Source organism: Pseudomonas sp. GW822-FHT03F04 (assembly GCF_058801405.1).
This window is the reverse complement of the sequence record NZ_JBXANF010000018.1, coordinates 1-54,855: the sequence shown is the minus strand read 5'-3', so window position 1 is coordinate 54,855 and position 54,855 is coordinate 1. Positions and strand designations below refer to the sequence as shown.

General features: G+C 60.7%; 54 protein-coding genes and 1 riboswitch (1 of these 55 only partly in view). Of the genes, 38 read left to right on the top strand and 16 right to left on the bottom strand.

Annotation, left to right across the window (positions count from 1 at the left end; genetic code table 11):
• The 8 genes from AC1RMX_RS29460 to AC1RMX_RS29425 all read left to right on the top strand — a co-directional run.
• Window positions 1–984, top strand: the final stretch of a protein-coding gene (locus tag AC1RMX_RS29460; protein WP_096822973.1) for a 2-oxoglutarate dehydrogenase E1 component. The gene continues 1,848 nt to the left of window position 1, outside the view; only the last 984 of its 2,832 coding nucleotides appear in the window; the start codon falls outside the window, past its left edge; its stop codon occupies window positions 982–984.
• Between the two features lie 42 nt (window positions 985–1,026).
• Window positions 1,027–2,241: a 2-oxoglutarate dehydrogenase complex dihydrolipoyllysine-residue succinyltransferase gene (gene odhB, locus AC1RMX_RS29455; protein WP_493073866.1), complete on the top strand. Its 1,215-nt coding sequence runs from the start codon at window positions 1,027–1,029 to the stop codon at window positions 2,239–2,241.
• Between the two features lie 97 nt (window positions 2,242–2,338).
• Window positions 2,339–3,775 carry a dihydrolipoyl dehydrogenase gene (gene lpdA, locus AC1RMX_RS29450; RefSeq protein WP_085732276.1) on the top strand — a complete coding sequence of 479 codons (1,437 nt, stop codon included), beginning with the start codon at window positions 2,339–2,341 and terminating at the stop codon, window positions 3,773–3,775.
• 199 nt (window positions 3,776–3,974) lie between these two features.
• A complete protein-coding gene (sucC, locus tag AC1RMX_RS29445) occupies window positions 3,975–5,141 on the top strand; it encodes an ADP-forming succinate--CoA ligase subunit beta (protein WP_493073865.1) in 1,167 nt (388 codons plus the stop codon).
• Window positions 5,141–6,022: a succinate--CoA ligase subunit alpha gene (gene sucD, locus AC1RMX_RS29440; protein ID WP_017127973.1), complete on the top strand. Its 882-nt coding sequence runs from the start codon at window positions 5,141–5,143 to the stop codon at window positions 6,020–6,022. The genes sucC and sucD overlap by 1 nt, the downstream gene beginning before the upstream one ends.
• Before the next feature lie 329 nt (window positions 6,023–6,351).
• Window positions 6,352–7,665, top strand: a complete 1,314-nt coding sequence (brnQ, locus tag AC1RMX_RS29435) for a branched-chain amino acid transport system II carrier protein (RefSeq protein ID WP_102620367.1) — start codon at window positions 6,352–6,354, stop codon at window positions 7,663–7,665.
• A gap of 151 nt (window positions 7,666–7,816) precedes the next feature.
• The gene (locus AC1RMX_RS29430; protein WP_096822976.1) at window positions 7,817–8,554 is read left to right on the top strand and encodes a DUF599 domain-containing protein; all 738 of its coding nucleotides are present in this window, start codon (window positions 7,817–7,819) and stop codon (window positions 8,552–8,554) included.
• Window positions 8,554–8,955, top strand: coding sequence for an MAPEG family protein (locus AC1RMX_RS29425; protein ID WP_096822977.1), 402 nt, complete (start codon window positions 8,554–8,556; stop codon window positions 8,953–8,955). Before AC1RMX_RS29430 ends, AC1RMX_RS29425 begins: the two co-directional genes overlap by 1 nt.
• A 77-nt stretch (window positions 8,956–9,032) precedes the next feature.
• Here the strand turns inward: AC1RMX_RS29425 and AC1RMX_RS29420 are convergent, their stop codons facing one another.
• A complete protein-coding gene (locus tag AC1RMX_RS29420) occupies window positions 9,033–9,269 on the bottom strand; it encodes a hypothetical protein (RefSeq protein WP_085682944.1) in 237 nt (78 codons plus the stop codon).
• 158 nt (window positions 9,270–9,427) lie between these two features.
• Here AC1RMX_RS29420 and AC1RMX_RS29415 point away from each other — a divergent pair, with 158 nt between their 5' ends.
• From AC1RMX_RS29415 to AC1RMX_RS29400, 4 genes are all read left to right on the top strand, one after another.
• On the top strand, window positions 9,428–9,904 hold the full coding sequence (locus AC1RMX_RS29415) for a PaaI family thioesterase (RefSeq protein ID WP_096822978.1): 477 nt from the start codon (window positions 9,428–9,430) through the stop codon (window positions 9,902–9,904).
• On the top strand, window positions 9,901–10,353 hold the full coding sequence (locus tag AC1RMX_RS29410) for a PaaI family thioesterase (RefSeq protein ID WP_102620368.1): 453 nt from the start codon (window positions 9,901–9,903) through the stop codon (window positions 10,351–10,353). The genes AC1RMX_RS29415 and AC1RMX_RS29410 overlap by 4 nt, the downstream gene beginning before the upstream one ends.
• A gap of 81 nt (window positions 10,354–10,434) precedes the next feature.
• The gene (gene htpG, locus AC1RMX_RS29405) at window positions 10,435–12,339 is read left to right on the top strand and encodes a molecular chaperone HtpG (protein ID WP_493073863.1); all 1,905 of its coding nucleotides are present in this window, start codon (window positions 10,435–10,437) and stop codon (window positions 12,337–12,339) included.
• A gap of 68 nt (window positions 12,340–12,407) precedes the next feature.
• Window positions 12,408–13,136 (top strand): dienelactone hydrolase family protein, encoded by a 729-nt coding sequence (locus tag AC1RMX_RS29400; RefSeq protein WP_192560116.1) that lies wholly within the window; start codon window positions 12,408–12,410, stop codon window positions 13,134–13,136.
• Window positions 13,137–13,178: 42 nt separating this feature from the next.
• Here the strand turns inward: AC1RMX_RS29400 and AC1RMX_RS29395 are convergent, their stop codons facing one another.
• Window positions 13,179–14,069, bottom strand: a complete 891-nt coding sequence (locus AC1RMX_RS29395; protein ID WP_096822981.1) for a pirin family protein — start codon at window positions 14,067–14,069, stop codon at window positions 13,179–13,181.
• A gap of 61 nt (window positions 14,070–14,130) precedes the next feature.
• Window positions 14,131–14,547 carry an OsmC family protein gene (locus AC1RMX_RS29390; RefSeq protein WP_096822982.1) on the bottom strand — a complete coding sequence of 139 codons (417 nt, stop codon included), beginning with the start codon at window positions 14,545–14,547 and terminating at the stop codon, window positions 14,131–14,133.
• A gap of 376 nt (window positions 14,548–14,923) precedes the next feature.
• On the opposite strand from AC1RMX_RS29390, the gene AC1RMX_RS29385 reads away from it, so the two are divergent.
• Entirely contained in the window at window positions 14,924–16,549 is a 1,626-nt protein-coding gene (locus tag AC1RMX_RS29385) for a methyl-accepting chemotaxis protein (RefSeq protein ID WP_493073862.1), read from the top strand.
• Window positions 16,550–16,602: 53 nt separating this feature from the next.
• Here AC1RMX_RS29385 and AC1RMX_RS29380 read toward each other — a convergent pair whose 3' ends face one another.
• Genes AC1RMX_RS29380 through purM form a run of 3 tightly spaced genes read right to left on the bottom strand, consistent with a single transcriptional unit; the run spans window position 16,603 to window position 19,033 of the window.
• Entirely contained in the window at window positions 16,603–17,316 is a 714-nt protein-coding gene (locus AC1RMX_RS29380) for a DUF3108 domain-containing protein (RefSeq protein WP_096822984.1), read from the bottom strand.
• 8 nt (window positions 17,317–17,324) lie between these two features.
• Window positions 17,325–17,975, bottom strand: coding sequence for a phosphoribosylglycinamide formyltransferase (gene purN / locus AC1RMX_RS29375; protein WP_096822985.1), 651 nt, complete (start codon window positions 17,973–17,975; stop codon window positions 17,325–17,327).
• Entirely contained in the window at window positions 17,975–19,033 is a 1,059-nt protein-coding gene (gene purM, locus AC1RMX_RS29370) for a phosphoribosylformylglycinamidine cyclo-ligase (RefSeq protein WP_027614051.1), read from the bottom strand. Before purM ends, purN begins: the two co-directional genes overlap by 1 nt.
• Before the next feature lie 375 nt (window positions 19,034–19,408).
• On the opposite strand from purM, the gene AC1RMX_RS29365 reads away from it, so the two are divergent.
• The 5 genes from AC1RMX_RS29365 to AC1RMX_RS29345 all read left to right on the top strand — a co-directional run bounded on the left by AC1RMX_RS29365 (window position 19,409) and on the right by AC1RMX_RS29345 (window position 24,085).
• Window positions 19,409–20,464 carry a DUF2066 domain-containing protein gene (locus tag AC1RMX_RS29365; protein ID WP_493073860.1) on the top strand — a complete coding sequence of 352 codons (1,056 nt, stop codon included), beginning with the start codon at window positions 19,409–19,411 and terminating at the stop codon, window positions 20,462–20,464.
• A gap of 36 nt (window positions 20,465–20,500) precedes the next feature.
• Window positions 20,501–21,574: an AI-2E family transporter gene (locus tag AC1RMX_RS29360; protein ID WP_096822987.1), complete on the top strand. Its 1,074-nt coding sequence runs from the start codon at window positions 20,501–20,503 to the stop codon at window positions 21,572–21,574.
• Window positions 21,575–21,793: 219 nt separating this feature from the next.
• On the top strand, window positions 21,794–22,498 hold the full coding sequence (gene hda / locus AC1RMX_RS29355) for a DnaA regulatory inactivator Hda (protein WP_025111852.1): 705 nt from the start codon (window positions 21,794–21,796) through the stop codon (window positions 22,496–22,498).
• A 214-nt stretch (window positions 22,499–22,712) separates the two neighbouring features.
• The gene (locus AC1RMX_RS29350) at window positions 22,713–23,330 is read left to right on the top strand and encodes a C40 family peptidase (RefSeq protein ID WP_096822988.1); all 618 of its coding nucleotides are present in this window, start codon (window positions 22,713–22,715) and stop codon (window positions 23,328–23,330) included.
• A gap of 218 nt (window positions 23,331–23,548) precedes the next feature.
• Complete coding sequence (locus tag AC1RMX_RS29345; protein ID WP_096822989.1) at window positions 23,549–24,085, top strand: C40 family peptidase; 537 nt, start codon at window positions 23,549–23,551, stop codon at window positions 24,083–24,085.
• A 69-nt stretch (window positions 24,086–24,154) separates the two neighbouring features.
• Here the strand turns inward: AC1RMX_RS29345 and AC1RMX_RS29340 are convergent, their stop codons facing one another.
• Together AC1RMX_RS29340 and AC1RMX_RS29335 are read right to left on the bottom strand one after the other, a co-directional pair.
• Window positions 24,155–25,468, bottom strand: a complete 1,314-nt coding sequence (locus AC1RMX_RS29340; protein ID WP_493073859.1) for a PQQ-dependent sugar dehydrogenase — start codon at window positions 25,466–25,468, stop codon at window positions 24,155–24,157.
• A gap of 66 nt (window positions 25,469–25,534) precedes the next feature.
• On the bottom strand, window positions 25,535–26,119 hold the full coding sequence (locus AC1RMX_RS29335; protein ID WP_085710581.1) for a hypothetical protein: 585 nt from the start codon (window positions 26,117–26,119) through the stop codon (window positions 25,535–25,537).
• Between the two features lie 166 nt (window positions 26,120–26,285).
• Window positions 26,286–26,511: riboswitch (cobalamin riboswitch) on the top strand.
• Between the two features lie 81 nt (window positions 26,512–26,592).
• Here AC1RMX_RS29335 and cobO point away from each other — a divergent pair.
• From cobO to AC1RMX_RS29265, 14 genes are read left to right on the top strand one after another with little or no spacing between them, the layout of a single operon-like run.
• Complete coding sequence (gene cobO / locus AC1RMX_RS29330; protein ID WP_007950401.1) at window positions 26,593–27,204, top strand: cob(I)yrinic acid a,c-diamide adenosyltransferase; 612 nt, start codon at window positions 26,593–26,595, stop codon at window positions 27,202–27,204.
• A complete protein-coding gene (locus AC1RMX_RS29325) occupies window positions 27,201–28,496 on the top strand; it encodes a cobyrinic acid a,c-diamide synthase CobB (RefSeq protein ID WP_493073858.1) in 1,296 nt (431 codons plus the stop codon). Before cobO ends, AC1RMX_RS29325 begins: the two co-directional genes overlap by 4 nt.
• Window positions 28,493–29,143, top strand: a complete 651-nt coding sequence (gene bluB, locus AC1RMX_RS29320) for a 5,6-dimethylbenzimidazole synthase (protein ID WP_096822993.1) — start codon at window positions 28,493–28,495, stop codon at window positions 29,141–29,143. The genes AC1RMX_RS29325 and bluB overlap by 4 nt, the downstream gene beginning before the upstream one ends.
• Window positions 29,140–30,048 carry an adenosylcobinamide-phosphate synthase CbiB gene (gene cbiB, locus AC1RMX_RS29315; RefSeq protein ID WP_102620381.1) on the top strand — a complete coding sequence of 303 codons (909 nt, stop codon included), beginning with the start codon at window positions 29,140–29,142 and terminating at the stop codon, window positions 30,046–30,048. The genes bluB and cbiB overlap by 4 nt, the downstream gene beginning before the upstream one ends.
• The gene (gene cobD, locus AC1RMX_RS29310; protein ID WP_096822995.1) at window positions 30,041–31,051 is read left to right on the top strand and encodes a threonine-phosphate decarboxylase CobD; all 1,011 of its coding nucleotides are present in this window, start codon (window positions 30,041–30,043) and stop codon (window positions 31,049–31,051) included. Before cbiB ends, cobD begins: the two co-directional genes overlap by 8 nt.
• A complete protein-coding gene (locus tag AC1RMX_RS29305) occupies window positions 31,048–32,514 on the top strand; it encodes a cobyric acid synthase (protein ID WP_096822996.1) in 1,467 nt (488 codons plus the stop codon). Before cobD ends, AC1RMX_RS29305 begins: the two co-directional genes overlap by 4 nt.
• On the top strand, window positions 32,502–33,023 hold the full coding sequence (cobU, locus tag AC1RMX_RS29300; protein WP_493073857.1) for a bifunctional adenosylcobinamide kinase/adenosylcobinamide-phosphate guanylyltransferase: 522 nt from the start codon (window positions 32,502–32,504) through the stop codon (window positions 33,021–33,023). The genes AC1RMX_RS29305 and cobU overlap by 13 nt, the downstream gene beginning before the upstream one ends.
• On the top strand, window positions 33,020–34,075 hold the full coding sequence (gene cobT / locus AC1RMX_RS29295; RefSeq protein ID WP_493073855.1) for a nicotinate-nucleotide--dimethylbenzimidazole phosphoribosyltransferase: 1,056 nt from the start codon (window positions 33,020–33,022) through the stop codon (window positions 34,073–34,075). Before cobU ends, cobT begins: the two co-directional genes overlap by 4 nt.
• The gene (gene cobC, locus AC1RMX_RS29290) at window positions 34,072–34,647 is read left to right on the top strand and encodes an alpha-ribazole phosphatase family protein (RefSeq protein ID WP_096822999.1); all 576 of its coding nucleotides are present in this window, start codon (window positions 34,072–34,074) and stop codon (window positions 34,645–34,647) included. The genes cobT and cobC overlap by 4 nt, the downstream gene beginning before the upstream one ends.
• A gap of 1 nt (window position 34,648) precedes the next feature.
• Window positions 34,649–35,380 (top strand): adenosylcobinamide-GDP ribazoletransferase, encoded by a 732-nt coding sequence (locus AC1RMX_RS29285; RefSeq protein WP_493073853.1) that lies wholly within the window; start codon window positions 34,649–34,651, stop codon window positions 35,378–35,380.
• Between the two features lie 56 nt (window positions 35,381–35,436).
• Window positions 35,437–35,841, top strand: coding sequence for a MarR family winged helix-turn-helix transcriptional regulator (locus tag AC1RMX_RS29280; protein ID WP_007950413.1), 405 nt, complete (start codon window positions 35,437–35,439; stop codon window positions 35,839–35,841).
• 54 nt (window positions 35,842–35,895) lie between these two features.
• Window positions 35,896–37,104 carry an MFS transporter gene (locus tag AC1RMX_RS29275; RefSeq protein WP_096823001.1) on the top strand — a complete coding sequence of 403 codons (1,209 nt, stop codon included), beginning with the start codon at window positions 35,896–35,898 and terminating at the stop codon, window positions 37,102–37,104.
• Window positions 37,101–37,226, top strand: a complete 126-nt coding sequence (locus tag AC1RMX_RS29270; RefSeq protein WP_255261977.1) for a hypothetical protein — start codon at window positions 37,101–37,103, stop codon at window positions 37,224–37,226. Before AC1RMX_RS29275 ends, AC1RMX_RS29270 begins: the two co-directional genes overlap by 4 nt.
• 53 nt (window positions 37,227–37,279) lie before the next feature.
• Window positions 37,280–37,840 carry a glutathione peroxidase gene (locus tag AC1RMX_RS29265; RefSeq protein ID WP_096823002.1) on the top strand — a complete coding sequence of 187 codons (561 nt, stop codon included), beginning with the start codon at window positions 37,280–37,282 and terminating at the stop codon, window positions 37,838–37,840.
• Window positions 37,841–37,921: 81 nt separating this feature from the next.
• Here AC1RMX_RS29265 and AC1RMX_RS29260 read toward each other — a convergent pair whose 3' ends face one another.
• The 3 genes from AC1RMX_RS29260 to AC1RMX_RS29250 all read right to left on the bottom strand — a co-directional run bounded on the left by AC1RMX_RS29260 (window position 37,922) and on the right by AC1RMX_RS29250 (window position 40,322).
• Entirely contained in the window at window positions 37,922–39,193 is a 1,272-nt protein-coding gene (locus tag AC1RMX_RS29260; RefSeq protein WP_096823003.1) for an OmpP1/FadL family transporter, read from the bottom strand.
• A 146-nt stretch (window positions 39,194–39,339) separates the two neighbouring features.
• Window positions 39,340–39,822 carry a hypothetical protein gene (locus AC1RMX_RS29255; RefSeq protein WP_085732306.1) on the bottom strand — a complete coding sequence of 161 codons (483 nt, stop codon included), beginning with the start codon at window positions 39,820–39,822 and terminating at the stop codon, window positions 39,340–39,342.
• Between the two features lie 275 nt (window positions 39,823–40,097).
• Window positions 40,098–40,322: a hypothetical protein gene (locus AC1RMX_RS29250; RefSeq protein WP_007950419.1), complete on the bottom strand. Its 225-nt coding sequence runs from the start codon at window positions 40,320–40,322 to the stop codon at window positions 40,098–40,100.
• Between the two features lie 953 nt (window positions 40,323–41,275).
• On the opposite strand from AC1RMX_RS29250, the gene AC1RMX_RS29245 reads away from it, so the two are divergent.
• A complete protein-coding gene (locus AC1RMX_RS29245) occupies window positions 41,276–41,599 on the top strand; it encodes an SEL1-like repeat protein (RefSeq protein WP_096823004.1) in 324 nt (107 codons plus the stop codon).
• A 175-nt stretch (window positions 41,600–41,774) separates the two neighbouring features.
• Complete coding sequence (locus tag AC1RMX_RS29240) at window positions 41,775–43,139, top strand: DNA recombination protein RmuC (RefSeq protein WP_176504913.1); 1,365 nt, start codon at window positions 41,775–41,777, stop codon at window positions 43,137–43,139.
• A gap of 23 nt (window positions 43,140–43,162) precedes the next feature.
• Here AC1RMX_RS29240 and AC1RMX_RS29235 read toward each other — a convergent pair whose 3' ends face one another.
• Together AC1RMX_RS29235 and AC1RMX_RS29230 are read right to left on the bottom strand one after the other, a co-directional pair.
• Window positions 43,163–46,633, bottom strand: a complete 3,471-nt coding sequence (locus AC1RMX_RS29235; RefSeq protein WP_096823006.1) for a hybrid sensor histidine kinase/response regulator — start codon at window positions 46,631–46,633, stop codon at window positions 43,163–43,165.
• Window positions 46,634–46,769: 136 nt separating this feature from the next.
• Complete coding sequence (locus AC1RMX_RS29230; protein ID WP_096823007.1) at window positions 46,770–47,312, bottom strand: TetR/AcrR family transcriptional regulator; 543 nt, start codon at window positions 47,310–47,312, stop codon at window positions 46,770–46,772.
• Between the two features lie 91 nt (window positions 47,313–47,403).
• Between AC1RMX_RS29230 and AC1RMX_RS29225 the strand changes: the two genes are divergently transcribed.
• The 4 genes from AC1RMX_RS29225 (at window position 47,404) to AC1RMX_RS29210 (ending at window position 52,185) form a co-directional block, all read left to right on the top strand.
• Window positions 47,404–48,591, top strand: coding sequence for an MFS transporter (locus tag AC1RMX_RS29225; RefSeq protein ID WP_493073852.1), 1,188 nt, complete (start codon window positions 47,404–47,406; stop codon window positions 48,589–48,591).
• A gap of 52 nt (window positions 48,592–48,643) precedes the next feature.
• Complete coding sequence (locus AC1RMX_RS29220; RefSeq protein ID WP_249484214.1) at window positions 48,644–48,955, top strand: cupin domain-containing protein; 312 nt, start codon at window positions 48,644–48,646, stop codon at window positions 48,953–48,955.
• Window positions 48,956–49,060: 105 nt separating this feature from the next.
• Window positions 49,061–50,212 (top strand): TDT family transporter, encoded by a 1,152-nt coding sequence (locus AC1RMX_RS29215; RefSeq protein ID WP_096823009.1) that lies wholly within the window; start codon window positions 49,061–49,063, stop codon window positions 50,210–50,212.
• Between the two features lie 98 nt (window positions 50,213–50,310).
• Window positions 50,311–52,185 carry an MFS transporter gene (locus tag AC1RMX_RS29210; protein ID WP_192560132.1) on the top strand — a complete coding sequence of 625 codons (1,875 nt, stop codon included), beginning with the start codon at window positions 50,311–50,313 and terminating at the stop codon, window positions 52,183–52,185.
• A 49-nt stretch (window positions 52,186–52,234) separates the two neighbouring features.
• Here the strand turns inward: AC1RMX_RS29210 and sugE are convergent, their stop codons facing one another.
• The 3 genes from sugE to rdgC all read right to left on the bottom strand — a co-directional run bounded on the left by sugE (window position 52,235) and on the right by rdgC (window position 54,628).
• Complete coding sequence (gene sugE / locus AC1RMX_RS29205) at window positions 52,235–52,549, bottom strand: quaternary ammonium compound efflux SMR transporter SugE (RefSeq protein WP_085732315.1); 315 nt, start codon at window positions 52,547–52,549, stop codon at window positions 52,235–52,237.
• Window positions 52,550–52,667: 118 nt separating this feature from the next.
• On the bottom strand, window positions 52,668–53,633 hold the full coding sequence (locus AC1RMX_RS29200) for a bile acid:sodium symporter family protein (RefSeq protein WP_096823011.1): 966 nt from the start codon (window positions 53,631–53,633) through the stop codon (window positions 52,668–52,670).
• A 74-nt stretch (window positions 53,634–53,707) separates the two neighbouring features.
• A complete protein-coding gene (gene rdgC / locus AC1RMX_RS29195; RefSeq protein WP_007950430.1) occupies window positions 53,708–54,628 on the bottom strand; it encodes a recombination-associated protein RdgC in 921 nt (306 codons plus the stop codon).
• Window positions 54,629–54,855 lie beyond the last annotated feature (227 nt).

The following is a 54,855-nucleotide window of genomic DNA, read 5'->3' as shown; positions in this document are numbered from 1 at the left end:
CACCCGATTCGCATGACCGGTCAGGACATCGGCCGCGGTACGTTCTCGCACCGTCACGCTGTTCTGCACAACCAGAAAGATGCCGGCACCTACATTCCGTTGCAGAACCTGTACGACGGTCAGCCGCGCTTCGACCTGTACGATTCGTTCCTGTCGGAAGAAGCCGTACTGGCATTCGAATACGGTTACTCGACCACCACGCCAAACGCGCTGGTGATCTGGGAAGCCCAGTTCGGCGACTTCGCCAACGGTGCGCAGGTTGTTATCGACCAGTTCATCACCAGTGGCGAGCACAAGTGGGGCCGTCTCTGCGGTCTGACCATGCTGCTGCCGCACGGTTACGAAGGTCAGGGCCCTGAGCACTCCTCGGCACGTCTTGAGCGTTACCTGCAGCTGTGCGCCGAGCACAACATTCAGGTGTGCATGCCGACCACGCCGGCCCAGATCTACCACTTGCTGCGTCGTCAGGTGATTCGCCCGCTGCGCAAGCCACTGGTAGTGCTGACTCCGAAGTCGCTGCTGCGTCACAAACTGGCAATCTCGACGCTGGAAGATCTGGCCGAAGGTTCGTTCCAGACCGTTATCCCGGAAGTCGATGCACTGGACCCGAAAAAGGTCGAGCGCGTTGTTCTGTGCAGCGGCAAGGTCTACTACGACCTGCTGGAAAAACGCCGTGCCGAAGGCCGCGAAGATATCGCCATCGTGCGTATCGAGCAGCTGTACCCATTCCCTGAGGACGACTTGAAAGAAGTCCTGGCTCCTTACACCAACGCCAAAGCGGCTGTCTGGTGCCAGGAAGAGCCGATGAACCAGGGCGCCTGGTACTGCAGCCAGCACCACCTGCGTCGCAGCATCAGTAACCTCAACAAATCTCTCGTACTTGAGTACGCGGGCCGTGAGGCTTCTGCTGCACCAGCATGTGGTTACGCATCGATGCACGCCGAGCAGCAGGAAAAACTGCTGCAAGACGCGTTTACCGTTTAACGCCTTCGCGCACCTGAAACCGAATTTAAGGAACCACAGACAATGGCTATCGAGATCAAAGCCCCCACTTTCCCGGAATCGGTTGCCGATGGCACCGTTGCCACCTGGCACAAGCAACCGGGCGACGCCGTCAAGCGTGACGAACTGATCGTCGACATCGAAACCGACAAGGTTGTCCTGGAAGTGCTGGCTACCGCCGACGGCGTGCTGGGCGCAATCGTCAAGGGCGAGGGCGACACCGTCCTGTCCGACGAAGTCCTAGGCTCCATCGTTGAAGGCGGCGCTGCTGCCGCTCCGGCTGCCGCTGCTGCACCGGCCGCTGCTGCCGCTGCTCCAGCTGCCGGCGCTGACGAAGACGCTATCGCTGCTCCTGCCGCTCGCAAGCTGGCCGAAGAGAACGGCATCAACCTGGCTTCCGTAAAAGGCACTGGCAAAGACGGCCGTGTGACCAAGGAAGACGTGGTTGCCGCTGTTGAAGCCAAGAAAGCCGCTCCGGCTGCTGCGCCTAAGGCTGCTGCTCCAGCCGCTGCCGCTCCTGTGTTCGCTGCTGGCGACCGCGTCGAGAAGCGCGTTCCGATGACCCGCGTTCGCGCTACCGTGGCCAAGCGTCTGGTAGAAGCTCAGTCGAACATGGCGATGCTGACCACTTTCAACGAAGTCGACATGACCGAAGTCATGGCGCTGCGTTCGAAGTACAAGGACCTGTTCGAGAAGTCCCACAACGGCGTACGCCTGGGCTTCATGTCGTTCTTCGTGAAGGCTGCCACCGAAGCGCTGAAACGCTTCCCGGCTGTCAACGCTTCGATCGACGGCGGCGACATCGTTTACCACGGCTACGCCGACGTTGGTGTTGCTGTTTCCAGCGACCGCGGTCTGGTGGTTCCGGTTCTGCGTAACGCCGAACTGATGAGCCTGGCTGAAATCGAAGGCGGCATCGCCACTTTCGGCAAGAAAGCCCGTGACGGCAAACTGTCGATGGACGAGATGACCGGCGGTACCTTCACCATCACCAACGGTGGTACCTTCGGTTCGATGATGTCGACTCCGATCGTCAACCCGCCGCAGGCAGCGATTCTGGGCATGCACAACATCATCCAGCGTCCGATGGCCATCAACGGTCAGGTCGTTATTCGTCCGATGATGTACCTGGCACTGTCCTACGATCACCGTCTGATCGATGGCAAAGAAGCTGTGACTTTCCTGGTGACCATCAAGAACCTGCTGGAAGATCCGGCTCGTCTGTTGCTGGATATCTGATAGAAGCAGTCACGCGCTGCAAGCTTCAAGCTGCAAGAGAACGCAGCCTGGCTTGCAGCGCGCGGCTTGAAGCTTTTCGCTAAAGAGGATTTTTTGAATGTCGCAGAAATTTGACGTAGTAGTGATCGGTGCGGGCCCTGGCGGCTACGTGGCTGCCATCAAGGCCGCGCAACTCGGTCTGAGCACTGCCTGCATCGAGAAGTACACCGATGCTGAAGGCAAGCAAGCCCTGGGCGGCACCTGCCTGAACGTAGGCTGCATTCCTTCCAAGGCGCTGCTGGACAGCTCCTGGAAATACAAGGAAGCGAAAGAAAGCTTCAACGTCCACGGTATCTCGACCGGCGAAGTCAAAATGGACGTCGCTGCGATGGTTGGCCGCAAGGCTGGCATCGTCAAGAACCTGACCGGCGGTGTTGCCACCCTGTTCAAGGCCAACGGCGTTACTTCGATCCAGGGCCACGGCAAACTGCTGGCCGGCAAGAAAGTCGAAGTCACCAAGCCAGACGGCTCGGTTGAAGTCATCGAAGCCGAAAACGTCATCCTGGCTCCAGGTTCGCGTCCGATCGACATTCCACCGGCTCCGGTCGATCAGAAAGTCATCGTTGATTCGACTGGCGCTCTGGAATTCCAATCCGTTCCCAAGCGTCTGGGCGTGATCGGCGCTGGCGTGATCGGTCTGGAATTGGGTTCGGTCTGGTCGCGTCTGGGTGCAGAAGTGACTGTCCTGGAAGCCCTGGACACCTTCCTGATGGCAGCGGACACCGCTGTTTCCAAGGAAGCGCTGAAAACCCTGACCAAACAAGGTCTGGACATCAAACTGGGCGCTCGCGTGACCGGCTCGAAAGTGAACGGCGACGAAGTCGTTGTGAACTACACCGATGCCAACGGCGAACAGACCATCACTTTCGACAAGCTGATCGTAGCCGTTGGTCGCCGTCCGGTGACCACTGATCTGCTGGCTGCCGACAGCGGCGTGACCCTGGACGAGCGCGGTTTCGTGCACGTTGACGATCACTGCGCTACCACCGTACCGGGCGTCTTCGCCATCGGTGACGTGGTTCGCGGCATGATGCTGGCTCACAAAGCCTCGGAAGAGGGCATCATGGTTGTCGAGCGCATCAAGGGCCACAAGGCTCAGATGAACTATGACCTGATCCCTTCGGTTATTTATACTCACCCGGAAATCGCATGGGTGGGTAAAACCGAGCAGGCCTTGAAAGCTGAAGGCGTTGAAGTTAACGTCGGCACCTTCCCGTTCGCAGCATCCGGCCGTGCCATGGCCGCCAACGATACCGGTGGTTTCGTCAAGGTCATCGCCGATGCCAAGACTGACCGCGTATTGGGCGTGCACGTGATTGGCCCGAGCGCTGCAGAACTGGTTCAGCAGGGCGCGATCGGTATGGAATTCGGCACCAGCGCTGAAGACCTGGGCATGATGGTTTTCTCCCATCCGACCCTGTCTGAAGCCTTGCACGAAGCTGCTCTGGCTGTGAATGGCGGCGCCATCCACATTGCCAACCGCAAGAAGCGTTAAGACACAATAAGAAACCACGGCGGTACGGCCCGTCGTGAGCCTTGCGTGCAAGACTCACCGCGGAATGTCCGCTGGACGCAGCCTTGCGTAGCTGCACCGGGTATCCGGAAAGGCTACGCAAGCAGCAGTCACAGGTGGCGCGGCACTCATCAAGAGCGCAGCGCCGAATGCGCAGTACCTAACGAAGACGGTAAAAAGCATGAATCTTCACGAGTATCAGGGTAAGCAGCTGTTCGCTGAATACGGCCTGCCAGTTTCCACTGGTTTCGCAGTAGACACCCCGGAAGCAGCAGCAGAAGCTTGCGACAAAATCGGCGGCAGCGAGTGGGTTGTCAAAGCCCAGGTCCACGCCGGTGGTCGCGGTAAAGCGGGCGGCGTAAAGCTGGTTCGCAGCAAAGAAGACGCCAAAGCCTTCGCACAGCAGTGGCTGGGCAAGCGTCTGGTGACTTACCAGACTGACGCCAATGGCCAGCCAGTCACCAAGATCCTGGTTGAATCGTGCACTGATATCGCTAAAGAGCTGTACCTGGGCGCTGTCGTTGACCGTTCGAGCCGTCGCATCGTGTTCATGGCTTCCACCGAAGGTGGCGTGGACATCGAGAAAATCGCTCACGACACTCCAGAAAAAATTCTGAAAGCCACTATCGATCCACTGGTTGGCGCTCAGCCATTCCAGGGTCGCGAGCTGGCATTCCAGCTGGGTCTGGAAGGCAAGCAGGTTGCTCAGTTCGCCAAGATCTTCGTAGGTCTGGCCAAGCTGTTCAAGGATCACGACCTGGCTCTGCTGGAAGTGAACCCGCTGGTGATCAAGGCTGACGGCGATCTGCACTGCCTGGACGCCAAGATCAACATCGACGCCAACGCAATGTACCGTCAGCCTAAGCTGAAGACTTTCCACGATCCGTCGCAGGACGATCCGCGCGAAGCGCACGCTGCCAAGTTCGAACTGAACTACGTAGCGCTGGAAGGCAACATCGGCTGCATGGTAAACGGTGCCGGCCTGGCCATGGGTACCATGGACATCGTCAACCTGCACGGCGGCAAGCCAGCCAACTTCCTCGACGTAGGTGGTGGTGCTACCAAAGAACGCGTTACCGAAGCATTCAAAATCATTCTGTCCGACACCAACGTCGCTGCAGTACTGGTTAACATCTTCGGCGGCATCGTTCGTTGCGACATGATTGCCGAAGGCATCATCGGTGCAGTGAAAGAAGTCGGCGTGAAAATCCCGGTTGTTGTTCGTCTTGAAGGCAACAACGCTGAACTGGGCGCTAAAGTACTGGCAGAAAGCGGTTTGAACATCATCGCTGCTACCAGCCTGACCGACGCTGCTCAACAAGTCGTTAAAGCTGCGGAGGGCAAGTAATGAGCGTCCTGATCAATAAAGACACCAAAGTTATCTGCCAGGGTATTACCGGTTCGCAAGGTAGCTTCCACACCCAGCAAGCCATCGAATACGGCACCAAGATGGTTGGCGGCGTAACTCCAGGCAAAGGCGGCACCGAGCACCTGGGTCTGCCAGTGTTCAACACCGTGAAAGACGCCGTAGCTGCCACTGGCGCCACCGCCAGCGTGATCTACGTTCCGGCTCCTTTCTGCAAGGACTCGATCCTGGAAGCAGCTTTCGGCGGCATCAAGCTGATCGTCTGCATCACCGAAGGCATTCCTACCCTGGACATGCTGGACGCTAAAGTTAAGTGCGACGAGCTGGGTGTCATCCTGATCGGCCCTAACTGCCCAGGCGTGATCACCCCAGGCGAATGCAAGATCGGCATCATGCCAGGTCACATTCACTTGCCAGGCAAGGTCGGTATCGTTTCCCGTTCCGGCACCCTGACCTACGAAGCTGTTAAGCAGACTACTGACGCCGGTTTCGGTCAGTCGACTTGCGTCGGCATCGGTGGTGACCCGATCCCGGGTTCGAACTTCATCGACATCCTGAAGCTGTTCCAGGAAGACCCGAAGACCGAGGCGATCGTGATGATCGGCGAGATCGGCGGTTCGGCTGAAGAAGAAGCGGCTGCCTACATCAAGGCTCACGTGACCAAGCCGGTTGTTTCCTACATCGCTGGTGTGACTGCTCCTCCGGGCAAGCGCATGGGCCATGCTGGCGCAATCATCTCCGGCGGCAAAGGCACTGCAGACGAGAAATTCGCTGCTCTGCAAGACGCAGGCGTGAAAACCGTGCGTTCGCTGGCGGACATCGGCAAGGCCCTGGCCGAGCTGACTGGTTGGGCTGTCAAGTAAGCCTCGCGCTTAGCTGACGCTTTACCAAACAAAGGCCACCTTCGGGTGGCCTTTGTCGTTTCTGATGTTTGTTTGACGATAGCGATTTATAGGCTCTCGCCCAATAACATGCAAAAACGCGACACAGACACGTCGCGTATCGGATAGTTCGCCCTCAAACAGTGCGTTTGTCAGACAAATTCGTTAGGCTAGCAGCCATTTTTGCGTCTGCCGCCCACAAGGCATGCAACGCGCTAAACGGGTCAGTCCCATACGGATTGACAGCATTTCCCTAACCCCACAGGGAAATCCCCCTCTAAATTCCGATTCAGTAGTGTGGTATTTCCTTAATGAAAGTTTTGAAAGGTCAGGACATCCTGGCACTTGGTTTTATGACATTCGCCCTGTTCGTCGGGGCCGGCAACATCATCTTCCCGCCTATCGTCGGTTTGCAGTCCGGACCCAACGTCTGGATGGCGGCGCTGGGCTTCCTGATCACGGCGGTCGGTCTGCCGGTGATCACCGTCGTGGCGCTGGCCAAGGTCGGCGGAGCGATGGATTCCCTGAGCAGTCCGATCGGCAAGATTGCCGGTGGCGTGCTGGCAGCAGCGTGCTACCTAGCGGTCGGTCCGTTGTTCGCAACGCCGCGTACCGCGACCGTGTCGTTCGAAGTAGGCCTGGCGCCGCTGACTGGCGAAAGCCCGCTGGCGCTGTTCCTCTACAGCTCGGTGTACTTCCTGCTGGTGTTCTTCATCTCGCTCTACCCGGGCCGTTTGCTGGACACCGTAGGGCGCTTCCTCGCGCCGCTGAAGATCATCGCCCTGGCGGTACTCGGCATCGCTGCGTTTGCGCTGCCGGCGGGTGATATCGGCGTGGCCACTCCGGAATACGTCGCGGCACCGTTCTCCCAGGGCTTCATCAATGGTTACCTGACCATGGATACCCTCGGCGCTCTGGTGTTCGGCATCGTCATCGTCAACGCGATCCGCTCCCGTGGCGTCGAGTCGCCTGCGCTGATCACCCGTTACGCAATCATCGCCGGGTTGATTGCCGGCGTCGGTCTGGCGCTGGTGTATGTCAGCCTGTTCCGTCTGGGTTCCGGCAGCCATGAAGTGGCCGCTGGCGCTACCAATGGCGCGGCGGTGCTGCACGCTTACGTGCAACACACCTTCGGTTCGCTGGGTAGCGGTTTCCTTGCGGTGCTGATCTCGCTGGCCTGCCTGGTGACGGCGGTCGGTCTGACCTGCGCCTGTGCCGAGTACTTCAGCCGCGTGTTGCCACTGTCCTACAAGACGCTGGTGATCATCCTGGCTGCGTTCTCGCTGCTGGTGTCCAACCTGGGCCTGACCAAGCTGATCGCGTTCTCGATCCCGGTACTGACCGCGATCTACCCGCCGTGCATCGTGCTGGTGGCCCTGAGCTTCTGCGCTGCGTTCTGGCATGAACAGAGTCGCATCATGGGCCCGGTGATGTTGGTGTCGTTCGTGTTCGGCACCATCGACGCCTTGAAAGGCGCCGGTCTGGCTGACTGGCTGCCGTCGCAACTGGCCCACCTGCCGCTGAGCGAGCAGGGCCTGGCGTGGCTGGTGCCGTGTGTGATGACCCTGGTAGTTGCCGTGGTTTGCGACCGCCTGCTGGGCAAGCGCGCCGAAGCCCTGGCTTAAGATTGCCCGGCCGCCACAAGCGGCTTCCGAGCGATTAAACAGAAATGCCCCGTATCAATCGATACGGGGCATTTTTTATGGGCGTGAGGCAGTGTCTTTTTCCCTGAGCTAACGTCGAAGGGTTGCCGAAATCTTCATCACAGGGAATTGCATGTCATTCATCCAAGCCAATCAGATCCACTTGCTTGCCGCGCTCTGGTTCGTCATCTGCTGGGGCGGTTACACCCGTTATGCCACCTGGAAGGGCCGCGACACTGCGTGCCTGGCCAGCGTGTTGCACCTGTACCGCGAAGACTGGATGCGCCGCATGCTGCTGCGTGACAACCGCATCGCCGACACCAGCGTGATCGGCAACCTTGAGCGCAACGCCTCGTTCTTCGCGTCCAGCACCCTGATCATCCTGGCGGGCATTCTCACCGTGCTCGGCGCCTCGGAACGTGCGGTGTCGTTGCTGGCGGATATTCCGATGGTGCAGCAGGCTTCCCAGGGCATGTCGGAGATCAAGTTGCTGTGCCTGGCGCTGGTGTTCGTCTACGCCTTCTTCACGTTCAGCTGGTGCATGCGCCAGTACAACTTCGCGGCCATCCTGATCGGCTCGGCGCCGATGATCGGCGAGCGGCACGTGTCCGAGCAGGAGCGCAAGGCGTTCGCTTCGCGGGCGGCGCGGGTGATTTCGATGGCGGCCAACCAGTTCAACTTCGGTCTGCGCTCCTATTACTTCGGCATCAGCATGCTGGCGTGGTTCGTCAGCCCGTGGCTGTTCATGCTGATGAGCGCAGGCGTAGTGCTGGTGTTGTATCGCCGCGAGTTTCATTCCGACGTGCTCGATGTAATGGTCTATACCCCTACAGAGGCGCCATTGCCCGACACGATCAAAGAGGCTGCTTGATGAGTATTCCGTTCTGGTGTGTGTTTATCAGTGCGTTGTTGATCTACGTGGCACGCATGCCGGTGGGCAAGGCCATGAAAGAGCAGGGCGGTTACAACAACCACTTGCCGCGTCAGCAGCAGGCGCAACTCACCGGTTACGGGGCTCGCGCACTGGCAGCGCATCAGAACAGCATCGAAGCGTTCATCTTGTTTGCTGTGGGTGTGTTGATGGCGCATACCACGCAGACGGCGGGATGGCTGATCGATACGTTAGCGATCATCTTCGTGATCGCACGGATTCTCTACTTGTGGTTTTACCTGGCCGATATCCCGAAGCTGCGCAGCCTGGTCTGGCTGATCGGCTTAGTGTGTTCATTGTTGCTGATGATTAGTCCGACTTTTAGAACTGTCTTGCTCTAATTCGGTATTAGCAAAAAATGACAGGCAAAAGAAAACCCGCACTTGGCGGGTTTTCTTTTTTGCCATCGAGAAGCGGCTTATTGCTTCTTGGCAGCTTCGTCTGCAGCGGCAGCGTTCGATTCGGCCTGATCTTTGGCGGCTTCGGCGTTTTCTTTCGCCGCGTCGTTCACTTTATCCTGAGCTTCATTCATTTTCTGCTGAGCTTGTTCAGCATGTTGGTTGGCATCTTGAGCTTTGTCCTCGGATTTTTTATCGCAGGCTGCGAGACCGAGGGAAGCGGTCAACATCAAGGCAATAGCTAAAGTCTTACGCATGGGGTGTTTCTCCTTATGGAAAATAACTACTGGCCTTAAGAACGCAGCCCCGAGGGTTAAGTTCCTCATTTCTCACAGATATATAAGTTTGTTTTGCAATGGAACTTTTGCTGTTCTTTCCACTACCGGGAACAGTGACTAACAAGAGTAATTATCAAATGGCCGAAAACCCTGTTTTTGAGCGCGCGACCCGCTTTCTTTCGGCCCTGCGCCACTGCCAGGTGCTGGGCTTGAAAGTGCACAGCGCCAGCAGCGAAGGCCTGACCGTGGTCTTGCCGTACAGCCCGCAGATCGTTGGCAATCCGCTGACCGGCGTGGTCCACGGCGGGGCGATCACGTCGCTGATGGACACCGCGTGTGGCATGGCCACCCTGTGCGTGCTGCCGGAATTCGAAGTCTGCCCGACCCTGGATTTGCGCATTGACTACATGCATGCCGCCGAACCGCATAAAGATGTCTATGGCTTTGCCCAGTGCTACCGAGTGACCACCGATGTGATCTTCGCCCGGGGCTTCGCCTATCAGGATGATCCCGAACATCCCATCGCCCACGTCGTCGGCACGTTCATGCGCATGGGCAAGGGCCTCAAAGGCACAAAAGGCTTTGGTGGCGCGATCAAGGGAGACAGCCAATGAACGATGATTTCAAGCAGCAACTGCAGGAGGCTCACGCGAAGGCTGACTACGCGCCACTGCTGAAGCTGATTCCCTATGCCGGGCTGATCGGTGTCGAGTGTTCGCGAGTCGGTGATGACCTGCTGTTCAAGTTGCCGGCCAACAAGGACAACATTGGTAACCCTTTATTGCCGGCGATCCACGGCGGGGTGATTGCCGGATTCATGGAGTTGTCCGCCGCCCTGCATCTGTTGATTTTTACCGGTGCGCCCGGCGTGCCGAAGATCATCGACTTTTCCCTCGATTACCTGCGGGCCGGGCAGTTTCGCGATACCTGGGCCAGGTGCCAGGTCTGTCGTCAAGGCCGGCGGGTGGCCAACGTCGCGGTCACGGCCTGGCAAAGCACCGAGAGCGAGCCGATTGCCACTGCCCGCGCCCACTTCAAAATCGACGAGCCCTTGAAATCCTGAACACCGCCCCCAACTCAGTGAACAACCCGCCGCAGACCATTTGGGTCGCGGCCAATGCCATCTGATTGGAGTTTGATGACCATGAGTGTGGAAACTCAAAAGGAAACCCTGGGCTTCCAGACCGAGGTGAAGCAACTGCTGCACCTCATGATCCATTCGCTGTATTCCAACAAGGAAATCTTCCTTCGCGAATTGATCTCGAACGCCTCCGACGCCGTCGACAAGTTGCGCTTCGAAGCCCTGGCCAAGCCTGAGTTGCTCGAAGGTGGCGCTGAACTGAAAATCCGTGTGAGCTTCGACAAGGACGCCAAGACCGTCACCCTCGAAGACAACGGTATCGGCATGAACCGTGACGATGTGATCACCCACCTGGGGACCATCGCCAAATCCGGCACCGCCGATTTCATGAAGAATCTCTCGGGCGATCAGAAAAAGGATTCGCACCTGATCGGCCAGTTCGGTGTGGGCTTCTACTCGGCCTTCATCGTTGCTGACAAAGTTGACGTGTACAGCCGTCGCGCCGGCACCGCTGCCAGCGAAGGTGTGCACTGGTCGTCGAAAGGCGAGGGCGAATTCGAAGTCGCCACCATCGACAAACCAGAACGCGGCACCCGCATCGTCCTGCACCTGAAATCCGGTGAAGACGAGTTCGCCGATGGCTGGCGTCTGCGCAACATCATCAAGAAGTACTCCGACCACATCGCGCTGCCGATCGAGCTGCCGAGAGAAGTGGCCGCTGCCGAAGGCGAAGAGAAGCCTGAAGTTGAATGGGAAACCGTCAACCGCGCCAGCGCCCTGTGGACCCGTCCTCGCACCGAAGTGAAGGATGAGGAATACCAGGAGTTCTACAAGCACATCGCCCACGACTTCGAAAACCCGCTGGCCTGGAGCCACAACAAGGTCGAAGGCAAGCTTGAGTACAGCTCGCTGCTGTACGTGCCGGCCCGCGCTCCGTTCGATCTGTACCAGCGTGAAGCGCCGAAAGGCCTGAAGCTGTACGTACAGCGCGTGTTCGTGATGGATCAGGCCGAGTCGTTCCTGCCGCTGTACCTGCGCTTTATCAAGGGTGTGGTTGACTCCAACGACCTGTCGCTGAACGTGTCGCGGGAAATCCTGCAGAAAGACCCGATCATTGACTCGATGAAGTCGGCGCTGACCAAGCGCGTGCTGGACATGCTGGAAAAACTGGCGAAGAACGAGCCTGAGCAATACAAAGGCTTCTGGAAAAACTTCGGTCAGGTCATGAAAGAAGGCCCGGCAGAAGATTTCGCCAACAAGGAAAAAATTGCCGGTCTGCTGCGTTTCGCATCGACCAACGGCACCGACGGCGAGCAGATCGTCGGTCTGGCCGACTACCTGGCTCGTGCCAAGGAAGGTCAGGACAAGATCTACTACCTCACCGGCGAAACCTATGCGCAGGTCAAGAACAGTCCGCACCTGGAAGTCTTCCGCAAGAAAGGCATCGAAGTGCTGCTGCTGACCGACCGCATCGACGAGTGGCTGATGAGCTACCTGAGCGAGTTCGACGGCAAGAGCTTTGTCGACGTCGCCCGTGGTGACCTGGACCTGGGCAACCTGGACTCGGAAGAGGACAAGAAGGCCGCAGAAGAAGTCGCCAAGTCGAAGGAAGGTCTGGTTGAGCGTCTGAAAACCGCGCTGGGCGAGTCCGTTGCCGAAGTCCGCGTTTCCCATCGCCTGACCGATTCGCCGGCCATTCTGGCTATCGGTGAGCAGGATCTGGGTCTGCAAATGCGTCAGATCCTCGAGGCCAGCGGGCAGAAGGTGCCGGATTCGAAGCCGATCTTCGAATTCAACCCGAGCCACCCGCTGATCGCGAAACTCGACAACGAGACCAGCGAAGAGCGTTTTGGCGACCTGTCGCACATCCTCTTCGACCAGGCCGCCTTGGCGGCTGGCGACAGCTTGAAAGACCCGGCCGCTTACGTGAGCCGTCTGAACAAGCTGCTGGTTGAGCTGTCCGCTTGATCAAACTGTAGAAAAACCCGCTTCGGCGGGTTTTTTCATTCTGGTGTTCAATCAATCAGGAGTCAGAAATGAGCCAAGTCACTGTACGTTCCGTGGTCTATCAGATTGACGGCCAGCCTTATGAAGGTCGTCTGGCGTTCGACGCCGAGCACAAAGGTGCGCGTCCGGGGCTGTTGATGGCGCCGAACTGGATGGGTGTCAGCGCTGGTGCTGAAGATATCGCCAAATCGGTGGCGGCCAAGGGCTACGTGGTGCTGATCGCCGACGTGTACGGGCAAGCGGTGCGTCCGCAGAACGGCGACCAGGCTGGCGCGGCGATGATGCCGCTGAAAAATGACCGTGCGCTGCTGCGCAAGCGTATGCAGGCTGCGTTCGAACAATTGCAGAAGCAGGGTGAAGCGGCGGTTGATACCTCGAAACTGGCGGTGTTCGGTTTCTGCTTCGGCGGTTGCTGTGCGCTGGACCTGGCCCGCACCGGTGCGGCGCTCAAGGCTGCGGTATCGTTCCACGGCACGCTGGATTCGCCGAACCCGGCGGATGCGAAAAACATCAAGGGCTCGGTGCTGGTGCTGCACGGCGCTTCCGATCCGCTGGTGCCGAAAGAGCAACTGCCGGCATTTGAAGACGAGATGAATGCGGCTGGCGTGGACTGGCAATTGCTGAGCTACGGCGGTGCGGTGCACTCGTTCACCGATCCGCACGCCAATGTGCCGGGCATGATGATGTACGACGCGAAAACCGCTGCGCGGGCGTTCAAGTCGATGCATGACTTGCTGGAAGAAGTGTTCAAGGGCTGATTCGGTTGAAAGCACTCCCACGCCTGGCGTGGGAGTGTTCGTTTACAGCGGTGTCGGCTCGTTGCGCGATTTCGGCAGCTCGATCCGCTCGACTTCCCCCGGTACCGTCGGCCAATCCCCGGCCGCCCACTTGCGCCGGGCCTCATCGATCACCGCCGGATCGCTCGCGACAAAATTCCAGTTGATCCGCCGTGGCCCATCCAGTGGCGCGCCGCCGAACAGTACGGCATGACTGTCGCTCTCGGCGAACAGGCTCATCTCTTCCCCGGCCGGCAACACCACCAGCGCATGGGGCTCGACCGCTTCGCCATTCAATTGCACATCACCGCTCAACACATACAGCGCCCGCTCTTCATGTTCGGTCGGGATCAGCAAGGTGGTCGCGGTTTGCATCTTCAATTCGGCATACAGCGTCGGAGAAAGTACCGGCACCGGCGATTCCAGACAAAAGCCTGACCCGGCAATCATGCGGATCTGCACGCCGAGGTTATCGCTGACCGGCAATGTCGACGCCGGGTGATGGCTGTAATACCCGGGACCCTGTTCGTGATCCTTGGGCGAGGCGAGCCAGATTTGCAGCCCGTGCATCCTGAAGCTTTGTTCCCACAGCGGTTCGGGCGTGCGCTCGACATGGGTAATCGCGCTGCCCGCCGTCATCCAGCTGACATCGCCAGCGCTGACGACTTGATCGGAGCCGAGGCTGTCCTTGTGCTGGATCTGCCCCTCGAACAGATAGGTCAGGGTCGACAGGCCGATGTGCGGATGCTGTCGGATGTTCATCCCTTTGCCTGCGGGATAAACCGTTTCAAGCATGTGGTCGAAAAACACGAAGGGCCCGACGCTGCGGCATTTGGCTGACGGCAGCGGGCGCAGGATCGGCTGGCCTTCGACGTCTTCGGCGCGCGGGCGGATGATCAGGGGTTGGGTGTCCATGGTCCATTCCAGGCTGAGCGGGTGATGCATGGAGCATAACCCGCCGGTGTCGTGGTGGTGATTACTGGCTGTCGAAGCCTTGTGGGGCGTGGGTTTCGATGGTGACTTCGCTGGTGGTCATCAGTTTATGAATCGGGCAGCGATCCGCCACTCGCAACAGCTCTTCGCGTTGTGCGTCGGTGAGCACGCCTTTAAGTGTCAGGGTGACGTGCAGGGCGTATTTGCCTTTCTGCTCCTGGCTGTTGTCGCGTTTGACCTCGACACCGACGCCGGTGAGCGGGATGTCTTTTTTCTTCGCGTACAGCTTCAGCGTCAGGGCCTTGCAGGCGCCGAGGGCGGCGTCGAAGTAATCGTGTGGCTCCGGCGCCGAGCCTTCGCCGCCGGCAGTCGTCGGGACATCGGCAAACAGTTCGTGCTCATCGATCTGTACGGTGTGACGGAAACCTTCGGCGGAGATGGTATTGACGGTGACGGTCATGTGAACCTCGCAAGCAGTAGGAAAAGTCATTCGATCAAATAAGACCTTGCAGGTATAGAGCATTCCCGCAGGGGCGCGTTCCACTTTCTTGCGGGTGCGCGGCAGGGCGACAGGTTATGCCGCTGAGTCGAAGATTACTTGTGTCGGTGTTTCACTTGCGGGGTTGTTTCAAGATTTTCCAATAACTTCCCATTGATCTTGCAGCGAACGGCGTTCAAGTCCGGCCAATCGACGCTGAATCGTTAATGCCAAGGGTTCGAAGTATTAAGGCCTTTTGATATCACGTTTTGGTCTTACGCAAATTTTCGCCGGGCCGATACCTTCTAAAGCAGCCAGCTGCAGGGTTGATGCAGCGCTTTTGGAAGGAACCAGAGCAATGAGTATCCGTAGTCTCAATATTGCCCCCCGTGCGGGGCTGGGCTTCGGCCTGTTGGCGCTGATGGTGTTCGGCCTTGGCGCATTCGCCTTGCTGCAAATGTCGAACATGCGCGCTCAGTCCGATGAGGTCGACAACAACTGGCTGCCGAGCGTGATGGCGGTGGGTGAAATGAGTCAGGACATGCTACGCCTGCGCGCCCTGACCATGCGCCTGTTGCTCAATCGCGATCCTCAGGCGCTCGATCAGAATGTCGCCAAGCTCAACGAGTTGCGCGGTGTGTTGAGCGAAGCCCAGCAGCGTTACGACGTATTGATCGTGTTGCCCGAGGAGCGGGCGCTGTTCGACCGCTTCAAGGTGGCCGAGCACAAGTATCTGGAGCTTCAGGCCCAGGTGATGGCGCTGTCGGCCCAGAATCGGGTGGAAGAGGCGGCGAGCATTCTCAATGCGCAGATGAGTCCGTTGGCCGATGACATCGCGGTCACCCTGAAAGAACTGGTGGAGCTGAACAAGCACAATGCCAACCTCGCCACAGAGGCGGCGCGGCTGGTGTTCATCAATTCGCGGGTCTGGGTCGGGGTAATGATCGGCATCACTGCACTGATCACCATTGGCCTCGCGCTGTTGCTGACTCGCAGCATCGTGGTGCCGCTCTCGCAATCGCTGGGGGTTGCTGAAGTGGTGGCCGGCGGCGATCTGACCGGTGACATCAGCATCATCGGCAAGGATGAGCCGGCGCGGCTGCTGCATGCGCTCAAGAGCATGCAGCACAGCCTGCGCGACACCATTCGGCAGATCTCGGAGTCTTCCAGTCAATTGGCCTCGGCGTCGGAAGAGCTGAGCTGCGTCACCGAAGATGCCACGCGAGGGCTGCATCAGCAGAGCCTGGAGATCGAGCAGGCTGCAACGGCAGTGAATCAGATGACCGCTGCGGTGGAAGAGGTTGCCAGCAATGCTGTGGCGACCTCCGAGGCGTCGCGTGAGTCGGACCGCATCGCCCAGCATGGCCGTGAGCAAGTGCAGCAGACCGTGTCGTCCATCGAGTTGCTGGCGGACGATGTCACTGCCAACGCCATGCAGGTGGAGGATCTGGCGCAGAAGGTCTACAGCATCAGCAAAGTGCTGGAGGTGATCCGCTCGATTGCCGAGCAGACCAATCTCCTGGCATTGAACGCGGCGATCGAAGCGGCCCGCGCCGGTGACGCCGGGCGTGGTTTCGCGGTGGTGGCCGACGAAGTCCGGGCGTTGGCCCATCGCACCCAGCAATCGACCCAGGAAATCGAGCAGATGATCGGCGGTATCCAGCAGGGCACCGATTCGGCGGTCAGTTCGATGCAGCAGAGCAATGTCCGCGCGCGCTCGACCCTCGATCTGGCGAAAGCTGCCGGGGTGGCGCTGGAGGAAATCGCTTCGGCGTTCACCTTGATCAACGAGCGCAATCTGGTGATTGCCAGTGCGTCGGAAGAGCAGGCTGACGTGGCGCGGGAAGTGGATCGCAACCTGATGAATATCCGCGATCTGGCGATGCAGACCTCGGCCGGGGCCAATCAGACCAGCGCCGCGAGCCAGGAGTTGTCACGGCTGGCGGTGGATCTGAACAATATGGTGGCCAAATTCTCGGTTTGATCACTGAATGACAGGCGAAAAAAAGCCCCGCAATTGCGGGGCTTTTCGTTGAATCAGCTGCCTTTGACAGGCTTGCCGTTGACCGTGCCGTCGAGGAGCATGATGTTGTACTCCTTGCCGTCGGTTTCGACCTGTTGCAGGCGGACCAGCAGGTAATCCCAGTCCTTGGCGAACCACATCACGGTGGTGCGCTTGCTTTGTGTCGGGTCGCGCACGCGCTCGACCTTGATCGCGTCGATCTTGCCGGCCTTGGTCTCGACTTTCTCGGAGCCCAATACGCGGAAGTCATAGGTATCGACTTCACCGCCGTCGACCACTTGATAGCTCATGGTCTTCTTGCCGGAGGCGACGTCATGCTGCAGTGCCAGCTGGTAAGTGGACTTGTCGACCATGCCACGGTTCAGCGGGACTTTTACCGCGTCGCCGCGATCGGTGCCGGTGACCATCTTGGTGGTCCAGTCGAAGTCCAGGTCAGCCTTTTTCGCTTTGCCCAGGCCGCCACGTTCGAAGTGGTAGGACTGCGGGAGCAGGGTGTCCTTGTCCAGGGTCAGGGTGCTTTCTTCGGACAGGCTGGCGATCATCATCGAAGCCTTGAAGGTGAGCTTCCAGACGCCGTTGGCTTCCTTGGTCAGGCTGCGTTCGGCAGTGCCGCTCATGGGCAACTGTTTCCAGTCGGCGGTGTAGCTGGCGGAGAACGGTTGAAGGTCTGCCGCCTGGGCGAATGGCAGGGCGAGCAGAGCGCAAGCGAAGAGCAGGGCGCGACGCATAAAATCTCCTAGTTTCGAATCAAGTGACCGCTGGCCCCAAGTAACTGGCCATCCAGTAAAGCACCTTGCTCGCCGAGGGTCAGCCGTCCTTCGGCAAACCAGCGTACGGCCATCGGGTAGATCAGGTGTTCCTGAACGTGAACCCGTTGCGCCAGACTCTGCGGCGAATCGTGCAACTCTACCGGTATTACTGCCTGTACGACCAGTGGTCCGCCATCGAGTTCCTCGGTGACGAAGTGCACGGAGCAGCCGTGTTCGGCGTCGCCGGCCTCCAGCGCGCGCTGATGAGTGTGTAACCCTTTGTATTTGGGTAGCAGCGACGGGTGGATGTTGAGCAGGCGACCCTGGTAATGACGGACGAAGTCAGCGCTGAGAATGCGCATGAATCCGGCCAGTACCACGAGTTTGGGCTTGAAGGCGTCGATCAGTTCGATCAGGGCGGCATCGAAGGCCTCGCGGCCTTCGAACCCCTTGTGATCCAGCGAGCGGGTGGTGATACCCGCGTCACTGGCGCGTTGCAGGCCGTAAGCGTCGGCGCGGTTGGAAATCACCGCAGCGATGCGGACCGGGCTGTCGCCGGTCCGCGTGCTGTCGATCAGAGCCTGCAAGTTACTGCCGGTGCCGGACAGCAGCACCACGACATCACAGGTTGCGGACATTAATGAGCCTTAAGGTTCTGCAGATCAACCTGGGCAGCGCCTTCGGCGGCAGCAGCGATCTGGCCGATGACCCAAGGCTGCTCGCCAGCGTCACGCAGGGTGTTCAAGGCAACTTCAACGTGCTCCTGAGCCACACAGATCACCATGCCCACGCCGCAGTTCAGCACGCGGTGCATCTCGGTTTCGTCAACGTTGCCTTTCTCTTGCAGCCAGTCGAAGACAGCCGGGCGAGTCCAGCTGGCCACGTCAACCACCGCTTGAGCGCCTTTTGGCAGAACGCGCGGGATGTTGTCCAGCAGGCCGCCACCGGTGATGTGGGCCATGGCTTTGACGGCGCCGGTGTCTTTGATCAGCTTGAGCAGCGGCTTCACGTAGATGCGGGTCGGGGCCATCAGCAGTTCGGTCAGCGGCTTGCCGTCGAGCTGAACGGTTTCGATGTCGGCGCCGGACACTTCGATGATCTTGCGGATCAGCGAGTAGCCGTTGGAGTGCGGGCCGGACGATGGCAGAGCGATCAGGGCATCACCGGTGGCGACTTTCGAGCCGTCGATGATTTCCGCTTTTTCCACGACGCCGACGCAGAAGCCGGCCAGGTCGTAGTCTTCGCCTTCGTACATGCCAGGCATTTCAGCGGTTTCGCCGCCGACCAGGGAGCAGCCAGCCAGTTCGCAGCCTGCACCGATACCGGTGACGACGGTGGCGGCAACATCAACGTTCAGCTTGCCGGTGGCGTAGTAGTCGAGGAAGAACAGCGGCTCGGCGCCGCACACCACCAGATCGTTGACGCACATGGCGACCAGATCCTGGCCGATGCTGTCGTGCTTGTTCAGGTTCAGCGCCAGGCGCAGCTTGGTGCCGACGCCGTCGGTGCCGGAAACCAGTACTGGCTGTTTGTAGCCGGCCGGGATTTCGCAGAGGGCGCCGAAACCGCCCAGGCCGCCCATGACTTCCGGGCGCGCAGTGCGCTTGGCGACGCTCTTGATGCGTTCGACCAATGCTTCACCGGCGTCGATGTCTACACCGGCGTCCTTGTAGCTCAGGGAGGGTTGCTTGCTCATGATCCAGGCCTTTAGGGGAGGGGATTCAGGGGTAACGACCGAGTCCAGCGGGAACGCCGAAAACGACAGAGGCGATTGCCTCACGCGAAATCGATGTGCCCGGCTGTTGCCGGTCTGCGAAGGCGCGCGATTTTATCAGGCTTGAGGGGCAGCGGCCATCCTCACGCCGACGGGCAGGGGCATATCGACCGAAAAATTTTGCAATTGATGCTTCGGGTGACATCACAGGTGCCTGTATAAGGAACCGTCTATCGTTAGGGCTGTGCAAAAACTTATCGCCAGCGTGTGAATGTTTTGCAACGGCCAGTGGTCACAGGCTTGCTCAATCCGGTTCACGCGGCCTGTTCCAGCCGCTCTTGTCGACAGGAATTCTCCATGCGTTTGTGTAAATTGCTGTTAGTGGGTTGCTTGTCTCTGGTCAGCCTGGCGAGCCAGGCCGAAAACGTCAAAGGTCTTTATCAGGTGCGCGAACCGGTCAACGGCCAGTCGCCGGAGGAGCGTGATCGCGCCACTCAGTCCGCGCTCGACACACTGGTGCTGCGTCTCACCGGCGACCCGAAGGCGCCGCAGAACCCCGGGCTGGCGCCGATTCGCAAAGACCCGCAGCAGATTATCAGTCAGTTCGGCTTCGATGCCGGGCCGCCGGAGGTATTGAAAGTTGATTTCGACCCGGCCGCCACCGAGCAGGCATTGCGCCGTGCCGGGCTGGCGCTGTGGGGGGCGAGTCGGCCGTCGATCCTGAGCTGGTGGCTGAACGACTCCGCCGAAGGCTCAAGCCTGGTGGGCGACGGTCAGGCCAGTGCCGCGCCATTGCGGCGTGCGGCCCAGCACCGAGGGTTGCCGTTGCGCCTGCCGCTGGCGGATCTGAGCGAACAATTGGTCGCGACCGCGCCGACGCTCGAAGGCACCGATCCCGCGCCGTTGCATGCAGCCTCTGAGCGCTACAACGCTGACGCCTTGCTCGCCGTGCATGCCCGCGAAGAAGGCGGTCAGTGGCAAGCCAAATGGCATTTGTGGCTGGGCGATCAAAAAGAAGCGGGCAGCGTGCAAGGGGTAGATCAAGCCGCTGTCGCCGATGCCGTGATGCTGGCGGTCGCCGAGCGTCTGGCGCCTCGTTTTGTCGCCAAACCGGGCGCTTCGGGTCAGCAGACTCTGGAAGTGCAAGGCATGAATTTGGAGCATTACGCGACGTTGCTGCGGATGCTCGAACCCTTTGGTGTGCGTCTGCAGAGTGTCGATGCCGATCGCATTGTGTATCGGGTGAACGGCAGTGCCGATCAGTTGCGGGCGCAGTTGTCGCTGGCGAAGTTGCAGGAAATGCCGGCCGAGGCACCGGCTCCGGTGGCTCCGCAACCCGCAGTGCCGGGTGGTGCGCCTGTCGTTGCGCCGGCACCGGCACCTGCGGCGCCGTCGTTGCGGTTTCGCTGGTAGGTTTTTCTTTCATATATAGAAGCAATGGAGTGTTACATGGCCGATACGCGGCGTTGGTTCTGGCTCGGTGGGGTGCTCCTGCTTTGCGCGTTTGTCTGGTTGCTGCATCCGATCCTCACGCCGTTTCTGGTGGCGCTGTTACTCGCTTATCTGTTCGACCCTTTGGTGGATCGTCTTGAGCGACTTGGCTTGTCCCGTACCTGGGGCGTGATTGCGGTGTTTGCCTTGTTCACCCTGATCGTCACCACGTTGCTGCTGGTGCTGGTGCCGATGCTCGCCAAGCAGTTGCTGCGACTGTATGAGCTGGCACCGCAGATGCTCGACTGGCTGCAGCACACGGCGCTGCCATGGGCGCAGTCGAAGCTGGGGCTGTCGGAGGGTTTCTGGAAGTTCGACAAGGTCAAGGCGGCGATCACCGAACACATGGGCCAGACCACCGACATCGTCGGTGTGGTGCTGAGTCAGGCCACGGCCTCAAGTCTGGCGCTGATCGGCTGGTTGGCGAATCTGGTGCTGATCCCGGTGGTGAGTTTCTACTTGCTGCGCGACTGGGACGTGATGATGGCCAAGATCCGCAGCCTGTTGCCGCGTGACCGCGAAGAGCGTGTGGTGGCTCTGGCCGGCGAATGTCACGAGGTGCTTGGCGCTTTCGTGCGCGGCCAGTTGCTGGTGATGCTGGCGTTGGGCGTGATCTATGCGGCGGGCCTGATGATTGTCGGCCTGGAACTGGGCCTGTTGATCGGCCTGATCGCCGGTCTGGCGGCCATCGTGCCATATATGGGGTTTGTGATCGGGATCGGTGCGGCGTTGATTGCCGGGCTGTTCCAGTTCGGTGGTGATCTGTATCCGATGATCGGGATCGTGGCGGTGTTCATGGTCGGTCAGGCGCTGGAAGGCATGGTGCTGACCCCATTGCTGGTGGGTGATCGAATCGGTTTGCATCCGGTGGCGGTGATCTTTGCGATCCTGGCCGGCGGCGAGTTGTTTGGTTTCACCGGTGTGCTGCTGGCGTTGCCGGTGGCGGCGGTGATCATGGTACTGGTGCGTCACGTCCATGACTTGTACAAGGACTCCGACATTTATAGCGGAGTGGATGATCCGAAGCTGTAAGACGAGGGAGGGTCGCCCGGTGTATTGCCGGGTTGGCCCGTCTCATGCAGGCAATGCTGGCACTCGTGCGCCAAAGAAACTGTCATAAAACCAGCGTGTTAACGCAAACCTTTGATTTTGCTTGGGGTCTGTCGCATTGTGCGCTCCGCTTCACGGGTATAAACTTCGCACACTTTACACAGAGGCCACTAACGGTTCCTTGGGAACTGTTCAGTCAGCATGAAACCGATTCAGCTGCCCCTAGGTGTGCGTCTGCGTGACGACGCCACCTTCATCAACTACTACCCAGGCGCCAATGCCGCTGCACTCGGCTATGTCGAGCGTCTATGCGAAGCCGACGCCGGCTGGACCGAAAGCCTCATCTATCTGTGGGGCAAGCACGGGGTAGGGCGTACGCATCTGTTGCAGGCCGCGTGCCTGCGTTTCGAACAGATGGGCGAGCCGGCGGTGTACCTGCCGCTGGCCGAGTTGATGGATCGCGGCATCGAAATCCTCGACAACCTCGAACAGTACGAACTGGTCTGTCTGGACGACTTGCAGGTGATCGCCGGCAAGCCCGACTGGGAAGAGGCGATGTTTCACCTGTTCAACCGTCTGCGCGACAGCGGTCGCCGCTTGTTGATCGCCGCTTCAACCTCGCCACGTGAATTGCCGGTAAAACTGGCGGACTTGAAATCGCGCCTGACCCTGGCGCTGATTTTCCAGATGCGTCCTCTCTCCGATGAAGACAAATTGCGTGCCCTGCAATTGCGTGCATCCCGTCGCGGTCTGCATCTGACCGATGAAGTCGGGCATTTTATTTTGACTCGCGGGACCCGCAGCATGAGCGCGCTTTTTGACCTGCTCGAGCAGCTCGATCAGGCCTCTTTGCAGGCTCAGCGCAAGCTGACCATTCCCTTCCTGAAAGAAACCCTGGGCTGGTAAAACCGGGGCTTTCAGCGGGTTTCGGCATATTTCAGGCGCCAGAAAATCCGCTTTCCTGTGCACTGCGCAGGCCGCGTCTCGATTCAAATAGGCTTAAGCGCTTAGATGTAAACGAGAAACCGAGAAGTCACAAAAAGATCGATTGAATTTGCAAATGAGGCTGATAGCGGGCATAGTCTCGGCTTCTTTACAACTATCAGCCACGGTCGTGCCCATGCTAAAGCGCTTCGCACCCCTCGTGCCTCTCGCACTCGTCACCCTGTTGTTCGGTTGCGCTGCTCATTCACCTGTTAATCAAGAGCAGCAACAGGCTAAAAATTCTGCCACCGCCCAGTCTTCCGTTATTTATCAGGAAGAGCTGGACACCGAGAAAGAACTCGCCGCTTTCAACGGCAAGAAGCCTTATCAGCTTCCGGTTCTGGCAGACAGTATTCTTGAACGCGGCATGTCCCTGATCGGTACCCGTTACCGTTTCGGCGGTACCTCTGAAGCCGGGTTCGATTGCAGCGGTTTCATCGGCTATCTGTTCCGCGAAGAGGCCGGCATGAACCTGCCGCGCTCCACCCGCGAAATGATCAACGTGGATGCTCCGCTGGTATCGCGCAGCAACCTCGAACCGGGCGACCTGCTGTTTTTCGCCACCAATGGTCGTCGCGGTCGTGTAAGCCACGCCGGGATCTACCTGGGCGACAACCAGTTCATTCACTCCAGCAGTCGTCGCAGTGGCGGTGTCCGCATCGACAGCCTGGGTGACAGCTACTGGAGCAAGACCTTCATCGAAGCCAAACGCGCTTTGGCGAACGCTCCAACCGTGGTTACCGCTCGCAAGTAATCACGCCTTTGTCGCCACGCTCGTGGCGACAAGCGGTCCTTCAGGGGCAATAGACTTAAACTTTACAAGGTGAAGTTAAAGTCTTACTTGAAGTTTGCCGCGTAGCCGCTAGAATCCTGATCTATATTGATGGCAAACCGCCTGCGTCCCAACGCAGGCGGTTTTGTTTTCTGTCGAATCGGCAGTAAAAGCCGCAGCCAGATCAGGATGTTCTGCTTATGACGATGCCGGCCCGCCTCGCCCTGATGTTCTTCGCAGCGCTGCTCAGCGCTTGCGCCAGTCGCACTCCGCCGCCAGCCCCTGTGGTTCGCGCGCCGATTGTGTTCGGATCCTCCCAGGCTTTTTCTCCCGCTGCCGAAGACGTGCTGTTCCGTGCACTCGGGCTGGTGGGTACGCCTTATCGCTGGGGCGGCAACACGCCGGACTCGGGCTTCGATTGCAGTGGCCTGATCGGTTTCGTTTACCGCGATGCCGCCGGCATCAGCCTGCCGCGCTCGACGCGCGAGTTGATCGTCATGCAGGCGCCGAATGTCGGCAAGGAGGGTTTGCAGACCGGCGACCTGATCTTCTTCGCCACCAATGGCGGCTCTCAGGTCAGCCATGCGGGGATTTACGTCGGTGAAGGGCGCTTCGTTCACGCACCGGCCACCGGTGGCACGGTGAAGCTGGACAGTCTGTCGAAGGCGTATTGGCAGAAGGCCTACCTGAGTGCCAAGCGCGTTCTGCAGCCGGAGCATCTGGCGCATAACCCGTAGTCATCCGAAACAATAAAAAACCTGTGGGAGCACATTGGCTCCCACAGGTTTTTTTGTTTCAGGGCCGGGCTATTTAGCCGCCGAAACTCGCCACACCTTGTTCCCCACATCATCCGCCACCAGCAACCCACCTTGCTGGTCGATCACCACGCCGACCGGTCGCCCCAAAGCGTTCTCGTCCTTGTCGAGGAAGCCGGTCAGCACGTCCACTGGCGTTCCGCTCGGCTTGCCGGCAGCAAACGGGACGAAGATTACCTTGTAGCCACTGTGCGGCTTGCGATTCCACGAGCCGTGCTGGCCGATGAACGCGCCCTCCTTGAATTGCGCTGGCAACGTGTTGCCCTCGGCGAACGTCAGCCCCAGTGAGGCGGTATGCGGGCCGACGGCGTAGTCGGGAGCGATGGCCTTGGCCACCATCTCCAGGTTCTGCGGTTCGACGCGGACATCGACATGCTGGCCGTAATAGCTGAACGGCCAGCCATAAAATCCGCCGTCCTTGACCGAGGTGATGTAGTCCGGCACCAGGTCGCTGCCGATCTCGTCCCGTTCGTTCACTGCTGTCCACAGCGCGCCGCTTTTGGGTTCCCAGGCCAGACCGTTGGGATTGCGGATGCCCGAGGCGAAGATCCGGTGATTGCCGGTCGCACGGTCCACTTCCCAGATTGCCGCGCGGCCTTCTTCCTGATCCAGGCCGTTTTCGCCGACGTTGCTGTTCGAGCCGACTGTGACGTACAGCTTGCTGCCGTCCTTGCTGGCGATGACGTTCTTGGTCCAGTGGTGGTTGAGCGGGCCGCCCGGCAGATCCACGACCTTGATCGGCTGGTTCTTGATCTCGGTTGCGCCGGGCTCGTAGTGAAAGCGCAGCAAGCGGTCGGTGTCGGCGACGTACAGATCGTTGCCGACCAGGGTCATACCGAACGGAGAATTCAGATTTTGTAGAAATACCGTGCGGGTTTCGGCCACGCCATCGTGATCAGCGTCGCGCAACAGGGTGATGCGATTCGGGCTGGGAACCCCGGCGCCGGCACGGCCCATGATTTTCTTCGTCACCCAGCCACGTATCCCGTTGCCATCGTCCGGTTTCGGCGGGGCATTGGTTTCCGCCACCAGCACATCGCCATTGGGCAGCACGTAGAGCCAGCGCGGGTGGTCGAGATTCTCGGCAAACGCCGCCACCTGAGTGCCTGCCGCTGGCGTCGGTTTTGCGCCAGCCGGCCAGCCGATCGCCGGGGCGATGTTCACCGTCGGGATCAGGGTCTTGTTCGGTTCGGGCAGTTTGGGGGACGGGCCGGTGCCGTCCGAGACTTGCAGGCTGGAGGATTCACCACAGGCGGTGAGCCCTCCGGCGAGTGCGATGACGAAAACGAGGTGGGGCTTGCGCATTACTGATCTTCCCTATGAATGCATTCCTAATCATAGAGAAGTGCACGAGCCCGATGGTTCAACCGCTCAGCCGCGCGCCTCCTTGAACAGCACGGCAATGCCGGGGTGGTAGTTGCCGGCCTCGCTGCGCAATTTGCGATAGGCGTAGGGGAAATACCAGGCGACGGCGCAGGTGTGTTCCTTTTGCAGGTCGTCGACCATGTCCTGCAGTTCCTCGGGGCTGGCGCTGTGCTGGGCTTTCTGTGGGGCGACGAACAGGCAGCCGAGCTTGAGATCGCTGGCGTAGCTGATGCGCTTGGCGTCGCTGGTGATATCGGCCAGGGCCTGGGTCAGATTCAGGCTGTTGACGCGCGGCCAGCGTTGTGTCGCCTGGATGTAGGCGCGATCTTCGGCGCCGGCCAGGAACAGGTCGGCGCGGGCATTGCGCTCGCCTTCCTCGTTCTGCTTGCGGGTGGCGGTGTCGCGCAGGGTGACCAGTTCGGCCATCCACGCGGCGGCGGACAACAGGCCGAGGTTGGCCTTTTCGTCATGCCAGTACGGCGTGTCGTTGTCGCCGCGCACGGCGTTGTAGCGGTCGATACAGTCAAACCAGCGTTCCAGCACCGGGCGCAGGAATTCCAGCCGCGGATTGCTGATGATCATGCCTTGCATGGTGCTCTCCCTTGTTATTGTGATGTGCTCTCTGCATTCAAAAAGCATGGCTCTTTGATATCACTGCTGACAGTGTGGCACAAGATTGGCGTCAGATAATTGATCGACGGCAGTTATTCGCTTTCAGGGGGCCTCTTCATTTGACGCTCCACCCCCAACCCTCTAACCTTCGCGGCTTGTTTCAGGTGCTCTGTGACCGCTGTCGACAGAGTGAAACAGGGAAGCCGGTGAGGATGGTCTTCAAGCGAAGAACCATCACGATCCCGGCGCTGCCCCCGCAACGGTAAATGAGTAAAAGCTGCGTCCGATGCCACTGCTGCAAAGCGGGAAGGCGCGCAGCCAGGTCAAGGCCGCTCATGAGCCCGGAGACCGGCCTGATCCATCCAGCGGCATCACGGTGGGCGATGCCAGGCTTGTTGCCTTCTATTCTTGTGCCTGCCCGCCGTTATCCAGCCTCAACGGAGAGCTCCCCCATGACTGATTCCCCCGAACGCGACGAGCGCCACCTGGCGCGCATGCAGCGCAAAAAAGCCGTGATCGACGAGCGCATCGCCAATTCGCCAGACGAATGCGGCCTGGTGCTGGTGCTGACCGGCAATGGCAAAGGCAAAAGCAGCTCGGCGTTCGGCATGCTCGCCCGCGCCATGGGCCACGGCATGCAGTGCGGCGTGGTGCAGTTCATCAAGGGCCGCAACAGCACCGGGGAGGAGCTGTTCTTCCGCCGCTTCCCCGAGCAGGTACGCTTTCATGTGATGGGCGAAGGTTTCACCTGGGAAACCCAGGATCGCCAGCGCGACATCGCCGCTGCCGAAGCTGCATGGGAAGTGTCCCGCGAACTGCTGCGTGATCCGTCGATCGGTCTGGTGGTGCTCGATGAGCTGAACATCGCTCTCAAGCACGGTTACCTCGATCTGGATCAGGTGCTCAGCGATCTGCAGGCCCGTCCGCCGATGCAGCATGTGATCGTCACCGGCCGCGCTGCCAAGCCGGAAATGATCGAGATGGGCGACACCGTCACCGAAATGGGTATGATCAAACACGCCTTCCAGGCCGGTATCAAAGCGCAGAAAGGCGTCGAACTTTGAATCAACCACGTCACTGCCCGGCGGTATTGATCGCCGCGCCGGCCTCCGGCCAGGGCAAGACCACCGTCACCGCCGCGCTGGCCCGTCTGCACCGCAATCAGGGGCGCAAGGTTCGCGTATTCAAATGCGGCCCGGACTTTCTCGACCCGATGATCCTCGAGCGCGCCAGCGGTGCGCCGGTCTATCAACTGGACATGTGGATGGTCGGCGAGCAGGAAAGTCGACGTCTGTTGTGGGAAGCCGCCGCTGAAGCCGATCTGATCCTGATCGAAGGCGTGATGGGCTTGTTCGACGGCACACCGTCGAGCGCCGACCTGGCGCGGCATTTCGGCGTGCCGGTACTCGGCGTGATCGATGGCACGGCCATGGCCCAGACCTTCGGCGCCTTGGCGCTGGGTCTGGCGCGCTACCAGCCGGACCTGCCGTTCGCCGGCGTGCTGGCCAACCGCGTCGGCACCGTGCGCCATGCGCAGTTGCTCGAAGGCAGCCTTACTGAAGGTTTGCGCTGGTACGGCGCGTTGTCCCGGGAAACCGGGATAGAACTGCCAAGTCGCCATCTTGGTCTGGTGCAGGCCAGCGAACTCAATGACCTCGATGTGCGCCTCGACGCCGCCGCAGAAGCGCTGGCCAGCACTTGCGAGGTAGCGCTGCCACCGGCCGTCGAATTCGCCGCGCCTGAAATCGTCAAGACCGAAAGGCTGCTCGACGGCGTGCGGATTGCCGTCGCCCGTGACGAGGCGTTTGCCTTCACCTATGGCGCCAGTCTCGATCTGTTGCGGGCGATGGGCGCGGAGCTGAGTTTCTTCTCGCCGATCCGCGATACGCAATTGCCTGAGGCCGACAGCTTGTACCTGCCCGGCGGTTATCCGGAATTGCACCACGTGGCCTTGTCGCAAAACGCCGACATGCTCCGTGCGATCCGCGCGCATCACGCCGCCGGCAAACCGTTACTCGCCGAATGTGGCGGCATGCTCTATCTGCTGGATTCGTTGACCGATGTCGAAGGCACCCGCGCTGATTTGGTCGGCCTGCTGAGTGGCGATGCCGTGATGCAGAAACGTCTGGCCGCGCTGGCCTTGCAAGAGGTCGACATGCCGGAAGGCCTGTTGCGCGGCCACACCTATCACCATTCCCTGACCACCACCGAACTGACGCCGATTGCCCGTGGCCACAGCCCCAATGGCGGGCGTGGTGCCGAAGCGGTGTATCGGGAAGGGCGGATGACCGCCTCGTACGTGCACTTTTACTTCCCGTCGAATCCGTCGGCGATTGCCGCACTGTTGGTGCCATGACCGACAACGCATTCACTGAAACCGAGCGCGAAGCGGTCTATCGCGCCATCGCCGAACGTCGCGACATGCGCCACTTCAGCGGCGGCACGGTCGAGCCTGAATTGCTGCGCCGATTGCTTGAAGCCGCACATCAGGCGCCGAGCGTCGGTCTGATGCAGCCGTGGCGCTTTATCCGTATCAGCGACCGCGCTTTGCGTGGCCAGATCCAGGATCTTGTAGAGGAAGAACGAGTACGCACCGCCGAAGCCCTCGGCGAGCGCAGCGACGAGTTCATGAAGCTCAAGGTCGAAGGCATCAATGACTGTGCGGAAGTGTTGGTCGCAGCCTTGATGGACGATCGCGAGCGACACATTTTCGGCCGTCGCACGCTGCCGGAAATGGACATGGCCTCATTGTCCTGCGCGATCCAGAACCTGTGGCTGGCGGCGCGCGCCGAAGGCCTGGGCATGGGCTGGGTGTCGCTGTTCGAACCGCAGGCGCTGGCCGATCTGCTGAAACTGCCGGCCGGGGCCAAGCCGCTGGCGGTTCTGTGTCTGGGACCGGTCAAGGAATTCTATCCGGCGCCGATGCTGGTACTCGAAGGGTGGGCGCAGGCGCGTCCGCTCAATGAGCTGCTGTATGAAAATTTCTGGGGAGTGAGTCAATGAGTGTGGCGTTGTTGAGTGTCGCCGCGGTCGCGCTGGATGCGCTGCTGGGTGAACCGAAACGCTGGCATCCGCTGGTGGCGTTCGGCAATTTCGCCGGGCGCATCGAGCAACGATTCAATAGCGGCGGTCGCGGCTGGCGCAGCCATGGCGTCACCGCGTGGGTGATCGCGGTGCTGCCGCTGACCCTGCTCGCCACGGCATTGTCCTGGGCGCCGTACGTGGGCTGGGTGGTCGAGATTCTCGCGCTGTATTGCGCCCTCGGCATGCGCAGTCTCGGCGAGCACGTCGAGCCGGTGGCCAAGGCCCTGCGCAGCGATGATCTGGAAGAGGCGCGCAAACGCGTGGGTTATCTGGTCAGCCGTCAGACCAGTGAGCTGGACAGCACCGCTGTCGCCCGCGCCGCCACTGAATCGGTACTGGAGAACGGCAGCGATGCAGTGTTCGCCGCACTGTTCTGGTTTGCCGTGGCCGGTGCGCCGGGCGTGGTGCTCTATCGTCTGAGCAATACGCTCGACGCGATGTGGGGCTATCGCAACGAACGTTTCGAGCGTTTCGGCTGGGCGGCGGCGAAGATCGACGACGTCCTCAACTACATTCCTGCGCGGCTGGTGGCGTTGACCTACGCGCTGCTGGGCAAGACCCGACTGGCGCTGAAATGCTGGCGCACCCAGGCGCCGAAATGGGACAGCCCGAACGCAGGTCCAGTGATGGCCGCCGGCGCGGGTGCGCTGGGCGTCGAGTTGGGCGGGCCGGCGATCTATCACGGCGAGCTGCACGAGCGTCCGCAACTGGGCGAAGGCACGCCAGCCGACGCCGATTCCATCGATCGCGGCTGGCAATTGGTCCAGCGCGGGGTATGGTTATGGCTGCTGATTCTCTGCGTGGGGGCTGAATTCTATGCTTGAGCACGGTGGCCGGCTGCGCAGGGCGGCGCTCGAATACGGCATCGCTGAAGAAGACTGGCTCGACTTGTCCACTGGCCTCGCGCCATGGCCGTTTCCGGTTCCGGACATTCCGCTGCGGGCGTGGGCGCGCTTGCCGGAAACCGATGACGGCCTGGAGCAGGCGGCGTGCGACTACTACGGTGCCGCGCAAGTGTTGCCGGTGGCCGGTTCGCAGATGGCCATTCAGTTGCTGCCGCGTTTGCGCCGGGCCGGCAAGGTCGGCGTGTTGTCGCCGTGTTATGCCGAGCATGCCGAAGCCTGGCGGCGCAGTGGTTACATCGTGCGCGAAGTGCTGGAGCAGGAAGTCGATTTCTTCCTCGACAGCCTCGATGTGTTGGTGGTGGTCAATCCGAACAATCCTACGGGCCTGAGCCTGACCCCGGCGCGCTTGCTCGACTGGCATGCGCGGCTGGCCCAGCGCGGTGGCTGGCTGGTGGTCGACGAAGCGTTCATGGACAACACGCCGCAGTTGAGCCTGGCTCCGCATGCACATCAGGTTGGTCTGATCGTGTTGCGTTCGTTCGGCAAGTTTTTCGGTCTGGCCGGTGTGCGGCTTGGGTTTGTGCTGGCCGAGCGCAAGTTGCTCCGGTTGCTGGCCGAGCAGGTCGGGCCCTGGGCCGTCAGCGGGCCGACCCGCGTGTTGGGTCAAACCTGCCTGCAAGACACCGAAGGTCATACCCGCCAGCGGATCCGCAGTGACGAGGTCAGTGAACGGCTGGCTGCGCTGCTCGAACGCTACGGCTTCAAACCTCAGGGTGGTTGCGCGCTGTTTCAGTGGCTGATCACCGAACACGCTGCCGCGCTGCACGAGTTCATGGCCCGCCGGGGCATTCTCCTGCGCCTCTTCGCGCACAACAGCAGCCTGCGTTTCGGCCTGCCCGCCAACGCCGCCGATGAAGTGCGCCTTGAGCAAGCCCTGCAAGCCTTCGCCCTGGACCGCTCTATGGAAAATCAACCAGCATGACCACATTAATGGTGCAGGGCACCACCTCCGACGCCGGCAAAAGCACGCTGGTGACGGCGCTGTGCCGCTGGGCAACCCGCCAGGGCGTTGCCGTGGTGCCATTCAAACCGCAGAACATGGCGCTCAACAGCGCGGTGACTGCTGACGGCGGCGAGATCGGCCGGGCACAAGCGGTACAGGCGCAAGCCGCGCACCTTGAGCCACACACCGACATGAATCCCGTGCTGCTCAAGCCGAATAGTGACACTGGCGCCCAGGTCATCATCCACGGTCGCGCGGTTACCAGCATGAACGCTGTCGCCTATCACGACTACAAAGCCATCGCCATGCAGGCCGTGCTCGCCTCTCACGAGCGCTTGAGCACTGCTTATCCGTTGGTGATGGTCGAAGGCGCGGGCTCGCCGGCAGAGATCAATCTGCGCGCCGGCGACATCGCCAACATGGGTTTCGCCGAAGCGGTGGATTGCCCGGTTTTGTTGATTGCCGACATTAACCGTGGCGGCGTGTTTGCCCATCTGGTCGGCACGCTGGAGCTGCTGTCGCCGAGTGAGCAGGCGCGAGTCAAAGGCTTCATCATCAACCGTTTTCGCGGTGACATCGCCTTGCTGCAACCGGGCCTCGACTGGCTGGAACAACGCACCGGCAAGCCGGTGGTGGGCGTGCTGCCGTACGTGATGGACCTGCATCTGGAGGCCGAGGACGGCATCGATCAGCGCCAGACCGACAAGGCCGAGCAAGTCTTGAAAGTGGTGGTGCCGGTGCTGCCGCGCATCAGCAACCACACCGATTTCGATCCTCTGCGACTGCATCCGCAAGTGGATCTGCAATTCATCGGCCCGGGGCAAGCGATTCCGCCGGCCGATCTGATCATCCTGCCGGGCTCGAAAAGCGTGCGCAGCGACCTTGCGTATCTGCGCACCAATGGCTGGGAAACCGCCATCAGCCGACATCTGCGTTACGGCGGCAAGCTGCTGGGAATCTGCGGCGGTCTGCAAATGCTCGGGGAGCAGGTCCATGATCCGTTGGGCCTTGAAGGCGCGCCGGGTTCCAGCGCCGGTCTGGGCTTGCTGGCGTTTGAAACGCAGCTCGAAGCCGAGAAGCAATTGCGCAATGTGCGCGGGCGTCTGGCGCTGGAAGATGCCGAGGTTAGCGGTTATGAAATTCATGCCGGCGTGACCACGGGAGCTGCGCTGGAAAACGCCGCTGTGCATCTGGATGACGGCCGCTGTGATGGTGCGCAAAGTCTCGATGGACAGATTCTCGGCACCTACCTGCATGGCCTGTTCGAATCGCCGGCGGCCAGTGCGGCGCTGTTGCGCTGGGCCGGTCTGAACGATGTGCAGGAAGTGGATTACCACGGCCTGCGCGAACGCGACATCGAGCGGTTGGCGGATCTGGTGGAGAAGCATCTGGATACCGGGCTGTTACGTGAACTCTGTGGAATGTCCCTATGCTCCAACTGATCCTCGGCGGCGCCCGCTCCGGCAAAAGTCGCCTGGCTGAAAAACTCGCCACTGACAGCGCGCTGGCAGTGACGTACATCGCTACCAGTCAACCGCTGGACGGTGAAATGAATGAGCGCGTCGCTCATCACCGCGCGCGCCGTCCCGCCGAATGGGCGCTGATCGAAGAGCCGCTGGAGCTGGCCCGGGTCCTGCGCGAAACCGCCAGTGCCGAACGTTGCCTGCTGGTGGATTGCCTGACCCTGTGGCTGACCAATCTGCTGATGCTCGATGACGCCGAGCGCCTCGCTGCCGAACGCGAAGCCCTGCTCGAATGCCTGGCGTCGCTGCCGGGTGAAATCATTTTTGTCAGCAACGAGACCGGAATGGGTGTCGTGCCGCTGGGCGAATTGACTCGCCGCTACGTCGATGAAGCCGGTTGGCTGCATCAAGCTCTGGCCGAGCGTTGTCAGCGAGTCGTCCTGACGGTTGCCGGCCTGCCCCTGACTCTGAAAGGACCTGCGTTATGACCCAAGCCTGGTGGCTGAACCCGTGCAAACCGGTGGATACGGACGCCGTTGAAAACGCGGCGGCGCGTCAGCAGCAATTGACCAAACCCGCCGGCTCCCTCGGGCAGCTCGAATCGGTGGCGGTGCAACTGGCCGGATTGCAGGGCCAGATCAAACCGCGCCTCGATCAGGTCTGGATCGCGATTTTTGCCGGTGACCACGGCGTTGTGGCCGAAGGGGTTTCCGCGTTCCCGCAGGAAGTCACCGGGCAGATGCTGCTGAACTTCGTCAGCGGCGGCGCGGCGATCAGCGTGCTGGCGCGACAACTCGGCGCGCAGCTGGAAGTGGTGGATCTGGGCACCGTTACCCCGTCGCTGAATCTTCCGGGCGTGCGTCATCTGAACATCGGCCCGGGCACGGCGAATTTCGCCAAGGGCCCGGCGATGACTTCGGCTCAGGGCGAGTTGGCCCTGCAAGCCGGCCGCGACAGCGTGCTGCGCGCGAAGGCGGCGGGTGCGCAACTGTTCATCGGTGGCGAAATGGGCATCGGCAACACCACGGCTGCCAGTGCGCTGGCCTGTGCGCTGCTCGATTGCCCGGTGGTTCATCTGACCGGTCCCGGCACCGGGTTGAATGCCGAAGGCGTCAGCCACAAGGCGCAGGTGATCGAGCGGGCACTGGCGCTGCACGCGGCGCAACGCGGTGATGCGTTGCAGACCCTGTTCAATCTCGGCGGCTTCGAGATTGCGGCTTTGGTCGGCGCGTATCTGGCCTGTGCTCAGGAAGGCGTGGCGGTGCTGGTGGACGGTTTCATCTGCACGGTTGCGGCGTTGGTGGCGGTGCGGCTGAATCCGGCCTGCCGTGAATGGCTGCTGTTCGGGCATCGCGGTGCGGAACCGGGTCATCGTCATGTGCTGGAAACCCTCAGTGCCGAACCGCTGCTCGAATTGGGCCTGCGTCTGGGCGAGGGCAGTGGCGCGGCGCTGGCGGTGCCGTTGCTGCGTCTGGCCTGCGATCTGCACGGCCAGATGGCGACCTTCGCCGAAGCCGCGGTAGCGGATCGCCCGGCATGACCTTGCATCTGGACCTGCTGCGCCATGGTGAAACCGAACTCGGCGGTGGCCTGCGCGGCAGTCTCGACGATGCACTGACCGAAAAGGGCTGGGCACAGATGCGCGAGGCGGTGATCGGGCAGGGGCCGTGGGATCGGCTGGTCAGTTCGCCGTTGCAGCGTTGCGCGCAATTCGCTGAAGAGTTGGGTGCGCAACGGGATCTGTCGGTATCTCTGGACAAGGATCTGCAAGAGCTGCATTTCGGTGCCTGGGAAGGGCAGAGCGCGGCGGCGTTGATGGAAACCGATGCCGAAGCGCTTGGGCTGTTCTGGGCAGATCCGTATGGGTTTACCCCGCCGCAGGGGGAGCCGGTCAGCGATTTTTCTGCGCGGGTGCTGGCGGCGGTCATGCGCTTGCACGCGGCGCATGCGGGGGAACGGGTGTTGCTGGTCAGTCATGGCGGCGTCATGCGTCTGTTGCTGGCTCGCGCCCGTGGTTTGCCCCGAGAGCAGTTGCTCAATGTCGAAGTCGGTCACGGAGCGTTGTTTTCCTTGATCGTCGAGGCCGATGGTTCGCTCAAGGAAGTGCACTGACATGCTGCCCCTGTGGATCGCCCTGCAATTTCTCAGCAGTCTGCCGATTCGACTGCCGGGCATGCCGGCACCTGAAGAACTCGGCCGCTCGCTGCTGTTTTATCCGCTGGTGGGATTGCTGTTCGGCGTGATTCTCTGGGCGCTGAACGTTGCGTTGGCTGGCGCGCCGTTGCTGCTGCATGCCGCGTTGTTGCTGACGGTGTGGGTGCTGCTCAGCGGCGCGTTGCACCTTGATGGATTGGCGGACAGCGCCGATGCGTGGCTCGGCGGTTTCGGTGATCGCGAGCGTACGCTGACGATCATGAAGGATCCGCGCAGCGGGCCGATCGCGGTGGTGACGCTGGTACTGGTGTTGCTGCTCAAGTACGCCGCGCTGCTGGCGTTGATCGAGCAAAAACAAGGCTTGGCGTTGATCATTGTGCCGCTACTTGGGCGGGCAGCACTGCTCGGACTGTTCCTCACGACAACCTATGTGCGGGCTGGCGGGTTAGGGCAGGCGCTGGCCGATCATCTGCCGCGCAAAACGGGTTGGCAGGTGCTGGCGATGAGTGCGGCGGCGTGCGTGTTGATTGCCGGGTTCAATGCTGTCGTGGCGCTGCTGCTTTCGGTCGTCGTATTCATCTGGCTGCGGCATTTGATGGTGCGGCGACTGGGCGGAACCACGGGCGATACGGCCGGCGCACTGCTGGAATTGCTGGAGATGTCAGTGCTGGTCGGGCTGGCCTTGTTTTGATAAGTAACTTTGATCTGTAACTTGATTTAACACAGTCGCGGGTATATACACGCATCATGCTTCCTTCTCAGTGTTTGTGCACCAACCTGCGTCGCGCCGCGCGTGGCGTCAGCAGGCATTACGACGGCGCTCTCGACGGCTTCGGGATCAACGTTGCCCAGTATTCTCTGCTGTGCAACCTGCAGCGTCTGGATCAACCGAGCATTTCCGAACTGGCCGAGGCCATGGGCCTGGATCGCAGCACCCTCGGACGCAATCTGCGGGTGCTGGAAGGCGAAGGTCTCGTGGCGCTGGCCGAAGGCGAAGACATGCGCAACCGCATCGTCCGGCTCACCGAAACCGGCGCACAACGCCTGGCAGCGGCCCTGCCGGCCTGGGAAGCGGCGCAACAGCGGTTGATCGACCGACTGGGTGCCGAGAAGCGTGAAACCTTGCTGCGGCTATTGGATGAACTGGCCTGAGGGCCGGTTTTTTCCGAATCTAAGCGGGTATATACCCGCGACTGGAGAATAACAATGAGTTCGATGTGGCGTACGTGCGGTTGGGTGTTGCTGGGGAGTGCGCTGATTCTGGCGTTGTCATTGGGCGTGCGGCACGGCTTCGGGCTGTTCCTGTCGCCGATGAGCGCCCAGTTCGGCTGGGGCCGTGAAGTGTTCGCCTTCGCCATCGCCTTGCAGAACCTGATCTGGGGTCTGGCGCAACCGTTCACTGGCGCACTGGCTGACCGTTTTGGCGCAGCGAAAGTGGTGCTGATCGGTGGCGTGCTCTACGCCTTGGGGCTGGTGTTCATGGGCCTGTCGGAAACAGCGTTGGGCCTGTCCCTGAGCGCCGGTTTGCTGATCGGTATCGGCCTGTCCGGCACGTCGTTCTCGGTGATCCTCGGTGTGGTCGGCCGCGCCGTACCGCCGGAGAAGCGCAGCATGGGCATGGGCATTGCCAGCGCCGCCGGCTCCTTTGGCCAGTTCGCCATGCTGCCCGGCACTCTCGGGCTGATCGGCTGGCTGGGCTGGTCTGCCGCGTTGCTGGTACTGGGTTTGCTGGTGGCGCTGATCGTGCCGCTGGTGAGCATGCTCAAGGACAAGCCACTGCCGGTGCTCGGACATGAACAAACCCTGTCCGAAGCCCTGCGCGAGGCCTGCTCGCACTCCGGGTTCTGGCTGCTGGCGTTCGGCTTCTTCGTCTGCGGTTTCCAGGTGGTGTTCATCGGCGTGCACCTGCCGGCCTATCTGGTCGACCAGCATCTGCCGGCGACCGTCGGCACTACCGTGCTGGCGTTGATCGGGTTGTTCAACATCTTCGGCACCTACACTGCCGGCTGGCTGGGCGGGCGCATGTCCAAGCCGCGTCTGCTGACCGGTTTGTACCTGCTGCGAGCGGTGGTGATCGGGCTGTTCCTGTGGCTGCCGGTGACGACGACCACGGCGTATCTGTTCGGCATGGCCATGGGTTTCCTGTGGCTGTCGACCGTGCCGTTGACCAACGGTACGGTGGCGACCTTGTTTGGCGTGCGAAACCTGTCCATGCTCGGTGGGATCGTGTTCCTGTTCCATCAGCTCGGCTCGTTCCTCGGCGGCTGGCTGGGCGGGGTGGTGTATGACCGTACCGGGAGTTATGACTTGATCTGGCAAGTGGCGATTCTCTTGAGCCTGTTGGCGGCTGCGCTGAACTGGCCAGTGCGCGAGCGTCCGGTCGAGCGTCTGCAAACCCACGCGAGCGCTGCATGAACGGCTACTGGCCTCGAATGCTGGCCATCGCAGTCGGTGCCGCGTTGCTGGCGCTGGTGTGGTGGGGCTGGCACCAGGGCGGCCTGGCGCTGATGCAGTTGGGCTTGGGCGCTTGCTTGTAGGCTTTGAGGGCGAGTAACGTCGGGTTCTGACGAATGCATCAAGGAAGCCCGACATGCTCAAGCGCTGGTGTGCTGTTCCCGCGTTGCTGATGGCGTTGACCGGACTGGCCCAGGCCGCGGACTGTCCGGAGCTGCTGCAAGGCTCGTTGCCCAAGTTGCGGGCCAAGGAATCCATCGACCTGTGCCAGCACTACGCCGACAAACCGCTGGTGGTGATCAATACTGCCAGCTTCTGTGGTTTCGCTCCGCAGTTCGAAGGCCTTGAAGCGCTCAATCAGCGCTACAAGGCGCAAGGGTTGGAGATGCTTGGCGTGCCCTCCAATGACTTCAAGCAGGAGTCCAAGGACAGCGCCGAGACCGCCAAGGTCTGCTACGCCAACTACGGCGTGACCTTCACCATGACTGAGCCACAGAAGGTCCGCGGTGACGGTGCCACCCACCTGTTCCAGGTGCTGGCCGCACAAAGCAGCGCGCCGAAGTGGAATTTCTACAAATACGTGGTCGACCGCCAGGGCAAGGTGATCGCCAATTTCTCCAGCCTGACCAAGCCTGACGATCCGGAGTTTTTGGCGGCCATCGAGAAAGCCATCGCGTCGAAACCCCTGAAACCCTGATCGACGCCCATTAAAAAGCCCCGCCTCTGTCGAGAGAGCGGGGCTTTTTAATGGGCGAGGGGTTAGCCTCGCCGTACAGCATCAGAAGCGGTAGGTTGCGCCAACACCGAAACCGTTTGCCGAGTTTTCATACTTGGAATCGTAGGTCTGGCCGCGATCGTTCTCGTTGCGGATGCTGACTTTCTCTTCCTGCAGGTACGAGTAAGCGACGTCGATGGTCAGGTCTTCGGTCGGGCTCCAGCCGGCACCGATGCTGAAGATCGTACGGTCGCCGGTAGGGATGCGTGGCGAACGGTCGACGTTGTTGGTCGGCGACTGGTCGAAAGTCAGACCGGTGCGCAGTACCCATTCCTTGTTCAACTGGTAGGACGTACCGATGGCGTAAGCCCAGGTGTCATGCCAGTTCTGCTCTTCGGTGATCTCGCCGAACTGGCCAGCCAGTGCAGGTTGAACGCCGGAGTTCTTGACGGTGATCTTTTCCAGCTGGCTCCAACGGGTCCAGGTGGTACCGGCGTAGACGTTCCAACGGTCGTTGATCGCCTGAGTGACCGAGAAGTCCACGGATTCAGGTGTGGTGATCTTCAGCGAAGCGTCGTACTTCTGGCTGGAGCTGAGGCCGGCCAGGGCCAGAGCGCCGTAGTTGACCTTGGTGTTGCCTTCGAGCTTGTAGTCGACTTTCGAGTGGTAAGTCAGACCCAGGCGAGTGGTGTCGGTCGCTTGTACCAGCACACCGATGTTGTAGCCCAGTGCAGTGTCGTCACCCTTGATCTTGACCTTGCCGTCCGGCAGGGCCTGAGTGATCGACAGGTTGGATTCCAGGGTGCCGTCGATACGGTTGATGGTCGGACCGAAGCCGATCGACACGACGTCGTTGAACTTGTAGCTGACAGTCGGCTGGAAGGTGATGACTTGTACTTCGGACTTGCTGCCGAAGTAACGGCCGGCAAAGCCTTTTTCATAGTCGGTAATCAGGCCGAAAGGTACGTAGACACCCAGGCCGAATGCCCAATGCTCGTCGATCGGCTTGACGTAGTAGCCCATAGGTACGGAGGTAAAGGGCACCATGTCGCCTTTGTTGCTGCCGCCGTTAGGGCTGGAGCGACCATCGCTGATATCGGTCTTGGCGTCGAGGAATGCAACACCACCGGTGACTTGTTCGCGCGTGATGCGCGACATGCCGGCAGGGTTGCCATAAACAGTGCTTGCGTCGTCGGCAGAAGAAGATCGCCCGGCGTACCCAGTCCCCATCCCGCTGATGCTGTGTTCGTTGATGGCAAAGCCAGCTGCGAAAATCTGGGTGGATGCCAAGGAAACGGCAAGGCTAAGGGTGGTTTTGAGCATTACTTTTTTCATTATTAGAACTCCTGGTGATCACCGGGGCGAAAATTACCAACATTTTCGTCCCAGCGCTATAGTCCGTATGGCTTGAGTTAGAGCGGTTTTGTAGGACAATCCGACCAGATTCGCGACCCGTTGGACGATCTTGCGAAACTGGCGAGTCAGCACGCGACCTGATTCAGCGGTGAAACACAGGTCTGCCATGCACAGGTGAAGTCACGCAGACGACCCTGGGGCTGAAAGGTCTGACGCCAGATACGCGCCATTCCCAGCAGGTCGTCCGGGTCGGGGAGGGTGGGATTCTGTTCTTCGACCAGCAGCCATGCGATGGCGGTGGCGTAACGCAGGTTGACGGTGAGTTCGAGGTGCGGGCCGCTGAGAAAGGCATGCTGGCTGGCGAGGCCGCGAACCAGGCTGGCGCGCTCCGGATCGAGCGCCAGATAATGATCCCAGAGCGCCTGGTGGCGATGCTCGGCAATCCGGTACAGGCCGTGGCCACGGCGGTCATGCAGGGCGGAACCCAGGGCGGACTGGCTGGCGGCGATGCCCAGCAGCAGGGATTCGGCGGTGGCGCAGTGACGTCCCAGATAAATCAGCGTTGGACGGATCACATAGCGGCACAGTTCGCTGGCAGCGATACCCATAAAACCCTCGGATCTTGTTATTGGGCGGCGAGACCTGAAGGGAGCTTGGCAGCTGTGAATCGACTCAGGCCCGCCGGAAGCGGATCACGCCGCTTGAGTTGAAGTGTAGTGTCATATTCGCGACGTAAAGGCCTGTTTTTAAAATATTTCCGGCGAGCAGTTATAACCGTTATATCGGTTGGTGCTTAACCGTGATTGGCAAAAAGAGAAACATCGGGCAATAAAAAGCCCCGCGTTTCAGGCGGGGCTTTTGCTTTTGCAGCCATTTCGGCCTCTCAGGCGATCAATGCCTGACGGGTGCGATCAATCACGGCCTGCAGCGGTTCGGCGCTGGAGTACTGATCGGGGTACAGGCGCTCGCTGTGGCGGGCGATCCCGTGTTCATTGACCACGGTGAAGCTGAAGCAGCCTTTGCGAGCGGCCATGATCAGGCAGTTCATTGGAGCAAAAGCGTTGGTTAGGGTGCGAATGGCATCCTGAGTCTGGATTTGAGTAGACATAGTTATTAGGTGTTCCTACAAATGACACGGATAAGAACCGTGCAACGTTAAAACGTTCCAGTAACGTCGACCACCATTGGTCGAACGAAGAACCCGACTGGAACAAAGCAGCCAGTTTGAAGCGCTGATAAGTTGGCGCGCTTGGGCTGGCAGGTAGGTACTTAGGAGGGCAGGCAACACATCGAGGGCAAAGGTTCTGGGCCCGGGGTGAAGATCCTGATCAATTTGCAGGTTGGTTCGGTCAGAGTAAGTGGTCTTCGCAACACCCTTTGCATTCGATTCAAAGGCTGTGTCGTCGCAAGATTTACCTGGAAACCATCGAGGGGTCGGTCCCGCTTTGTCGGAGGAGGCTTCTCGGGGAGAAGGCTGACCGTGGGGTTTGTTCGACCGGAATTGACTTTCAGCTTGGTACTAACGCCGCGGATACTAACGGAACACTTCGAGGAAGGCAAACCTGATTTTTAAAAAGAACCAACAGACGGTGCCTCGAGCCCCGGCCCCGCCCCGATTTGGCTCACATTCCGACCGTCGGTCGTCGCAGAGGGCAAGCCGAACCCGCGAAGCGCAAGGGCTTATCCCCAACCCGGCTGCCAAAACGACCCGAAAAAGCGCACCGATATAACCGCGTAACAGGTACTTGTGCACATTAGTTGCGCGGACGGTAACGACGCTGTCACATCGATCCTGACCCCGGTGGCTGCCTGTAACGAAAGTTTAAGTCAATGAAAAACATCGCTTTTTTTTACTGGTGAAAAAATCGTCAGTTTGACTGCGGGCCCCATTCCACAAGGCTTTGCGGCGAGTCAGGGACGGTTGTCCACTGAGTTATCCACAGCTTCTGTGGATTGTCCCGAGCGCTTGCTCTAGCACGGGCGTGCCGGGTTTTTTTCGACTTTACCTGTGCGAAAAAAAGAGTAGAGTGGCGCGCCTTCCGATCTGTCCCACAGTGCTTTATGAAGTTTCGCTCAGCTCCAGATTCTGTTACCTCCCAACCCTCTCGTGTTACCGCTCCCAAGCGATTTTCCGTGCGCGTGGCCGAATGGCTGCTGGACAGCCCGCGCCTGGGCGACAGCCAGAACGCCAAGCACCTCGCCGGCCGCCTGCTCAAGCAACCGGCCCGGGAAGGCGTGGTCGCTGCACAAAGTCGCCTTGGCCAGTTGATGTGCCGTGAGTGCGGCAATGCCCGGGATCGTCGTATCGGCCAGGACCTGCTGCGTCAGGCTGCCCGTGCGGGTGATCGACGTGCGCAACAGGAACTCGGCCTGATCGAAGACTGAGCTGTCCAAGACCTGACGCCTTGGTTAACCTTCAGACTTTATCGGATCGGCGGGAATGACTATGGCGATGGACTTGACCAGCATCTTGCTCGGGTTGGCGGGCGCGGCCGTGCCGCTGCTGGCGCTGGCCTGGCAACTGCAGCGCCGGGCCAGTCATGGCGAGTCCGAAGTCGCGTTGCTCGAAGAACGACTGGCCATGGCACAAATGGCCCAGGACGGCCTCAACGCCCAGCTCGAAGCCAGTCGCGACGAAGTCGCCGACCTCGGCCAGGCCAATGCCTCCAAACAAGCGGATCTTGCGGCCGTGCGCCGGGAAGTCGAACTGTTGCAGATCGAGCGCGACGACGCCCGTGACGCCGCTCATGCCTGGAACCTCGAGCGCGCCAACAAGGAAGCCGAGCTGCGGCGCCTGGACGCTCAGGCGGCTTCACTGAGTGCCGAGTTGCGTGAGCAGCAGGAAAGCCATCAGCAGCGTCTCGATGACCTGCAAGGTTCCCGTGACGAGTTGCGCGCCCAGTTCGCCGAACTGGCCGGCAAGATCTTCGATGAGCGTGAACAGCGTTTCGCCGAAACCAGTCAGCAGCGTCTCGGGCAGTTGCTCGACCCGTTGAAAGAACGCATCCAGTCCTTCGAAAAGCGTGTCGAGGAAAGCTATCAGGCCGAAGCCCGCGAGCGCTTCTCGCTGGCCAAGGAGCTTGAGCGCCTGCAGCAACTGAACCTGCGCTTGAGCGATGAAGCGACCAACCTGACCCGCGCCCTGAAAGGCCAGAAAACCCAGGGCAACTGGGGCGAGCTGATTCTGGAACGGGTGCTGGAACATGCCGGGCTGGAGAAGGGCCGCGAGTACCAGACCCAGGTCAACCTCAAGGGCCCGGACGGCGAGCGCTTTCAGCCGGATGTGATCATTTACCTGCCGGGCGATAAACAAGTGGTGGTCGACTCCAAGGTCAGCCTCACGGCGTACCAGCAATACGTGGCGGCCGATGACGATGCGATTGGCCAGATCGCCATGAAGCAGCACGTGCTGTCGCTGCGCAGCCACGTCAAAGGCCTGGCCGGCAAGGACTACAAGCGTCTGGAAGGGCTGCACAGCCTCGATTTCGTCTTGCTGTTCGTGCCCATCGAAGCGGCGTTTTCTGCGGCGTTGCAAGCCGAGCCGACGCTGTTCCAGGAAGCCTTCGACCGCAACATCGTGATCGTCAGCCCGACCACGCTGCTCGCCACCCTGCGGGTCATCGACAGCCTGTGGAAGCAGGAGCGCCAGAGCCAGAACGCCCGGGAAATCGCCGAGCGTGCCGGATGGCTGTACGACAAGTTCGTGTTGTTCATTCAGGATCTGGACGAAGTCGGTAATCGTCTGCAACAGCTGGACAAAGCCTACAGCGCAGCGCGAAACAAGCTGACAGAAGGGCGCGGCAACCTTGTCAGCCGCAGCGAGCAGCTCAAACTGCTCGGCGCACGGGCCAGCAAGAGCCTGCCGGCAGATCTGCTGGAACGCGCAATGACCGATGCCGACGGCTTGGTCGAGCTGCCTGAATAAGCGGCGTTGTCAGAGCGGCGCTTTTAGAGAGGCAAATAGCGACTCAACAACGCCCGCAACGCCGCCGGTTTCACCGGTTTGGCCAGGTAATCCAGCCCCGCCGCGTGCACCTGCGCCACGGTTTCCGGATGTCCGTCAGCGCTGATCACCACGCCGGGCACCGGTTCGCCCAGGCTCGTACGCAACCAGGCCATCAGATCGGTGCCGGTCTCACCGTGGTCGAGGTGGAAATCCACCAGCGCCAGTTGCGGCCGCACCCCATCGTTGAGCAGGGCCGCGCATTCCTCGCGGTTGCGCGCCGTCCACACCTGACAACCCCAGCGCGTGAGCAGGCTGTTCATGCCGATCAGAATGCTGTCTTCGTTGTCGATGCACAGCACCTGCGCGCCGCTGTGCAACTTGCCGTTGAGTTCGACCGCAGCGCTCGGCTGGGCAGTCTGCGTGCGGGCCAGCGGCACCCGCACACTGAACACGCTGCCGCGCCCCGGCCATGAACGCACACGCAAGGTATGCCCGAGCACCCGGCACAAGCCGTCGGCAATCGCCAGGCCCAGGCCCAGGCCTTTCTCGGCGCGGGTCTGATGGCTGTCGAGGCGTTTGAATTCCTCGAAAATCACTTGTTGCTTGTCTTCCGGAATCCCCGGCCCGCGATCCCAGACCTCCAGGCAAACCTCGCCCTGACGCCGACGCACGCCCAGCAACACCGGACCTTTGGCGTAGCGGAAGGCATTGGTGAGGAAGTTTTGCAGGATCCGCCGTAGCAGTTTGATGTCGCTGTCGATGCGCAAATGACTGCCGCGCACCCGGAAATTCAGGCCCTGTTCCTGCGCCAGCGCCTTGAACTCCGCGCCGAGAATATCGAACAGCTCATTGACCGCGAACGGCTTGCGATCCGGGTTGATCTTGCCGTTTTCCAGGCGGGAAATGTCCAGCAAGTCGCTGATCAGGTCTTCGGCCGAACGCAGCGAACTGTCCAGGTGCTGCACCAGTTTCTGCGCTTCGCCGCTCAAGCCGTCGTCCTGATGGGAGAGGGCGGCGGAGAACAGCCGCGCGGCGTTCAATGGCTGCATCAAGTCGTGGCTGACTGCCGCTAGGAAGCGGGTTTTTGACTGGTTGGCCGCTTCGGCATTGCCCTTGGCTTCGGTCAGCGCGACGTTGAGTTGTGACAGTTCCTGAGTCCGTTCGCTGACCCGTTGTTCCAGCCCTTCGTTGGCCTCGGTCAGCGCCTGCTCGGCTTCGCGGAACGCGGTGATGTCGGTGAAGCTCATGACGAAACCGCCACCGGGCATCGGGTTGCCGATCAGCTCGATCACCCGGCCGTTGGGGAACAGTCGTTCAGACGTGTGGGCGCGGCCCTGACGCATCCAGTGCAGGCGGCGGGCGACGTGGACTTCCGCTTCGCCGGGGCCACACAAGCCGCGTTCGGCGTTGTAGCGAATGATGTCGGCGATCGGCCGGCCGACGCTGATCAAACCGTCCGGGTAGTTGAACAGCTCCAGATAGCGCCGGTTCCAGGCCACCAGTTTCAGCGACTGATCGACCACGCTGATGCCCTGCGTGATGTTCTCGATGGCGCCTTGCAGCAGCGCGCGGTTGAACTGCAACACTTCCGAGGCTTCGTCGGCGATCCGGACGACGTCCTCCAGCTGCATTTCCCGACCTTCGATGGCGGCTTTTACTACAGCCCGTGTCGAAGACGCGCCGAGGACACCGGCCAGCAAACGTTCGGTGTGGGCGATCCATTCACCGTCGGCGTTCTGGTTCGGGTTGAAGCCCTTGCCTTGGCGATAAGCGAAGCGGATGAAGCTCTGCCGCGCACGTTCTTCACCGACAAACCGTGCCGCCAGTTGCAGCAAGTCGTCGATCTGCACCGCCAGCATCGAGCGTGCGCTCGGCCTGGCACTGATTTCCTGACCGATGAAACGCCCGGCCTGCCAGTGTTCCGACACCCGGGTGCGCGATAACACCGAGACCCAGGCGAACAACGTGAAGTTACCCGCCAGCGACAGCACCACGCCTTGGGTCAGCGGGGTGATCGGCAGGTTCAGCGGGTTGCTGTGCAGCCAGGCCAGGCCGGGGAACGTGTCCAGCGACCAACCGAGACTGCGGGCGGCAATCGGCAAGATCAGGGTGTAGAACCACAGGAATGTGCCGGCGGCGAGACCGGCGAACACGCCTCGGCGGTTGGCCTGTTTCCAGTACAGCGCGCCGAGCATGGCCGGTGCCAGTTGGGTCACGGCGGCGAAGGCAATCTGGCCGATGGTCGCCAGGCTCGCGGTGGAGCCGAGCAGGCGATAGCTGACGTAAGCCAGCAACAGAATGACCACGATGCTGACCCGGCGCACCGAGAGCATCCACTGACGGAACACTTCGAACGGCCGCTCGGCATTGTTACGCCGCAACAGCCACGGCAACAGCATGTCGTTGGACACCATGGTCGACAGCGCCACACTCGCCACGATCACCATGCCGGTGGCCGCCGAGGCGCCGCCAATGAACGCCAGCATCGCCAGCGCCGGGTGGGCCTGGGCCAGCGGCAGGCTGATGACGAAGGAGTCCGGGATGACGGAGCTGGGCAACATCATCTGACCGGCCAGGGCGATAGGGACTACAAACAGCGCTGCCAACGCGAGATAGGCCGGGAACACCCATTTCGCCAGACGCAGGTCCTGCGGATCGATGTTTTCCACCACGGTGACGTGGAATTGCCGGGGCAGGCAGATGATCGCCATCATCGCCACGCCGGTCTGCACCACCATCGACGGCCAGTTGATGGTTTCTTTCCAGTATTCCTCAAGGCGCGGGGCGAGCATAGCCTGATTGAACAGGTCGTCGAAGCCGTCATACAGGCCATAAGTGACGAAGGCGCCGACGGCGAGGAAGGCGAACAACTTCACCAGCGACTCGAACGCAATCGCCAGCACCATGCCCCGGTGGTGCTCGGTGGCGTCGAGGTTGCGCGTGCCGAAAACAATGGTGAACAGCGCCAGCACCAGAGACACGATCAGCGCCGTGTCCTGGGCGCGGGTGCCCATGGCGTCGGCACCGGCACCGATCAGCAGGTTTACGCCGAGGACAATGCCTTTGAGTTGCAAGGCTATATAAGGGAGAACGCCGACCAGACAGATCAGCGCAACCACCACCGCCAGCGATTGGGATTTGCCATAACGGGCGGCGATGAAGTCGGCAATGGAGGTGATGTTCTCCTGCTTGCTGATCATCACCATTTTTTGCAGGACCCACGGCGCGCCCAGCAACAGCAGGATCGGCCCGAGGTAGATCGGCAGAAATGACCACAACTGTTCGGCCGCCTGACCGACCGCGCCGAAGAACGTCCAGCTGGTGCAGTAGACCGCCAGCGACAGGCTGTACACCCAGGCACGCATCCGCGGCGGCAACGGCGCGCTGCGACGGTCGCCGTAGAAGGCGATGGCGAACATGATGGCCATATAGGCCAGGGCGACGGCGGCGATCAGCCCGCTGGACAACGACATGGAGCACTCCCGACAAAATACGACCGGACTCGCGCCCGGCCAGACAGTCTCGCATGTGCGCGGCGGTTAGTCAGTGTCGACCAAGGTCGTGGCGTGGCGGGGTGTCGCAGGCGCAGAACCGGGCGGTTCTGCGCTGTCAGTCCTGGCGCAGCGCGATGTCGATCAGCCGGTGCAGTTCTTCGACTTCCAGCGGCGCCACGGCAAACAGAATGCGGAACACCGTTGGCGAAACCACCAGGTTGATCAGGTGATCCACGCTCGGTGGCGACTGATCCGGGAAGCGATCGACAATGGTCTGCAACTGATCGGCAATGATCGCGATGCAGAATCCCGGTGTGGCGCTGGCCTGCACGTCGCGCATGACATTGCGCCCCGGCTCGGAACTCATTTCGTCCAGATACTGCTCGGCCCAGGCGCGGATATCGCCGCGCAGGCTGCCGGTTTCCAGCGGATCGCTTTCAGGACGCAGGCGGGCGAGGGCGACGTCGGCGAGCAGCGCCGACAGATCGCCCCAGCGCCGATAAATGGTCGAGGGCGTGACCCCGGCCCGCGCGGCAATCTGCGGAACGGTCACGGTGGAGCGCTCCTGCTCTTCGAGGAGTGCGCGCACGGCGCCGTGAATCGATTCCTGTACCCGGGCGCTTCGGCCGCCGGGACGGCTACTTTCTTTAATAGGCATGTGCCAGACCTTAACACAAAGAATTTGCTTTAAGCGCAAGTCGGGAGCACACTCCGCAAAAGCAAAAAAATAGCTTTTAAGGAGTGTGTCCATGACCCGCCTTGCTTCCAACCGTTCCAGCCTGTGGTTTCTGGCGATCACCTTACTCAGTTTTCTCGCCGCTTCCACCGCGCCGACGCCGTTGTATCACCTGTACCAGGATCACCTGCATTTCTCGGCGGCGGTGCTGACCCTGATTTTCGGCGTTTACGCGCTGAGTCTGCTGGCCGCGCTGCTGACGGTCGGTTCGCTGTCGGATCACCTGGGCCGCAAACCGGTGATTTTCACCGCCGTGGTCCTGAATGCCGTGGCGATGCTGCTGTTTGTCTACGCCGACAGCGTGGGCTGGCTGATCGGCGCGCGGGTGCTGCAAGGGTTTGCCACTGGCATGGCCACTGCCGTGTTGAGCGCGACACTGCTGGACACCGATCGCCAGCAAGGGCCGCTGATCAACAGCGTCGCGCCGTTGCTCGGCATGGCGCTCGGTGCGATGGGTTGCGGTTTGCTGGCGGAATTCGCGCCCGCGCCACTGCAACTGACCTATTGGCTGCTGCTCGTGCTGTTTGTGTTGCAGGGGATTTATGTCTGGCGCTTGCCGGAAAGCGTCTCGCCGCAAGCGGGGGCCTGGGCCTCGTTGCGGCCGACCCTGCATGTGCCGGTTCAGGCGCGTTCGACGCTGTGGCGAGTGTTGCCGCTGAACACCGCGACCTGGGCGCTCGGCGGATTTTATGCCTCGCTGGCCCCGTCACTGGTGCGCACGGCGACCGGTTCCACCTCCAATCTGATCGGCGGCGCGACTGTGGCGGCGTTGACCGTGACCGGTGCGCTGATGATTTTCACCTTGCGCAATCGTCCAGCCTCCCGGGCACTGCAACTTGGCGCAAGCCTGTTGCCGGCCGGCATCGTGCTGATTCTGTTGGGGGTGCACAGCGCCAGTCTGTCACTGTTCTTTTTCGGCACGCTGGTCGCCGGTTGTGGATTTGGCTCCGGTTTTCTCGGTGCGGTGCGCAGTCTGGTGCCGCTGGCGTTGCCCCATGAACGGGCCGGGTTGATGTCGGCATTTTATGTGCTGAGTTACCTGGCGTTCTGCCTGCCGGCGTTGCTGGCCGGGCACTTCACCCACAGCCTGGGCCTGCTGGCCACCACCGATGTGTATGGCGCGGTGCTGGTCGTGCTGGCGGTCGGCGCGCTGCTGATGAGTTTCCGTCCACAAGCGGCCAAGACCTGTAGCGCGCCATAAGCCGGCGGATTCGGTTAGCCTTGGCCAGCCCATTCTTCTCACGGATCGATTCATGAAGATTATCCGCAGCAAGACCTTCACCGCCGAGCGTGCCTGGGGCGCGCTCGACATCGCCAACATGAACGGCATCACCACGCGATTGCACTGGACTGATCAGCCGTACAAATGGCACGTCAACGATGGTGAGGAAGTGTTCGTGGTGCTCGACGGTCAGGTGCTCATGCACTACCGCGAAGCAGGCGAGGAAAAGCAGGTGCAGCTCGATGTCGGTGACATCTTCTACGCGTCCATCGGCACGGAGCATGTTGCTCATCCGCAAGGCGCTGCGCGGATTCTGGTGATTGAAACCGAAGGCAGCGTCTGACTGCATATCTACAAAACAGATAACAGTTAGAGATATTACCCGTTATATAGATATTCGATTCGGTTCTACCATGGGCTCAACCTCACCTGAGGACAGGAGTTCATGATGACTTGCCCCAACAGTGCCAAACCCGGCATCAAGCCTTTCAGCCAGCTTCAGCATCCGCGTGAAGTGATCCGTCAATTCACACCGAACTGGTTCGCCGCGACCATGGGTACCGGCGTGCTGGCGTTGGCGCTGGCACAACTGCCTTTCGCCATCCCGGGGCTGCACGCCGTGGCCGAAGGGCTGTGGATGTTCAACATTCTGTTGTTCGTGCTGTTTACCGCTGCCTACGCCGCGCGCTGGATTCTGTTCTTCGACGAAGCGCGGCGGATCTTCGGGCACTCTACGGTTTCGATGTTCTTCGGCACCATTCCCATGGGCCTGGCGACCATCATCAACGGTTTTCTGTTATTCGGCCTGCCGCGCTGGGGCGACGGTGTGATTCACCTCGCCGAAGTGCTGTGGTGGCTGGATGTGGCGATGTCGCTGGCCTGCGGTGTGCTGATTCCCTACATGATGTTCACCCGCCAGGAACACAGCATCGATCAGATGACCGCTGTCTGGCTGTTGCCGGTGGTGGCGGCAGAAGTGGCGGCAGCCAGCGGCGGACTGCTGGCGCCGCACCTGGCCGACGCGCACTCGCAACTGGTGGTGCTGGCGACGAGCTACGTGCTCTGGGCCTTTTCCTTACCCGTGGCGTTCAGCATTCTGACCATCCTGCTGTTGCGTATGGCCCTGCACAAACTGCCCCACGAAAACATGGCGGCGTCGAGCTGGCTGGCGCTGGGGCCGATCGGCACCGGTGCCTTGGGCATGTTGCTGCTGGGCGGTGATGCGCCGGCGATCTTCGCGGCCAATGGCATGCCGGGCATCGGTGAAATCGCTTCGGGCCTGGGCCTCATAGCTGGGATCACGCTCTGGGGCTTTGGCTTGTGGTGGATGTTGATGGCGCTGCTGATCACCGTGCGTTATCTGCGCGACGGCATCCCGTTCAACCTCGGCTGGTGGGGATTTACCTTCCCGTTGGGCGTGTATTCGCTGGCGACCCTGAAATTGGGCAGCACGTTGAACCTGACATTCTTCAGCGTGGCCGGTTGTGTGCTGGTGACGTTGCTGGCAGTGATGTGGCTGATCGTCGGCAAGCGCACGCTGCAAGGCGCATGGCGCGGCGAGCTGTTTGTTTCACCGTGCATTGCAGGTTTGAAGAAATAACCTGAAAAGTTTAGGTAAGGTGTGGCCTGGATCGCGGATCGACATTCCAATAAGCGTATCCAGGCCACTCGCTACCCAACATCAGGGACACACGGAAGATGAGTCACCCCTCACAGTTCAACCTGCTGCGTACCCGGCGCTTCCTGCCGTTTTTCATCACCCAGTCGCTGGGCGCGTTCAACGACAACGTGTTCAAGCAGTCGCTGATCCTCGCCATTCTCTATCGGCTGACCATCGAAGGTGACCGTTCGATCTGGGTCAACCTGTGTGCGTTGCTGTTTATTCTGCCGTTCTTCCTGTTTTCGGCGCTGGCCGGACAGTTCGGAGAAAAGTTCGCCAAGGATGCGCTGATCCGTCTGATCAAACTGGCGGAAATCGCCATCATGGCCGTGGGATCTGTCGGCTTCCTGTTCGATCACCTATCGCTGATGCTGGTGGCGCTGTTCGCCATGGGCACACACTCGGCGCTGTTCGGGCCGGTGAAGTACTCGATCCTGCCGCAGGCCTTGCACGAGGATGAACTGGTCGGCGGCAACGGTCTGGTAGAAATGGGCACGTTCCTGGCGATCCTGGCCGGCACCATTGGTGCCGGGGTCATCATGTCCTCGTCGCACTATGCGCCACTGGTGTCGACCGCAATTGTCGGCATCGCCGTACTCGGTTACCTCGCCAGCCGCAGCATTCCCCGCGCGGCGGCCGCTTCTCCGGAAATGCGCCTGAACTGGAACATTTTCAGCCAGTCCTGGGCCACGCTGAAACTCGGGTTGGGCCAGACCCCGGCGGTGTCGCGCTCGATTGTCGGCAACTCGTGGTTCTGGTTTGTCGGGGCGATTTATCTGACACAGATCCCGGCCTACGCGAAGGAATGGATGCACGGCGATGAAACCGTGGTCACCTTGATTCTCACGGTGTTTTCGGTCGGCATCGCCCTCGGCTCCATGCTTTGCGAGAAACTTTCCGGGCGCAAAGTCGAGATCGGACTGGTGCCGTTCGGTTCGTTTGGTCTGACGGTTTTCGGACTGCTTTTGTGGTGGCATTCCGGTGGAATTCCGGAGAGCGCCGTCGGCCATAGCTGGACCGAGGTATTGGGCTTCGGTCACGCCTGGGCGGTACTGGTCGACATCCTCGGCCTTGGCATCTTTGGCGGTTTCTACATTGTGCCGCTGTATGCGTTGATCCAGTCGCGCACCGCCGAGAACGAGCGGGCGCGGGTGATTGCGGCCAACAACATTCTCAACGCGCTGTTCATGGTGATTTCGGCCATCGTTTCCATCGTGTTGCTGAGCGTGGTCAAACTGTCGATTCCACAGCTGTTTCTGGTGGTGTCGCTGCTCAACATCGGCGTCAACGCCTACATCTTCAAGATCGTCCCCGAGTTCAGCATGCGTTTCATGATCTGGCTGCTCAGCCATTCCATGTACCGCGTCGAGCATCGCAACCTTGAAGCGATTCCCGATGAGGGCGCGGCGTTGCTGGTGTGCAACCACGTTTCGTTCGTCGATGCGTTGCTGATTGGCGGCGCGGTGCGTCGGCCGATTCGCTTTGTCATGTACTACAAGATCTACAACTTGCCGGTGCTGAACTTTATTTTCCGTACGGCGGGCACCATTCCTATCGCAGGACGCCAGGAAGACATCCAGATTTACGAAAAGGCCTTCACCCGGATAGCCCAGTATCTGAAGGACGGTGAGCTTGTCTGCATCTTCCCCGAAGGCAAGTTGACCGCCGATGGCGAGATCAACGAGTTCAAGGGCGGGCTGACACGGATTCTCGAAGAGACACCGGTGCCGGTGATTCCGCTGGCGTTGCAGGGGTTGTGGGGGAGTTTCTTCAGTCGCGATCCCAAGAAAGGGCTTTTTCACCGCTTGTGGTCGCGGGTAACGCTGGTCGCGGGTTCGCCGGTGGCGGTCGAGGCGGCGCAGCCTGCCGAATTGCAGGCGTTGGTGGGAGAGTTGCGCGGGACAGTCAGATAGTTGTTTGTGAAGCCGCCATCACCGATACATCGGTGATGGCGGCAACGGCTCAGGCGCTGACCTTGAGCCCGATCAATCCGGTGATGATCAGTGCAACGCTGGCCAGCCGAATCAATGCCATCGACTCACCAAACAGAATGATCCCGGCAATCACCGTGCCCACGGCACCAACGCCAGTCCAGATCGCATAAGCCGTGCCCAGCGGCAGTTCTTTCATCGCCAGACCCAGCAGGCCAAGGCTGACAGCCATGGCCGCGACGGTGAGAACAGTGGGCAGCGGACGGCTGAAACCATCGGTGTATTTGAGGCCGACGGCCCAGCCGACTTCGAACAGGCCGGCGAAAAACAGAATGATCCAGGACATGAAAGACCTCCATCGATTGACGGGGCCGTCCCCAGATTGAAAACTCGATTGAGCCGCAGGGTCGTCCCCGCGTGGCGCACATACTACCTAAAATTGTGCGCCGCGCATTGATCCGGGCTCAGTCGGCTGTCTGTTGGGCCAACGTTTCACGGTCTTCCTTTTCGCTCATTCGGCGGAAGTAGGTCGACAGCAGCGCCCCGGAAATGTTGTGCCACACGCTGAACAGCGCGCTCGGCACCGCCGCCAGTGGCGAAAAGTGCGCACTGGCCAACGCAGCGCCGAGCCCGGAGTTCTGCATGCCGACCTCCAGCGCCAGGGACTTGCGCTGAGCCAGCGGCAAACCGAACAGACGCCCGGTGAAGTAACCCAGCAAATAGCCGAAGCTGTTGTGCAGCATCACCACCGCCATGATCAGCAGGCCGGATTCGGCGATTTTTGCCTGACTGGCGGCAACCACGGCGGCGACGATGATCACGATGCTGACCACTGACACCAGCGGCAATACTTCCACCGCATGCCGAACCTTGTCGCCAAGCAGTCGCTGCGCCACCACGCCGAGGATGATCGGCAGCAGCACTACTTGCAGGATCGACCAGAACAATTCCATGAACGAAACCGGCAACCACGCGGAGGCCAGCAGCCAGATCAGCGCCGGTGTCAGCAGCGGGGCGAGGAGGGTGGTGACGGCGGCGATGGCCACTGACAATGCCAGATCGCCCCGGGCCAGCCAGGTCATGACGTTCGAGGACGTGCCGCTCGGGCAGCAACCGACCAGAATCACCCCGACGGCGATTTCCGGCGGCAGGTGAAAAACCTGGCAAAGCAACCATGCCATCCCCGGCATGATCACGAAATGCGCAACCACGCCCAGCGCCACGCGCCAAGGATGGCGGGCGACGGCGGCGAAATCGTCGAGTTTGAGGGTCAGGCCCATGCCGAACATCACCAGCCCAAGCAGCGGCACGATTGCGCCTTTCAGACCGAGAAACCAGGCCGGTTGCAGAAGCGCAACCACGGCGAAAATCAGAACCCAGTAAGCGAAGGTGTTGCCGACAAAACGACTCAGTGCAGCCAGTGCGCGCATGGCCTGTTCCTTATTATGTGAAAACGCCACCGAAGCGGTGGCGTTTGAAGATAACTCAAAGACTGCGAAGAGGCTTAGATCCCCTGCGGCGTCTCTTCACCGCCCAGTGCTTCAACCAGCGCCGGCAGGAAGTCGCCGAACGTCAGCATCATCAGGGTGAAGCTGGCGTCCAGTTGGCCGAGGGCTTCGTCGCCGCCGTCCTGTTCCGCCTGATCCTGCAACAGATCTTCGAACTTCAGGCGTTTGACGGTCATCTTGTCGTCGAGCATGAATGACAGTTTGTCCTGCCAGGCCAGCGACAGTTGAGTCACCACTTTGCCGGTGCTCAGGTGCAGCTGGATTTCTTCGCTGGTCAGGTCCTGACGCTTGCAACGCACGATGCCGCCATCTTCGTGGGTGTCGCGCAGTTCGCACTCGTCCAGGACGAAGAAGTCCGGAGCGGCTTGCTGGGTGGTGACCCATTCGGTCATCACGGCAGTCGGTGCGGTTTTCACGGTCAGCGGACGAACCGGCAGGGTGCCGATCACTTCACGCAGGGTGGAAAGCAGGTCTTCGGCGCGTTTCGGGCTGGCGGAGTTGACCAGGATCAGGCCCTGTTTCGGCGCGATGGCGGCGAAGGTCGACGAGCGGCGGATGAAGGCGCGCGGCAGGAAGGCCTGAATGATTTCATCCTTGATCTGGTCGCGTTCCTTTTTATAGACCTTGCGCATCTGCTCGGCTTCGATCTCTTCGACCTTTTCCTTGACCGCGTCGCGCACGACACTGCCCGGCAGAATGCGTTCTTCCTTACGGGCGGAGATCAGCAGGAAGTCACCGCTGACGTGCACCAGTGGTGCATCTTCGCCCTTGCCGAACGGCGCGACGAAACCGTAGGTGGTCAACTCCTGGCTTGCACATGGACGCGCCAGTTTGGTGGCCAGTGCAGTTTCCAGCGCCTCGGCATCGACAGGCAGGTCTTGGGTCAGGCGATAGATAAGCAGGTTCTTGAACCACATGGGGTGAGTCTCTCCTTTATACAAAGGGGGGCATTATTGTCTTCGCCGGGTCATAGGCCAACCCTTCTCTAAGCCTTTGGAAGGCCTGAGAAAATTAATTAAAAAAGTGCTTGCCAGAGGTTGGGTCGCTCCGTAGAATGCGCGCCACACCGAAGCGAAGGGTGATTAGCTCAGCTGGGAGAGCGTCTGCCTTACAAGCAGAATGTCGGCGGTTCGATCCCGTCATC

What these genes read in the sequence shown, in the direction of transcription:
- AC1RMX_RS29275 (WP_096823001.1), top strand. Translation starts at nt 35,896, where the DNA reads ATGAGTTCGATGTGGCGTACGTGCGGTTGGGTGTTGCTGGGGAGTGCG.
- rdgC (WP_007950430.1), bottom strand. Translation starts at nt 54,628, where the DNA reads ATGTGGTTCAAGAACCTGCTTATCTATCGCCTGACCCAAGACCTGCCT.
- cbiB (WP_102620381.1), top strand. Translation starts at nt 29,140, where the DNA reads ATGAGTGTGGCGTTGTTGAGTGTCGCCGCGGTCGCGCTGGATGCGCTG.
- AC1RMX_RS29340 (WP_493073859.1), bottom strand. Translation starts at nt 25,468, where the DNA reads ATGCGCAAGCCCCACCTCGTTTTCGTCATCGCACTCGCCGGAGGGCTC.
- AC1RMX_RS29225 (WP_493073852.1), top strand. Translation starts at nt 47,404, where the DNA reads ATGACCCGCCTTGCTTCCAACCGTTCCAGCCTGTGGTTTCTGGCGATC.
- AC1RMX_RS29365 (WP_493073860.1), top strand. Translation starts at nt 19,409, where the DNA reads ATGCGTTTGTGTAAATTGCTGTTAGTGGGTTGCTTGTCTCTGGTCAGC.
- AC1RMX_RS29305 (WP_096822996.1), top strand. Translation starts at nt 31,048, where the DNA reads ATGACCACATTAATGGTGCAGGGCACCACCTCCGACGCCGGCAAAAGC.
- AC1RMX_RS29230 (WP_096823007.1), bottom strand. Translation starts at nt 47,312, where the DNA reads ATGCCTATTAAAGAAAGTAGCCGTCCCGGCGGCCGAAGCGCCCGGGTA.
- htpG (WP_493073863.1), top strand. Translation starts at nt 10,435, where the DNA reads ATGAGTGTGGAAACTCAAAAGGAAACCCTGGGCTTCCAGACCGAGGTG.
- AC1RMX_RS29200 (WP_096823011.1), bottom strand. Translation starts at nt 53,633, where the DNA reads ATGCGCGCACTGGCTGCACTGAGTCGTTTTGTCGGCAACACCTTCGCT.
- AC1RMX_RS29280 (WP_007950413.1), top strand. Translation starts at nt 35,437, where the DNA reads ATGCTTCCTTCTCAGTGTTTGTGCACCAACCTGCGTCGCGCCGCGCGT.
- lpdA (WP_085732276.1), top strand. Translation starts at nt 2,339, where the DNA reads ATGTCGCAGAAATTTGACGTAGTAGTGATCGGTGCGGGCCCTGGCGGC.
- AC1RMX_RS29395 (WP_096822981.1), bottom strand. Translation starts at nt 14,069, where the DNA reads ATGGACACCCAACCCCTGATCATCCGCCCGCGCGCCGAAGACGTCGAA.
- AC1RMX_RS29215 (WP_096823009.1), top strand. Translation starts at nt 49,061, where the DNA reads ATGACTTGCCCCAACAGTGCCAAACCCGGCATCAAGCCTTTCAGCCAG.
- sucC (WP_493073865.1), top strand. Translation starts at nt 3,975, where the DNA reads ATGAATCTTCACGAGTATCAGGGTAAGCAGCTGTTCGCTGAATACGGC.
- bluB (WP_096822993.1), top strand. Translation starts at nt 28,493, where the DNA reads ATGACCGACAACGCATTCACTGAAACCGAGCGCGAAGCGGTCTATCGC.
- AC1RMX_RS29255 (WP_085732306.1), bottom strand. Translation starts at nt 39,822, where the DNA reads ATGGGTATCGCTGCCAGCGAACTGTGCCGCTATGTGATCCGTCCAACG.
- cobO (WP_007950401.1), top strand. Translation starts at nt 26,593, where the DNA reads ATGACTGATTCCCCCGAACGCGACGAGCGCCACCTGGCGCGCATGCAG.
- AC1RMX_RS29220 (WP_249484214.1), top strand. Translation starts at nt 48,644, where the DNA reads ATGAAGATTATCCGCAGCAAGACCTTCACCGCCGAGCGTGCCTGGGGC.
- AC1RMX_RS29345 (WP_096822989.1), top strand. Translation starts at nt 23,549, where the DNA reads ATGACGATGCCGGCCCGCCTCGCCCTGATGTTCTTCGCAGCGCTGCTC.
- AC1RMX_RS29350 (WP_096822988.1), top strand. Translation starts at nt 22,713, where the DNA reads ATGCTAAAGCGCTTCGCACCCCTCGTGCCTCTCGCACTCGTCACCCTG.
- AC1RMX_RS29210 (WP_192560132.1), top strand. Translation starts at nt 50,311, where the DNA reads ATGAGTCACCCCTCACAGTTCAACCTGCTGCGTACCCGGCGCTTCCTG.
- sugE (WP_085732315.1), bottom strand. Translation starts at nt 52,549, where the DNA reads ATGTCCTGGATCATTCTGTTTTTCGCCGGCCTGTTCGAAGTCGGCTGG.
- AC1RMX_RS29265 (WP_096823002.1), top strand. Translation starts at nt 37,280, where the DNA reads ATGCTCAAGCGCTGGTGTGCTGTTCCCGCGTTGCTGATGGCGTTGACC.
- cobC (WP_096822999.1), top strand. Translation starts at nt 34,072, where the DNA reads ATGACCTTGCATCTGGACCTGCTGCGCCATGGTGAAACCGAACTCGGC.
- purN (WP_096822985.1), bottom strand. Translation starts at nt 17,975, where the DNA reads ATGTCCGCAACCTGTGATGTCGTGGTGCTGCTGTCCGGCACCGGCAGT.
- AC1RMX_RS29270 (WP_255261977.1), top strand. Translation starts at nt 37,101, where the DNA reads ATGAACGGCTACTGGCCTCGAATGCTGGCCATCGCAGTCGGTGCCGCG.
- brnQ (WP_102620367.1), top strand. Translation starts at nt 6,352, where the DNA reads ATGAAAGTTTTGAAAGGTCAGGACATCCTGGCACTTGGTTTTATGACA.
- sucD (WP_017127973.1), top strand. Translation starts at nt 5,141, where the DNA reads ATGAGCGTCCTGATCAATAAAGACACCAAAGTTATCTGCCAGGGTATT.
- AC1RMX_RS29425 (WP_096822977.1), top strand. Translation starts at nt 8,554, where the DNA reads ATGAGTATTCCGTTCTGGTGTGTGTTTATCAGTGCGTTGTTGATCTAC.
- AC1RMX_RS29260 (WP_096823003.1), bottom strand. Translation starts at nt 39,193, where the DNA reads ATGAAAAAAGTAATGCTCAAAACCACCCTTAGCCTTGCCGTTTCCTTG.
- AC1RMX_RS29385 (WP_493073862.1), top strand. Translation starts at nt 14,924, where the DNA reads ATGAGTATCCGTAGTCTCAATATTGCCCCCCGTGCGGGGCTGGGCTTC.
- AC1RMX_RS29245 (WP_096823004.1), top strand. Translation starts at nt 41,276, where the DNA reads ATGAAGTTTCGCTCAGCTCCAGATTCTGTTACCTCCCAACCCTCTCGT.
- AC1RMX_RS29285 (WP_493073853.1), top strand. Translation starts at nt 34,649, where the DNA reads ATGCTGCCCCTGTGGATCGCCCTGCAATTTCTCAGCAGTCTGCCGATT.
- cobU (WP_493073857.1), top strand. Translation starts at nt 32,502, where the DNA reads ATGCTCCAACTGATCCTCGGCGGCGCCCGCTCCGGCAAAAGTCGCCTG.
- odhB (WP_493073866.1), top strand. Translation starts at nt 1,027, where the DNA reads ATGGCTATCGAGATCAAAGCCCCCACTTTCCCGGAATCGGTTGCCGAT.
- hda (WP_025111852.1), top strand. Translation starts at nt 21,794, where the DNA reads ATGAAACCGATTCAGCTGCCCCTAGGTGTGCGTCTGCGTGACGACGCC.
- AC1RMX_RS29430 (WP_096822976.1), top strand. Translation starts at nt 7,817, where the DNA reads ATGTCATTCATCCAAGCCAATCAGATCCACTTGCTTGCCGCGCTCTGG.
- AC1RMX_RS29380 (WP_096822984.1), bottom strand. Translation starts at nt 17,316, where the DNA reads ATGCGTCGCGCCCTGCTCTTCGCTTGCGCTCTGCTCGCCCTGCCATTC.
- AC1RMX_RS29420 (WP_085682944.1), bottom strand. Translation starts at nt 9,269, where the DNA reads ATGCGTAAGACTTTAGCTATTGCCTTGATGTTGACCGCTTCCCTCGGT.
- AC1RMX_RS29235 (WP_096823006.1), bottom strand. Translation starts at nt 46,633, where the DNA reads ATGTCGTTGTCCAGCGGGCTGATCGCCGCCGTCGCCCTGGCCTATATG.
- purM (WP_027614051.1), bottom strand. Translation starts at nt 19,033, where the DNA reads ATGAGCAAGCAACCCTCCCTGAGCTACAAGGACGCCGGTGTAGACATC.
- AC1RMX_RS29410 (WP_102620368.1), top strand. Translation starts at nt 9,901, where the DNA reads ATGAACGATGATTTCAAGCAGCAACTGCAGGAGGCTCACGCGAAGGCT.
- AC1RMX_RS29415 (WP_096822978.1), top strand. Translation starts at nt 9,428, where the DNA reads ATGGCCGAAAACCCTGTTTTTGAGCGCGCGACCCGCTTTCTTTCGGCC.
- AC1RMX_RS29250 (WP_007950419.1), bottom strand. Translation starts at nt 40,322, where the DNA reads ATGTCTACTCAAATCCAGACTCAGGATGCCATTCGCACCCTAACCAAC.
- cobD (WP_096822995.1), top strand. Translation starts at nt 30,041, where the DNA reads ATGCTTGAGCACGGTGGCCGGCTGCGCAGGGCGGCGCTCGAATACGGC.
- AC1RMX_RS29390 (WP_096822982.1), bottom strand. Translation starts at nt 14,547, where the DNA reads ATGACCGTCACCGTCAATACCATCTCCGCCGAAGGTTTCCGTCACACC.
- cobT (WP_493073855.1), top strand. Translation starts at nt 33,020, where the DNA reads ATGACCCAAGCCTGGTGGCTGAACCCGTGCAAACCGGTGGATACGGAC.
- AC1RMX_RS29335 (WP_085710581.1), bottom strand. Translation starts at nt 26,119, where the DNA reads ATGCAAGGCATGATCATCAGCAATCCGCGGCTGGAATTCCTGCGCCCG.
- AC1RMX_RS29400 (WP_192560116.1), top strand. Translation starts at nt 12,408, where the DNA reads ATGAGCCAAGTCACTGTACGTTCCGTGGTCTATCAGATTGACGGCCAG.
- AC1RMX_RS29360 (WP_096822987.1), top strand. Translation starts at nt 20,501, where the DNA reads ATGGCCGATACGCGGCGTTGGTTCTGGCTCGGTGGGGTGCTCCTGCTT.